The 55,545-nt window shown below is 60.5% G+C and carries 55 protein-coding genes (2 of these 55 cut by a window edge); 22 read left to right on the top strand and 33 right to left on the bottom strand.

The annotated features are described in order from the left end of the window. From trpB to leuC, 10 genes are all read right to left on the bottom strand, one after another. A protein-coding gene (gene trpB / locus AC1RMF_RS09075) for a tryptophan synthase subunit beta (RefSeq protein WP_493141196.1) crosses the window boundary here: on the bottom strand, window positions 1-529 show its 5' portion. The gene continues 779 nt to the left of window position 1, outside the view; the window shows 529 of its 1,308 coding nt (coding positions 1-529); it begins with the start codon at window positions 527-529; the stop codon falls past the left edge of the window. Beyond that, on the bottom strand, window positions 530-1,276 hold the full coding sequence (locus AC1RMF_RS09070) for a phosphoribosylanthranilate isomerase (RefSeq protein ID WP_493141195.1): 747 nt from the start codon (window positions 1,274-1,276) through the stop codon (window positions 530-532). Continuing rightward, entirely contained in the window at window positions 1,273-2,058 is a 786-nt protein-coding gene (gene truA / locus AC1RMF_RS09065; RefSeq protein ID WP_493141194.1) for a tRNA pseudouridine(38-40) synthase TruA, read from the bottom strand. Before truA ends, AC1RMF_RS09070 begins: the two co-directional genes overlap by 4 nt. Before the next feature lie 47 nt (window positions 2,059-2,105). Then, window positions 2,106-4,679 (bottom strand): motility hub landmark protein FimV, encoded by a 2,574-nt coding sequence (locus AC1RMF_RS09060; RefSeq protein WP_493141193.1) that lies wholly within the window; start codon window positions 4,677-4,679, stop codon window positions 2,106-2,108. A 230-nt stretch (window positions 4,680-4,909) separates the two neighbouring features. Then, window positions 4,910-6,040 (bottom strand): aspartate-semialdehyde dehydrogenase, encoded by a 1,131-nt coding sequence (gene asd, locus AC1RMF_RS09055; protein WP_342616895.1) that lies wholly within the window; start codon window positions 6,038-6,040, stop codon window positions 4,910-4,912. A 286-nt stretch (window positions 6,041-6,326) separates the two neighbouring features. Next, window positions 6,327-7,397: a 3-isopropylmalate dehydrogenase gene (gene leuB / locus AC1RMF_RS09050; RefSeq protein WP_342616896.1), complete on the bottom strand. Its 1,071-nt coding sequence runs from the start codon at window positions 7,395-7,397 to the stop codon at window positions 6,327-6,329. A gap of 12 nt (window positions 7,398-7,409) precedes the next feature. Continuing rightward, window positions 7,410-7,742: an antibiotic biosynthesis monooxygenase family protein gene (locus AC1RMF_RS09045; RefSeq protein ID WP_342616897.1), complete on the bottom strand. Its 333-nt coding sequence runs from the start codon at window positions 7,740-7,742 to the stop codon at window positions 7,410-7,412. Between the two features lie 5 nt (window positions 7,743-7,747). Beyond that, window positions 7,748-8,398, bottom strand: a complete 651-nt coding sequence (gene leuD, locus AC1RMF_RS09040) for a 3-isopropylmalate dehydratase small subunit (protein WP_493141192.1) — start codon at window positions 8,396-8,398, stop codon at window positions 7,748-7,750. Further along, window positions 8,395-8,523 carry an entericidin A/B family lipoprotein gene (locus AC1RMF_RS09035; protein WP_342616899.1) on the bottom strand — a complete coding sequence of 43 codons (129 nt, stop codon included), beginning with the start codon at window positions 8,521-8,523 and terminating at the stop codon, window positions 8,395-8,397. The genes leuD and AC1RMF_RS09035 overlap by 4 nt, the downstream gene beginning before the upstream one ends. A 9-nt stretch (window positions 8,524-8,532) precedes the next feature. After that, entirely contained in the window at window positions 8,533-9,981 is a 1,449-nt protein-coding gene (gene leuC, locus AC1RMF_RS09030; protein WP_342616900.1) for a 3-isopropylmalate dehydratase large subunit, read from the bottom strand. 91 nt (window positions 9,982-10,072) lie between these two features. Between leuC and AC1RMF_RS09025 the strand changes: the two genes are divergently transcribed. Further along, window positions 10,073-10,852, top strand: a complete 780-nt coding sequence (locus AC1RMF_RS09025; protein WP_342616901.1) for a helix-turn-helix transcriptional regulator — start codon at window positions 10,073-10,075, stop codon at window positions 10,850-10,852. 68 nt (window positions 10,853-10,920) lie between these two features. Here AC1RMF_RS09025 and gltA read toward each other — a convergent pair whose 3' ends face one another. From gltA to AC1RMF_RS08990, 7 genes are all read right to left on the bottom strand, one after another. Then, window positions 10,921-12,231, bottom strand: a complete 1,311-nt coding sequence (gene gltA, locus AC1RMF_RS09020) for a citrate synthase (RefSeq protein ID WP_342616902.1) — start codon at window positions 12,229-12,231, stop codon at window positions 10,921-10,923. 10 nt (window positions 12,232-12,241) lie between these two features. After that, complete coding sequence (locus tag AC1RMF_RS09015; protein WP_342616903.1) at window positions 12,242-12,523, bottom strand: FAD assembly factor SdhE; 282 nt, start codon at window positions 12,521-12,523, stop codon at window positions 12,242-12,244. Between the two features lie 8 nt (window positions 12,524-12,531). Continuing rightward, the gene (locus AC1RMF_RS09010; RefSeq protein ID WP_342616904.1) at window positions 12,532-13,236 is read right to left on the bottom strand and encodes a succinate dehydrogenase iron-sulfur subunit; all 705 of its coding nucleotides are present in this window, start codon (window positions 13,234-13,236) and stop codon (window positions 12,532-12,534) included. 26 nt (window positions 13,237-13,262) lie between these two features. Then, window positions 13,263-15,053, bottom strand: a complete 1,791-nt coding sequence (sdhA, locus tag AC1RMF_RS09005; protein ID WP_493141191.1) for a succinate dehydrogenase flavoprotein subunit — start codon at window positions 15,051-15,053, stop codon at window positions 13,263-13,265. A gap of 51 nt (window positions 15,054-15,104) precedes the next feature. Next, window positions 15,105-15,470 carry a succinate dehydrogenase, hydrophobic membrane anchor protein gene (gene sdhD, locus AC1RMF_RS09000; protein ID WP_342616906.1) on the bottom strand — a complete coding sequence of 122 codons (366 nt, stop codon included), beginning with the start codon at window positions 15,468-15,470 and terminating at the stop codon, window positions 15,105-15,107. A gap of 30 nt (window positions 15,471-15,500) precedes the next feature. Next, the gene (gene sdhC / locus AC1RMF_RS08995; protein WP_342616907.1) at window positions 15,501-15,947 is read right to left on the bottom strand and encodes a succinate dehydrogenase, cytochrome b556 subunit; all 447 of its coding nucleotides are present in this window, start codon (window positions 15,945-15,947) and stop codon (window positions 15,501-15,503) included. Window positions 15,948-16,052: 105 nt separating this feature from the next. Then, window positions 16,053-16,793, bottom strand: coding sequence for a GntR family transcriptional regulator (locus AC1RMF_RS08990; protein WP_342621119.1), 741 nt, complete (start codon window positions 16,791-16,793; stop codon window positions 16,053-16,055). A 265-nt stretch (window positions 16,794-17,058) separates the two neighbouring features. Between AC1RMF_RS08990 and AC1RMF_RS08985 the strand changes: the two genes are divergently transcribed. From AC1RMF_RS08985 to AC1RMF_RS08960, 6 genes are all read left to right on the top strand, one after another. Then, window positions 17,059-18,045 (top strand): malate dehydrogenase, encoded by a 987-nt coding sequence (locus tag AC1RMF_RS08985; protein ID WP_342616908.1) that lies wholly within the window; start codon window positions 17,059-17,061, stop codon window positions 18,043-18,045. Window positions 18,046-18,134: 89 nt separating this feature from the next. Continuing rightward, window positions 18,135-19,202 (top strand): HpcH/HpaI aldolase/citrate lyase family protein, encoded by a 1,068-nt coding sequence (locus AC1RMF_RS08980; RefSeq protein ID WP_342621120.1) that lies wholly within the window; start codon window positions 18,135-18,137, stop codon window positions 19,200-19,202. Between the two features lie 56 nt (window positions 19,203-19,258). Further along, the gene (gene acnB / locus AC1RMF_RS08975; RefSeq protein WP_493141190.1) at window positions 19,259-21,856 is read left to right on the top strand and encodes a bifunctional aconitate hydratase 2/2-methylisocitrate dehydratase; all 2,598 of its coding nucleotides are present in this window, start codon (window positions 19,259-19,261) and stop codon (window positions 21,854-21,856) included. 80 nt (window positions 21,857-21,936) lie between these two features. Next, window positions 21,937-22,305 (top strand): DMT family protein, encoded by a 369-nt coding sequence (locus AC1RMF_RS08970; protein ID WP_342616910.1) that lies wholly within the window; start codon window positions 21,937-21,939, stop codon window positions 22,303-22,305. Between the two features lie 92 nt (window positions 22,306-22,397). Further along, window positions 22,398-23,045 (top strand): DUF47 domain-containing protein, encoded by a 648-nt coding sequence (locus AC1RMF_RS08965; protein ID WP_342616911.1) that lies wholly within the window; start codon window positions 22,398-22,400, stop codon window positions 23,043-23,045. 22 nt (window positions 23,046-23,067) lie between these two features. Continuing rightward, a complete protein-coding gene (locus AC1RMF_RS08960) occupies window positions 23,068-24,078 on the top strand; it encodes an inorganic phosphate transporter (RefSeq protein ID WP_342616912.1) in 1,011 nt (336 codons plus the stop codon). On the opposite strand, the gene AC1RMF_RS08955 is transcribed toward AC1RMF_RS08960, so the two are convergent. Then, window positions 24,059-24,532: a hypothetical protein gene (locus AC1RMF_RS08955; RefSeq protein WP_342616913.1), complete on the bottom strand. Its 474-nt coding sequence runs from the start codon at window positions 24,530-24,532 to the stop codon at window positions 24,059-24,061. The genes AC1RMF_RS08960 and AC1RMF_RS08955 overlap by 20 nt on opposite strands. Beyond that, window positions 24,529-25,053 (bottom strand): GNAT family N-acetyltransferase, encoded by a 525-nt coding sequence (locus tag AC1RMF_RS08950; RefSeq protein WP_493141189.1) that lies wholly within the window; start codon window positions 25,051-25,053, stop codon window positions 24,529-24,531. The genes AC1RMF_RS08955 and AC1RMF_RS08950 overlap by 4 nt, the downstream gene beginning before the upstream one ends. 122 nt (window positions 25,054-25,175) lie before the next feature. Here AC1RMF_RS08950 and rpsP point away from each other — a divergent pair, with 122 nt between their 5' ends. The 6 genes from rpsP (at window position 25,176) to AC1RMF_RS08920 (ending at window position 29,004) form a co-directional block, all read left to right on the top strand. Then, window positions 25,176-25,427, top strand: coding sequence for a 30S ribosomal protein S16 (rpsP, locus tag AC1RMF_RS08945; protein WP_342616915.1), 252 nt, complete (start codon window positions 25,176-25,178; stop codon window positions 25,425-25,427). 58 nt (window positions 25,428-25,485) lie between these two features. Beyond that, entirely contained in the window at window positions 25,486-26,049 is a 564-nt protein-coding gene (gene rimM / locus AC1RMF_RS08940; protein WP_342616916.1) for a ribosome maturation factor RimM, read from the top strand. Window positions 26,050-26,059: 10 nt separating this feature from the next. After that, window positions 26,060-26,803, top strand: coding sequence for a tRNA (guanosine(37)-N1)-methyltransferase TrmD (gene trmD, locus AC1RMF_RS08935; protein ID WP_493141188.1), 744 nt, complete (start codon window positions 26,060-26,062; stop codon window positions 26,801-26,803). Between the two features lie 119 nt (window positions 26,804-26,922). After that, on the top strand, window positions 26,923-27,297 hold the full coding sequence (gene rplS, locus AC1RMF_RS08930; protein WP_342621121.1) for a 50S ribosomal protein L19: 375 nt from the start codon (window positions 26,923-26,925) through the stop codon (window positions 27,295-27,297). A gap of 90 nt (window positions 27,298-27,387) precedes the next feature. After that, window positions 27,388-28,062 carry a CoA pyrophosphatase gene (locus tag AC1RMF_RS08925; RefSeq protein WP_342616918.1) on the top strand — a complete coding sequence of 225 codons (675 nt, stop codon included), beginning with the start codon at window positions 27,388-27,390 and terminating at the stop codon, window positions 28,060-28,062. Window positions 28,063-28,080: 18 nt separating this feature from the next. Next, on the top strand, window positions 28,081-29,004 hold the full coding sequence (locus AC1RMF_RS08920; protein ID WP_493141187.1) for a CobD/CbiB family protein: 924 nt from the start codon (window positions 28,081-28,083) through the stop codon (window positions 29,002-29,004). Window positions 29,005-29,016: 12 nt separating this feature from the next. Here AC1RMF_RS08920 and rsgA read toward each other — a convergent pair whose 3' ends face one another. The 3 genes from rsgA to AC1RMF_RS08905 are packed head-to-tail and all read right to left on the bottom strand — an operon-like array spanning window position 29,017 to window position 31,578. After that, window positions 29,017-29,934 (bottom strand): ribosome small subunit-dependent GTPase A, encoded by a 918-nt coding sequence (gene rsgA / locus AC1RMF_RS08915; RefSeq protein ID WP_493141186.1) that lies wholly within the window; start codon window positions 29,932-29,934, stop codon window positions 29,017-29,019. 14 nt (window positions 29,935-29,948) lie between these two features. Then, the gene (locus AC1RMF_RS08910; RefSeq protein WP_493141185.1) at window positions 29,949-30,281 is read right to left on the bottom strand and encodes a 4a-hydroxytetrahydrobiopterin dehydratase; all 333 of its coding nucleotides are present in this window, start codon (window positions 30,279-30,281) and stop codon (window positions 29,949-29,951) included. Between the two features lie 4 nt (window positions 30,282-30,285). Further along, complete coding sequence (locus AC1RMF_RS08905; RefSeq protein WP_493141184.1) at window positions 30,286-31,578, bottom strand: M48 family metallopeptidase; 1,293 nt, start codon at window positions 31,576-31,578, stop codon at window positions 30,286-30,288. Between the two features lie 35 nt (window positions 31,579-31,613). On the opposite strand from AC1RMF_RS08905, the gene orn reads away from it, so the two are divergent. Together orn and AC1RMF_RS08895 are read left to right on the top strand one after the other, a co-directional pair. Next, a complete protein-coding gene (gene orn, locus AC1RMF_RS08900) occupies window positions 31,614-32,180 on the top strand; it encodes an oligoribonuclease (protein ID WP_493141183.1) in 567 nt (188 codons plus the stop codon). A 253-nt stretch (window positions 32,181-32,433) separates the two neighbouring features. Beyond that, window positions 32,434-34,353, top strand: coding sequence for a DEAD/DEAH box helicase (locus tag AC1RMF_RS08895; protein WP_493141182.1), 1,920 nt, complete (start codon window positions 32,434-32,436; stop codon window positions 34,351-34,353). 83 nt (window positions 34,354-34,436) lie between these two features. Here AC1RMF_RS08895 and AC1RMF_RS08890 read toward each other — a convergent pair whose 3' ends face one another. Both AC1RMF_RS08890 and AC1RMF_RS08885 read right to left on the bottom strand, forming a co-directional pair. Beyond that, window positions 34,437-35,306, bottom strand: coding sequence for an NAD(P)-dependent oxidoreductase (locus AC1RMF_RS08890; RefSeq protein WP_493141181.1), 870 nt, complete (start codon window positions 35,304-35,306; stop codon window positions 34,437-34,439). A 3-nt stretch (window positions 35,307-35,309) separates the two neighbouring features. Further along, window positions 35,310-36,287: a GMP reductase gene (locus AC1RMF_RS08885; protein WP_493141180.1), complete on the bottom strand. Its 978-nt coding sequence runs from the start codon at window positions 36,285-36,287 to the stop codon at window positions 35,310-35,312. 532 nt (window positions 36,288-36,819) lie between these two features. Between AC1RMF_RS08885 and AC1RMF_RS08880 the strand changes: the two genes are divergently transcribed. Beyond that, window positions 36,820-39,246, top strand: coding sequence for a UvrD-helicase domain-containing protein (locus tag AC1RMF_RS08880; protein WP_493141179.1), 2,427 nt, complete (start codon window positions 36,820-36,822; stop codon window positions 39,244-39,246). A gap of 1 nt (window position 39,247) precedes the next feature. On the opposite strand, the gene AC1RMF_RS08875 is transcribed toward AC1RMF_RS08880, so the two are convergent. Genes AC1RMF_RS08875 through AC1RMF_RS08865 form a run of 3 tightly spaced genes read right to left on the bottom strand, consistent with a single transcriptional unit; the run spans window position 39,248 to window position 41,792 of the window. Continuing rightward, window positions 39,248-40,015 carry a FecR family protein gene (locus AC1RMF_RS08875; protein WP_493141178.1) on the bottom strand — a complete coding sequence of 256 codons (768 nt, stop codon included), beginning with the start codon at window positions 40,013-40,015 and terminating at the stop codon, window positions 39,248-39,250. Beyond that, window positions 40,012-40,791, bottom strand: a complete 780-nt coding sequence (locus tag AC1RMF_RS08870) for a BPSS1780 family membrane protein (protein ID WP_493141177.1) — start codon at window positions 40,789-40,791, stop codon at window positions 40,012-40,014. The genes AC1RMF_RS08875 and AC1RMF_RS08870 overlap by 4 nt, the downstream gene beginning before the upstream one ends. Beyond that, window positions 40,788-41,792, bottom strand: a complete 1,005-nt coding sequence (locus tag AC1RMF_RS08865) for a homoserine kinase (RefSeq protein WP_342616930.1) — start codon at window positions 41,790-41,792, stop codon at window positions 40,788-40,790. The genes AC1RMF_RS08870 and AC1RMF_RS08865 overlap by 4 nt, the downstream gene beginning before the upstream one ends. Window positions 41,793-41,859: 67 nt before the next feature. Between AC1RMF_RS08865 and polA the strand changes: the two genes are divergently transcribed. Together polA and AC1RMF_RS08855 are read left to right on the top strand one after the other, a co-directional pair. Further along, on the top strand, window positions 41,860-44,682 hold the full coding sequence (polA, locus tag AC1RMF_RS08860; protein ID WP_493141176.1) for a DNA polymerase I: 2,823 nt from the start codon (window positions 41,860-41,862) through the stop codon (window positions 44,680-44,682). A 25-nt stretch (window positions 44,683-44,707) separates the two neighbouring features. Beyond that, a complete protein-coding gene (locus tag AC1RMF_RS08855) occupies window positions 44,708-45,523 on the top strand; it encodes a ZIP family metal transporter (RefSeq protein ID WP_493141175.1) in 816 nt (271 codons plus the stop codon). Between the two features lie 30 nt (window positions 45,524-45,553). Here AC1RMF_RS08855 and AC1RMF_RS08850 read toward each other — a convergent pair whose 3' ends face one another. Then, window positions 45,554-46,462, bottom strand: coding sequence for a LysR family transcriptional regulator (locus AC1RMF_RS08850; RefSeq protein ID WP_493141174.1), 909 nt, complete (start codon window positions 46,460-46,462; stop codon window positions 45,554-45,556). A gap of 132 nt (window positions 46,463-46,594) precedes the next feature. Here AC1RMF_RS08850 and lysA point away from each other — a divergent pair, with 132 nt between their 5' ends. Continuing rightward, window positions 46,595-47,845, top strand: coding sequence for a diaminopimelate decarboxylase (gene lysA, locus AC1RMF_RS08845; protein WP_493141173.1), 1,251 nt, complete (start codon window positions 46,595-46,597; stop codon window positions 47,843-47,845). Here lysA and AC1RMF_RS08840 read toward each other — a convergent pair. From AC1RMF_RS08840 to AC1RMF_RS08825, 4 genes are all read right to left on the bottom strand, one after another. Continuing rightward, window positions 47,842-48,717 (bottom strand): sulfurtransferase, encoded by an 876-nt coding sequence (locus tag AC1RMF_RS08840; protein WP_493141172.1) that lies wholly within the window; start codon window positions 48,715-48,717, stop codon window positions 47,842-47,844. The genes lysA and AC1RMF_RS08840 overlap by 4 nt on opposite strands. Before the next feature lie 32 nt (window positions 48,718-48,749). Beyond that, complete coding sequence (locus AC1RMF_RS08835) at window positions 48,750-49,637, bottom strand: DMT family transporter (RefSeq protein WP_342616936.1); 888 nt, start codon at window positions 49,635-49,637, stop codon at window positions 48,750-48,752. Further along, window positions 49,637-50,788, bottom strand: coding sequence for an aromatic ring-hydroxylating oxygenase subunit alpha (locus AC1RMF_RS08830; protein WP_493141287.1), 1,152 nt, complete (start codon window positions 50,786-50,788; stop codon window positions 49,637-49,639). Before AC1RMF_RS08830 ends, AC1RMF_RS08835 begins: the two co-directional genes overlap by 1 nt. A gap of 195 nt (window positions 50,789-50,983) precedes the next feature. After that, window positions 50,984-51,907: an HDOD domain-containing protein gene (locus tag AC1RMF_RS08825; protein WP_342616937.1), complete on the bottom strand. Its 924-nt coding sequence runs from the start codon at window positions 51,905-51,907 to the stop codon at window positions 50,984-50,986. A gap of 172 nt (window positions 51,908-52,079) precedes the next feature. On the opposite strand from AC1RMF_RS08825, the gene AC1RMF_RS08820 reads away from it, so the two are divergent. From AC1RMF_RS08820 to dxs, 3 genes are read left to right on the top strand one after another with little or no spacing between them, the layout of a single operon-like run. Continuing rightward, window positions 52,080-52,355, top strand: a complete 276-nt coding sequence (locus AC1RMF_RS08820; protein WP_493141171.1) for an exodeoxyribonuclease VII small subunit — start codon at window positions 52,080-52,082, stop codon at window positions 52,353-52,355. Then, a complete protein-coding gene (locus AC1RMF_RS08815; protein ID WP_493141170.1) occupies window positions 52,352-53,308 on the top strand; it encodes a polyprenyl synthetase family protein in 957 nt (318 codons plus the stop codon). Before AC1RMF_RS08820 ends, AC1RMF_RS08815 begins: the two co-directional genes overlap by 4 nt. A 34-nt stretch (window positions 53,309-53,342) precedes the next feature. Next, the gene (gene dxs / locus AC1RMF_RS08810) at window positions 53,343-55,229 is read left to right on the top strand and encodes a 1-deoxy-D-xylulose-5-phosphate synthase (protein WP_493141169.1); all 1,887 of its coding nucleotides are present in this window, start codon (window positions 53,343-53,345) and stop codon (window positions 55,227-55,229) included. 54 nt (window positions 55,230-55,283) lie between these two features. Here dxs and crcB read toward each other — a convergent pair whose 3' ends face one another. Continuing rightward, window positions 55,284-55,545 carry the 3' portion of a fluoride efflux transporter CrcB gene (crcB, locus tag AC1RMF_RS08805; protein WP_342621124.1) on the bottom strand. 137 nt of this gene lie beyond the right edge of the window, so only the last 262 of its 399 coding nucleotides appear in the window; the start codon falls outside the window, past its right edge; it ends in the stop codon at window positions 55,284-55,286.

The following is a 55,545-nucleotide window of genomic DNA, read 5'->3' as shown; positions in this document are numbered from 1 at the left end:
CATTGAGCGCATCTTTCAGGGTCTTGCTGCCTGATTCCACCGGCACCACGGTGGCGCCCAGCAGCTTCATGCGGTAGACGTTGGGGCTTTGGCGCTTGACGTCCTCGCTGCCCATGTAGACCACGCATTCCAGACCATAGCGGGCGCAGATGGTGGCCGTGGCCACGCCGTGCTGGCCGGCACCGGTTTCGGCAATGATGCGCGGCTTGCCCATGCGCTTGGCGAGCATGGCTTGGCCAATGGTGTTGTTGATTTTGTGGGCGCCGGTGTGGTTGAGGTCTTCACGTTTGAGGAAGATCTGTGCGCCGCCCATTTCCCGGCTCATGCGGGCCGCGTGGTAGACCGGGGAGGGGCGGCCTACAAAGTGGGCCAGCTCGGACTTGAATTCGGCAATGAAGGCCGGGTCGTGCTGGTACTTGGCGTAGGCGTCCTTGAGTTCGTTGATGGCGTGGGTCAGCGTCTCGGAGACAAAACTGCCCCCGTACTTTCCAAAGTGACCACTGAGGTCGGGTTGGGCGTATTCGTACATTTAGCGTGTTCCTGCAAAGCGTTGGTCGGCGGCGCGCACGGCGGCGACAAACTGGTTGATCTTTTCCGGGTCTTTGATGCCTTTTTGGGCAATGCCTTGGGCGTCTACTGCTTCGACGCCTGAGCTGATATCGACGGCCAGGCTGTTACAGCGTGGCCGCAGTTGGGCAATACCGTCGCCCACGTTTGCAGCATTGAGTCCACCACTCAAGACGAGGTGAGCGCTGACGCTTGGAGGAAGAAGTGACCAATTGAATACCTTGCCACCGCCGCCGTATCCGTCGACATGGGCGTCCAACAGAATGGCTTTGGCGTGAGAAAAATCGTTGGCGTATTTTACGAGGTCGAACCGGGCCGCACCATCTCCCAGGGGAATACGGGCGGCGCGTAGGTAGGCGGCCCCCGTCAGGCGGGCGGCGGCCTCGCAATCGGCGGGTGTCTCATCGCCATGAAACTGCAGCAGGGCGCCGGGGATCAGGCTGCAAGCTGTTTTGATTTCTTCGGGCGTGGCGTTGACGAACAGCAGCACCGGTGTCACAAAGGCAGGCAGGCGCCTGGCCAATTGGGCTGCCCGCTCTGCAGTCACCGCGCGTGGGCTTTTGGCATACAACACGAAACCGATGGCGTCAGCGCCGGCCGTGACCGCCGCGTCCAGGTCCTGTTCCCGCGTCAAACCGCAGATCTTGATGCGGGTGCGCTGGGTAGGGAGAAGGGGGGCTTGGGTTGGGTTGGGGGTCTGCTGCGTCATGGCAAGCCATCATACGCAGGTGTGCGATCCGGCATGCCCCATTTGGCGTCGTAGCGCGGCCCCAGGAAATACAGCCCGTCCGGCGAAAAGGTGGGTGCGGCGGCACGCCGGTCACGCGCCGCCAGCACCTCCGCCATCCATTGCGGTGGTTTGGCTCCCTGGCCAATCTGTACCAGGCAGCCCATGATGTTGCGGATCATGTGATGCAAAAATGCGTTGGCTTCAAACTCCATGCGCCAGTATGCGCCGCGCTTGTGCAGGCCGATGTCCAGCACGGTTTTGACGGGTGTCAGTGCCTGGCATTGGGATGCTCTGAAGGACGTGAAGTCGTGCTCGCCCAGCAGCATGTCGGCGGCCTGCCGCATGGCGGCCAAGTCGAGTGGACGAAAACTCCACCCCACGCGACCCGCTTCCACGCTGGGGCGAATCGGTGATTCCAGCAACACATAGGCGTAGCGGCGCGAGATGGCGGACGCTCGGCAATGGAATTCAGCGGTGGTAGGTACGGCCCACTGCACGGCGATGTCGCGGGGCAGATTGGCGTTGGTGCCGCGTACCCATGCGTAGGGCGTGCGCTCGCAGTCGGTATCGAAGTGCACTACCTGCATGAGCGCGTGTACACCCGCATCGGTGCGTCCGGCGCACAGGGTGGAGACGCGGTCCCGCGCCACAAAGGTCGACAGGGCTTTTTCCAGCTTGTCCTGAATGGTCTGGCCCGAGGGCTGGCTTTGCCAGCCCTGGTATCCCTGGCCGTTGTAACTGACGCCTAAAGCAACTCTCACAACAATTCTTCAGCCGTCTGCGCAGCTGTGCACAGGATGGGCAACGCCTATCTCAGATTGGACAGCGCGCGTTGAGCCCGCTCACGCAGCTCACCGGTAGCTTCTGCCACCACCTCTTCAATCAGCGCGCGGGCACCATCGTTGTCGCCGATGGAGACGAACTCTTCGGCCAAAGCCAACTTGGTCTCCAGCGAGTTGTCTCCCGTAGCGCCGGCTGACTCGGGCGAATCGGCGCTGGGTCCCAGATCCAGTGACAGGGAGCCAAGGTCGAACTCCAGCATGCCATCGTCGGACTTGCTTTCTGCTGGTGCCTCAGCGGCAGGTGCTGGAGCAGGTTCGGGCAGTTCGAAGGACGGCAGTTCCACCGCAGCTGGCTCAGCAGCGGGCGCCGGCAGGTCCAGATTGATGTCGTCAAGCGACAGAGAAATATCCGGGCCAGCGGCTTCCGGTTCGGCCGAAGGCTCGGACGAGGGGCTATCCAGCTCGGCGACCCCGGACATATCGAAGTCCAGGCTATTTGAAATCTCGGGTTCGGCAGTTTCCAAGCCAACCGTTGCATTGGCATCGGGGATTTCAAAGTCTGGCGTGCCAGTCTCTGCCGGTGCAACTTCATCGGCAGAGAAGTCCAGGTCCAGATCAAGATCCAGGTCGGTGGTAGCCGGAGTCTGTGCGTCGATCGCAGCTGTGGCCTGCCCTTGCTCAATGGCCTTTTGTTCCAGCGAGGCGAAGGCGGTATTGCTGGCTCCACCCGGTTGGTACAGCGGATTCTCTGGGTCAATGCTCAGGCCCAGCTCGCAGATGCGGGTCCACTCTGGGCTGTCGGCTCCCACCAATTTGAAGACATTGTTGGCTCCGGTCTGGAAGCTGGCGGTATCCCGACGTTTGGCATAGATTTCCAGCAGCTTGGTATGGATCGCCAGACGCTCGGGGCTGACGGCCAATGCCGACTTGAGGATTTCTTCCGCCTGCATGTCGCGGCCATATGCCAGATAGACGTCTGCCTCGGCGACCGGATCCACGTCGTCCGGGGACGACATCTGGCTGTTGCTGAAGCCCATGGAAGAAGAGCCGCCGGACGTTGCTGCGTCCTGTGCCGTATCCACCTGCTGACCACCGCTGGTGCCAAAGAATGAGTCCGGCTGCAAACGGCTTTCGAGGAAGGAGCTGTCAACATGCGGCTCCTGCTTCTTTTTCTTGAGCCGGCGATACAGGGCAAATCCGCCCAGCAGAGCCACCAGGCCACCACCTGCCAGGGGCAATGTGGGATCCTCCATCAACTGGTCTATCAGTCCGGGTTCGGCCGCAGGTGCAGGCGGTGGACTCGCGGGTTTGGCGGGAGCGGATGCGGCGGGCTTTGCCACCGGTGCGTTTGCAGCAGCCGAGGCCGGCAAAGCGGGTTCCGATGCGGTCGGCTTGCTGGCGGGCACAGCCAAGGCCGGTACAGCCTGAGAGGCCGCTCCGGCAGGTGCAGCGCCGCTGGCCGAGCTGAGTTTCTTGAGGTCTTCGATATTCTTGGCAAGTTCCGCCGCGCGAGCCTTGGCGTCCGCGTCGGCGCGCTCCTTGGCAACCTTTGCCTCTTCGTCAGCCTTGGATTTCAAGGCACCCTTGGACAAGGTGAGCTTGTCCGCCGCAGTGCTGGCTGGCTTCTTGTCGTCGACCTTGGCCTCCACGCTGCCCGTAGCCTTGCGGTTCGGGGTTTCCACTGCTGCCTTGGGAGCGCCTGCGGCCAGATTGCGGCGGAATTCGTTGAAGTCCTTGCTCTGGGCGACGACAGTTTGTGCAGCTTCGGCTGCAGAGATGGACTTTGCCTGATCCGCGCTGGGCAGGTCCAGCACCGCACCGGCGCGCAAGCGGTTCAAATTGCCTTTTGTGAAGGCATCAGGATTGGCGCGCAACAAGGCCACCAGCATTTGATCCAGTGACACGTCGCTGGCCTTGCTGTTGATGGCGATCTTGCTGGCTGAGTCGCCCGGTTTGACCGTGACTTGCTGGCCTGGGGCACGCTCCGGCTTGGGCGTGGCTGCGGGTGGTACCGGTTTTTGCGCGGCAGGCGTTGTTGACTTGCTGCCTGCAGTGGAGCGCGCAACAGGCTCAACCGGGGCAGGAGCGACCACGGGTGGCTTCACCGGTGCTGACACCGCAGGTGTTGCGGGAACACTGGAGGTTTGCGGCAACGTGGGGGCAACCGTCGCAGCCTGCTTGAGCGACGGTGGGTCAAACAGCATGGTGAAGTCGCGCACAATCCGGCCCGACGACCAACTGGCCTCCAGAATCATGTCCACAAAGGGATCATTGATGGGGCGGGTCGTGCTTAACTTCAGGTAGGCCCGACCGTCGGCCCGGCGCGACAGGGTCGCTTGCAGCTCCGACATGGCAGCGTTGTATTCCAGCCCGGCAGCAACAAACGCGGCCGGCGTTGCAACCGTGGCCTTGAGGGATGCGGCTTCTTCTGCGCTGATGTTGGGGACATCAATCTCTGCCCGCAACGGTTCACCCAGTGCGGACTGAACGCTGATGCGGCCCAAAGAGAGTGCCCATGCCTGCGTTGCAGAGAACCCCATGAGTGTGATGGCCGCCGCAGCGACTACTGTTCTCTGCCAACGATGTGACTTTTCGATCAATTTATGAGCCTCCGGTGATCAGGCTAGCCGCTTGCATGCGCCTTCACCGCGACGCAAATGCCTGACTCTAAAAAACTAAAAAGTACCATAGCATCAATGTCTTAGACTGACAAGCTAAGGTTGCTTTTAAGTTTGCAGTGCCAGATTGTATGCATCTGGCACTGCCTGGGTTGTTGTCCGTTGGCAACGACCCGGGCAAACGTCCGGGTGGGTCGCTGCCTGGATTCGGATCAGGCTTCCAGCAGGATTCGCAGCATACGGCGCAGCGGCTCGGCGGCGCCCCACAGCAACTGGTCACCGATGGTGAACGCGCCCAGGTATTCCGGTCCCATCGCCATTTTGCGGATGCGACCCACGGGAATGGTCATGGTGCCGGTCACGGCCACGGGGGTCAGATCCTGGATGGTAGCTTCGCGGGTGTTGGGAACCACCTTGACCCATTGGTTGTCGGCAGCAATCATGGCCTCGATGTCGGCCACGGGCACATCCTTCTTCAGCTTGAAGGTCAGTGCCTGGCTGTGGCAGCGCATGGCACCTACGCGTACGCAGAAGCCGTCCACCGGTGTTTCAGCCGTACCGAAGTTGGCACCTTGGCCCAGGATCTTGTTGGTCTCGGCTTGGCCTTTCCATTCTTCCTTGGACATGCCGTTGCCCAGATCCTTGTCGATCCAGGGAATCAGGGAGCCACCCAGTGGCACGCCGAAGTTGGCTGTTTCGGCAGCGGTCAGCGCACGCTGCTTGGCGATGACCTTGCGGTCGATTTCCAGAATGGCACTCTTGGGATCGTCCAGCAGCGCCTTGACCTCGGCGTTCAGGGTGCCGTACTGGGTCAGCAGTTCGCGCATGTGCTGCGCACCGCCGCCTGAGGCTGCCTGGTAGGTTTGGGTGGACATCCATTCGACCAGACCGGCCTTGTAGAGTGCGCCCACGCCCATCAGCATGCAGCTGACGGTGCAGTTGCCGCCAATCCAGTTCTTGCCACCATGGGCCAGGGCATTCTTGATGACTGGCATGTTGACCGGGTCCAGGATGATGACGGCATCCTTTTCCATGCGCAGGGTGGAGGCGGCGTCAATCCAGTGCCCGTTCCAGCCCGCATCCCGCAGCTTGGGGAAGACTTCGGTGGTGTAGTCGCCACCCTGTGCACTGATGATGATTTCGCAACGCTTGAGCGCTTCGATGTTGAATGCGTCCTGCAGCGTGGTCTCGTTCTTGGCTTGTGCAGGTGCCTTGCCGCCCGAGTTGGATGTGGAGAAGAACACTGGCTCGATCAGGGCGAAGTCGTCTTCAGCCTGCATGCGATCCATCAACACAGAGCCGACCATGCCGCGCCAGCCGACCAAACCTACCAACTTGCTCATTTCATCGCCCTTTCAAAAAATCAAAAACAGTGCCAGACCAGACTGTTTGCCCCGGCTCGTCTGGCCGGGGGGGCGCACGACGATACCGGAGCTGGATCAGCCCTTAATGGTCGTGGTTTTGGTGGAAGTTGCACGCACGGCGACACCAGCCTTGGCGGCGGGCGTGGAGTTCAGGATGAACGCGAGGGCGTGAAACATGGGTTGCAATTGTACCGGATACCGTTGTGTTGCCAGCTTACATTTCGGGCAGCCCACAGCAAGCTGCCCGAATTCAGTGTCAACTGCCTCAGTCAAGCGCCTTGACGACAGCTTCGCCCATCTCGCGCGTGCTGACCTTGGTGGTACCTGCGCTGTAGATGTCGGCCGTGCGCAGGCCTCGCTGCAGGACCTTCTGCACAGCCGCCTCAATGCGCAGGGCAGCCGCTTCCTGGTTCAGGCTAAAACGCAGCATCATGGCCGCGCTCAGAATAGTTGCTAGCGGGTTGGCAATACCCTTGCCAGCGATGTCCGGAGCGCTGCCGTGGCTGGGTTCGTACAGCCCCTGGTTCTTGCTGTTGAGGCTGGCCGAGGGCAGCATGCCGATGGAGCCGGTGAGCATGGAGGCTTCATCACTGAGGATGTCGCCGAACATGTTTCCGGTAACCAGCACGTCAAACTTCTTGGGCGCCTTGACCAACTGCATGGCGGCGTTGTCCACCAGCATGTGGTCGAGTTCCACATCCGGGTATTGTTTGCCGATTTCGACCATCACATCCTTCCAGAGCTGGGAGGTTTCCAGCACGTTGTTCTTGTCGACACTGGTGACGCGCTTGCTGCGTTTCTGGGCAGCCTGGAAGGCGACGTGGGCAATGCGTTCGATCTCGGGGCGGCTGTAGCGCATGGTGTCAAAGGCTTCTTCCGCGCCTGGGAAATGGCCGTCGGTGGCGACACGGCGGCCACGTGGTTGGCCGAAGTAGATATCGCCGGTCAGCTCACGGATGATGAGGATGTCCAGGCCGGCAATCAACTCGGGCTTGAGGCTGGAGGCGCCCACCAGTTGCTCGTAGCAGATGGCCGGGCGGAAATTGGCAAACAAGCCCAGGTTTTTGCGCAGGCCCAGAATGGCTTGCTCGGGGCGCAAGGGGCGGTCGAGCTTGTCGTATTTCCAGTCACCCACGGCGCCGAACAACACGGCATCGGCCTCCTTGGCCAACTTGAGCGTGGACTCGGGCAGGGGATGGCCATGCGCCTCGTATGCGGCACCACCCACCAGGGCGGTTTCCATTTCAAAGGAAAGGTCCAGGGCGTTGAGGACCTTGACGGCCTCAGCCACGATTTCGGTGCCAATGCCATCGCCTGGCAGTATTGCAATCTTCATGCGTATTCCTGTTTATGTAAGAGAGTAGGCGCGTTCCACTTTGGCGACGCGCGTTTCGTAATGTTCATACCAGCGTTGGCGTCCGGTTTCCTGCGCAATGCGGTGCTCTGCGTGGCTCTTCCATGCGCGAATGCTGGCCTCGTCCTGCCAGTAGGACACCGTGATGCCAAAGCCTTGCGCGTCCCGTGCACTTTCCGCGCCCAGAAAGCCGGGCTGGCCCATGGCCAGCTCCACCATCCGTTCGCTCATCGCGTCATAGCCGTGATCACCCGGAGTACGCAGGGACGAAAAAATCACCGCGTAATAGGGTGGCTTGGGCAGCTTGGCAAAACTGGAGGAGCTCATGCCGTTCAGCTCACCATGCTGCGGGCCAGCCAGGGTTTGGTTGCCAGACGCTGGTTTTCAAAGGCCTTGATCTTGTCGGCATGGCGCAGGGTCAAGCTAATGTCGTCAAAACCGTTGAGCAGGCAGTACTTGCGAAAGGCCTGCACTTCGAACGGAATTTCGTCGCCTTGCGGCTTGACGATGACCTGACGCTCCAGATCAATGGTCAGCTGGTAGCCGGGAAATGCCAGCGCTTCATGGAACAACTGGTCCACCTGGGCTTCTGTCAGCACGATGGGCAGCAGGCCGTTCTTGAAACTGTTGTTGAAGAAGATATCGGCGTAGCTGGGCGCAATGATGGCCCGAAAGCCAAACTGGTCCAGCGCCCAAGGCGCGTGTTCGCGCGAGGAGCCGCAACCAAAGTTCTTGCGGGCCAACAGAATCGAGGCACCCTGGTAGCGCGGCTGGTTCAGCACAAAGTCCGGGTTGGGCTTGCGGCTGGCAGGGTCCTGGCCGGGGTAACCAGCATCCAGGTAACGCCATTCGTCAAACAGATTCTGACCAAAGCCGGTCTTGCGGATGGACTTGAGAAACTGCTTGGGGATGATGGCGTCGGTATCCACGTTTTCGCGGTCCATAGGGGCCACCAGGCCTTTGTGTACGGTGAAGTTTTTCATTTTTGTGCAGCGCCTTCAATTTTTTCGCCAACCTTCTTCAGGTCCTGGCCCATGCCTTTGACGGTGTTGCAGCCGGAGACGAGCAGCAATCCGGCCACCATGTAGAGTGAGAGGAATCGTTTCATGGATGCTCCTTAGCTGAACTTGCGCACATCGACGAAATGGCCGTGAATGGCAGCTGCGGCCGCCATGGCCGGACTGACCAGATGCGTGCGGCCACCGGCGCCCTGGCGCCCTTCGAAGTTGCGGTTGCTGGTAGAAGCGCAGCGCTCACCGGGTTCGAGCCGATCGGCATTCATGGCTAGGCACATGGAGCAACCGGGCTCGCGCCATTCAAAACCTGCCGCCTTGAATATCTCGTGCAGACCTTCGCGTTCAGCCTGCTCCTTCACCAGACCGGAGCCTGGCACGACCATGGCCAGCTTGATGTTTTTGGCCACTTTTTGGCCCAGGCTCTTGACCACCGCGGCGGCTTCGCGCATGTCTTCGATGCGGCTGTTGGTGCAGGAGCCGATGAACACCTTGTCGACAAAGATGTCGTTGAGCGGTTTGCCGGGTTCCAAGCCCATGTAGGTCAGTGCGCGCTCGATGGCCCCGCGCTTGTTGACGTCTTTCTCCTTGTCGGGGTCGGGCACGCTGCCATCAATACCCAGCACCATTTCAGGCGAAGTGCCCCAGGTGACCTGAGGAACGATACGCGACGCGTCGAGTTCCACCACCGAATCAAAATGGGCACCCGCATCGGTATGCAGCGTCTTCCAGTAGGCAACGGCCTGGTCCCACTCGACAGCCGCTGCAGCTTCATTGGCGGCATTGGCTCCGGGAGCCAAAGGACGCCCCTTGATGTAGTCGATGGTCTTTTCATCCACTGCAACCAGACCGGCACGTGCACCGGCTTCAATCGCCATGTTGCAGACGGTCATTCGGCCTTCCATGCTGAGGGCACGGATGGCAGAGCCTCCGAATTCGATGGTGTAGCCGGTGCCGCCGGCAGTGCCTATCTTGCCGATGATGGCCAGCACGATGTCCTTGGCGGTACAGCCCTTGGGTAACGCGCCTTCCACCTTGACCAGCATGTTCTTGGCCTTCTTGGCCAACAGCGTCTGGGTGGCCATGACGTGCTCCACTTCGCTGGTGCCAATGCCGTGCGCCAGAGCGCCAAAGGCACCATGGGTGGAGGTGTGGGAGTCACCGCACACCACGGTCATGCCAGGCAGGGTCGCGCCGTTTTCCGGACCGATGACGTGCACGATGCCCTGGCGTTTGGACAGGAAAGGGAAGTACGCCGCAGATCCAAATTCCTGGATGTTGTGGTCCAGTGTGGTGACCTGTTCTTTGCTGGTGGGGTCGGTGATGCCGTCATAGCCGCGCTCCCATCCGGTGGTGGGCGTGTTGTGGTCGGCCGTAGCGACGATGGAGCTGACGCGCCATACCTTGCGGCCGGCCTCGCGCAGGCCTTCAAAGGCCTGGGGGCTGGTGACTTCGTGCACCAGATGGCGATCTATGTACAGGATGGAAGTGCCATCGTCCTCGGTGTGGACGACATGCTCGTCCCAGAGTTTGTCGTACAGCGTTCGACTCATGCGTTGTCCTTTGAATGGGTGCAAAGGTGCTATCGTGCACCTGTTTTTAAACTGGTACAAGAAGTCTATTTATCCTGGTATAAATTTCACCATGACCCGATCTGACCCCCGTGCTTTGCTAGGCGCCTTCATTCGTGCACACCGTGAACGTCTGCCGGTTCCCGCCAAGGTGGCTGGGCGCAGGCGCACACCGGGCTGGCGACGGGAGGAGTTGGCCGAGGCCACCGGAGTGGGCGTGACCTGGATCACCTGGTTGGAGCAGGGGCGGGACGTGTCTGCATCGCCTGCGGCCCTGGCCCGGCTGTCCGACGCATTGCATCTGAACCCGGCAGAGCGCGCCTCCTTGTTTGATCTGGCGGGACGGCGCGACCCGACGGAGCCAATGCAACCGCATACTGAATTGCCCGCGGAGGTATTGACCTTGCCCGGTCTGTTCCAGGTGCCCGCTTACTTGTTGGATCATCTGTGGACTGCGCGGGCCTGGAACGCGGCTGCATCCCAGTTGTTCATCGGCTGGCTCGACGATGGGCGGGACAGAAATCTGTTGCGCTTTGTGTTTCTTTCACCTGAGGCCCAGACACTGATAGCCGATTGGGCGGAGCGGGCACAACGTCTGGTGGCCGAGTTCCGATCCGATTTCAGCCGGCGCCCGCGGGACGCTGCGATGCAGGCGCTGATTGATGAACTGTCCTCCAATAGCCCGCTGTTCACCAGGATGTGGCGTGAGCAGGCGGTGCTGCACCGGGAAGGGGGAGAGCGTGGATTCATGGCCGCTGACGGTAGGCGCATCCTGTATCAACAGACTACGCTATTGGTGGCGTCTCAGACCGAATGCAAGCTGGTGTGTCTGGTGCCCGTGGCGCCAACGTAAATCCAATGGGAACGCCCATGAAAAAGCCCGCCGACGTTGCCGTGCGGCGGGCTTCAGGGGCAGGCTGATCAGCGTTGGCCGATGGGCAGCACGTCGCGACGTGCAGAGCCGGTGAACAGCTGACGGGGACGACCGATCTTGTACTCGGGGTCACCGATCATTTCGTTGAGCTGGGCGATCCAGCCCACGGTACGGGCCAGTGCAAAGATGGCGGTGAACAGGCTCACAGGGATGCCGATGGCGCGCTGCACGATGCCAGAGTAGAAGTCCACGTTCGGGTAGAGCTTGCGCTGCACGAAGTAGTCGTCTTCCAGGGCAATCTTTTCCAGCGCCATAGCCAGCTTGAACAGAGGATCGTTTTCCAGACCCAGAGCCGTCAGCACTTCCTTGCAAGTCTCTTGCATCAGCTTTGCGCGCGGATCGTAGTTCTTGTACACGCGGTGACCAAAGCCCATGAGCTTGACGTTGGAGCTCTTGTCCTTGACCTGGTTCATGAACTCGCCGACCTTGGCCACGCCGCCCATGCGCTGGATGTCTTCCAGCATGTTCAGGCAGGCTTCGTTGGCGCCACCGTGGGCAGGGCCCCACAGGCATGCCACGCCGGCTGCAATGGCAGCAAACGGGTTGGTGCCGGAAGAACCGCACAGGCGCACGGTGGAGGTGGAGGCGTTTTGCTCGTGGTCCGCGTGCAGGATGAAGATGCGGTCCAGGGCGCGTTCGATCACGGGGTTGACCTCGTAGTCTTCGCAGGGCGTGGCAAACATCATGTGCATGAAGTTGCCAGCGTAGCTCAGCGAATTCTTGGGGTACATGTAGGGCTGACCTGCGCTGTACTTGTAGGCCATGGCAACCAGGGTCGGCATCTTGGCAATCAGACGGATGGCCGAGATTTCGCGGTGCTCCGGATTGTTGATGTCGGTGCTGTCATGGTAGAACGCAGACAGGGCGCCGACCAAGCCGGTCATGATGGCCATGGGGTGCGCGTCACGACGGAAGCCGCGCAGGAAGAACTGCATCTGCTCATTGACCATGGTGTGCTGGGTCACGCGGCGGGTGAAGTCGGCCTTGCCGGCTGCGTTGGGCAGGTTTCCGTACAGCAGCAGGTGGCAGGTTTCCATGAAGTCACAATTCACGGCCAATTGTTCGATGGGGTAGCCGCGGTACAGCAGCTCACCCTTGTCACCGTCGATGTACGTGATGGCGGACTGACACGATGCCGTGGACAGAAAGCCCGGATCGTAAGTGAACATGCCGGTCTGGGCATACAGCTTGCGGATGTCGATCACATCCGGTCCCACCGATCCTTGATAGACCGGCAAGTCCACGCTGGGGGCGCCGTTACTGAACGACATCGTGGCTTTGTTGTCAGCTAGTTTCATCTTTCGCCTTTCAGAGAGGTTCTCTCAACATTTTTAAAACTTCACGCACATCTTCGGTGTCGAGTTGGGCGTCCACCTGCGACAGCGATTTCCGTGCCAAATGCACATCCAACAAATCGTTGTCGCTCAATTCCATCAGTGCACCCAGCGCATCCGCCTGGCGGACGGTGAGCGTGGCACCGAACCGCTTAAAGAAGCGTTCGATGAACAGGTCGTTTTCCAGCAAGCCACGGCGGCAGCGCCATTGCAGCTTGCTAAGAGCCCGTTCATCAATGAGGGTTGCTTGGGTCACTGCAATCCTTAGACGGTACGCTGGACCATCATTTCCTTGATCTTGCCGATGGCCTTGGTGGGGTTCAGACCCTTGGGGCAGACTTCGACACAGTTCATGATGGTGTGGCAGCGGAACAGACGGTATGGGTCTTCCAGGTTGTCCAGCCGTTCAGCCGTGCCTTCGTCACGGCTGTCGGCCAGAAAGCGGTAGGCCTGCAGCAGACCGGCAGGGCCGACGAACTTGTCTGGGTTCCACCAGAAGCTCGGGCAGCTGGTGGAGCAGCTGGCGCACAGAATGCACTCGTACAGGCCGTTGAGCTCTTCACGCTCTTCGGGGCTTTGCAGGCGTTCCTTTTCAGGCGGAATGGTGCCGTTGATCAGGTAGGGCTTGATCGAGTTGTACTGCTTGAAGAACTGCGTCATGTCCACGATCAGGTCGCGGATCACGGGCAGGCCGGGCAGGGGCTTCAAGACAATCTTGCCAGGTAGCGTGCGCATGTTGGTCAGGCAGGCCAGACCGTTTTTGCCATTGATGTTCATGGCGTCCGAACCGCAGACGCCTTCGCGGCAGGAGCGGCGGAAGGAGATGCTGGGGTCAATCGCCTTGAGCTTCATGAGGGCGTCAAGCAGCATGCGCTCGTGGCCGTCGAGTTCCACCTCGATGTCCTGCATGTAAGGCTTGGCATCCTTGTCCGGGTCGTAACGGTAAATGGAGAAAATGCGTTTGGTCATATTCGTGATCTCGCTTCAGTGGCGCTTTAGAACGTGCGGACTTTGAGTGGCACGGAGTCCACAGTCAAAGGCTTCATCTGGACGGGTTTGTAGGACAGGCGGTTGCCTTCGCTGTACCACAGCGTGTGCTTGTGCCATTCCTTGTCGTTGCGACCATTGGGGAATTCGGCGGAGTCGGCGTAGTCGTCCACAGTGTGGGCGCCACGGCTTTCATGACGGGCAGCGGCAGACACGATGGTGGCCTGTGCGGCTTCGATCAGGTTGTCGACTTCCAGCGCTTCAATGCGAGCCGTGTTGAACACCTTGGACTTGTCCTTGAGGTTGATGGCACCCACGCGCTTGCGCAGTTCGGCCACCTTGACCACGCCTTCATCCATGCTCTTTTGGGTACGGAACACGCCAGCGTGCTGCTGCATGGAGGCGCGGATGTCGTTGGCCACATCCTGGGCGTATTCGCCGCTGGACGCATTGTCCAGACGCGAGAGGCGTTCCAGCGTGCGGTCTGCCGCATCCTTGGGCAGGTCCTTGTGTTCCTTGCTGGTCTTGTTGAATTCAACAATGTGGTTGCCCGCAGCTCGGCCAAACACCAACAGGTCGAGCAGGGAGTTGGTGCCCAGGCGGTTGGCGCCATGCACCGACACGCAGGAGCATTCGCCCACGGCGTACAGACCGTTGACCACATGGCTATTCACATCGCCCTTTTGCACGACCACCTGGCCATTGACATTGGTGGGGATGCCACCCATCTGGTAGTGGATGGTGGGCACCACAGGGATCGGCTCCTTGGTGATGTCCACATTGGCGAAGTTGTGACCGATTTCGAACACAGAGGGCAGGCGCTTCATGATGGTCTCGGCGCCCAGATGGTCGAGCTTCAGGAGCACGTGATCCTTGTTCGGGCCACAGCCGCGGCCTTCCTTGATTTCCTGGTCCATGGAGCGGGACACGAAGTCGCGCGGAGCCAGATCCTTCAGCGTAGGTGCATAACGTTCCATGAAGCGTTCACCATTGCTGTTGAGCAGAATGGCGCCTTCGCCACGGCAGCCTTCGGTCAGCAGCACGCCAGCACCGGCCACGCCGGTGGGGTGGAACTGCCAGAACTCCATGTCTTCCAGCGGGATGCCAGCACGAGCGGCCATGCCCAGGCCGTCACCGGTGTTGATGAAGGCGTTGGTAGATGCGGCAAAGATGCGGCCTGCGCCACCGGTAGCCAGCAAGGTGGTCTTGGCTTGCAGAATGTGTACGTCACCGGTTTCCATTTCCAGTGCCGTCACGCCCACCACGTCGCCCTCAGAGTCGCGGATCAGGTCCAGTGCCATCCACTCGACAAAGAAGCTGGTCTTGGCCGCAACGTTTTGCTGGTACAGGGTATGCAGCATGGCGTGACCGGTACGGTCAGCGGCTGCACACGCACGCTCCACGGCCTTTTCGCCGTAGTTGGCGGTGTGGCCACCAAACGGACGCTGGTAGATCGTGCCGTCAGGATTGCGGTCGAACGGCATGCCCATGTGTTCCAGGTCATACACGACCTTGGGCGCTTCGCGGCACATGAATTCGATGGCGTCCTGGTCGCCCAGCCAATCGGAACCCTTGACGGTGTCGTAGAAGTGGTAGTGCCAGTTGTCGTCGTTCATGTTGCCCAACGATGCACCAATACCACCTTGGGCGGCAACCGTGTGCGAACGGGTGGGGAATACCTTGGACAGAACAGCAACGTTCAGACCTGCGCGGGCCAGTTGCAACGATGCGCGCATGCCGGAGCCGCCTGCGCCGACGATAACGATGTCAAATTTTCTTTTGGTAACTTGGTAAGCCATGAGTGAGTGCCTAAGTGTGTGGGGCTTGTAAGGTGCGGATGGCGTGGGCGATCAAACGCGCCACAGGACCTGGATGGCCCAGCCGGCACAGCCGACCAGCCAGACAATGGACAGAACCTGCAAGGTCAGTCGCACGGCCACAGGTTTCACGTAATCCATCCAGATGTCGCGGATGCCAACCCAGGCGTGGTAGAGCAGGGCGATGATGACCACAAAGGTCAGGAACTTCATGCACTGGCCGGAAAAAATGCCAGCCCATTTGTCGTAGCCCATGGGGCCCTTGTTGAAGATCACCTGTTCCAGCAGGATCAAGGTGAACAGGGCCATCAGGGTTGCGGTGACACGTTGGGCCAGCCAGTCGCGCAGACCGTAATGTGCGCCGACGGCGAGGCGTTTGGAACCGTAGTTAACTGCCATTTGTGTTTCCTTGTTTGATTTTGCGGGAGATCAGTACAGACCGAACAGCTTGGCTCCCAGTACTGCGGTCAACAGCAGGGATACGGCCAGAACCGTCAGGGCAGAAGAGCGGCCGAATTGCTTGGTCACGGCGTCGTGGTTGATGTCCATGAACAAGTGGCGAATGCCGGCGGCGAAGTGATGCAGGTAGGACCAGATGATGGCCAGAGCAACCAACTTGATGAACCAACCGGGAAGAAAACCGACACCTGCGGCGAACACGTGGGTGAAGCGCGCAAAGGAAAATTCGGACGACACAGACGCATCAAACATCCAGATGATGAAAGGCATCAGCACAAACAGAATGGCACCACTGACACGGTGCAGAATGGAAACAATGCCTGCAGGAGGGAGTTTGTAGGAGGGGAGATCAGTGAGGGCGTTGATGTTGCGAAATTCAGGTCGTTGCGTGCGGCCGGACGATGCGAGGTCAGTCATGAATTGCTTTCTTTTAGGGGGATGTAACGGCTGTGTAATTATGACGCGAAGAAGCAAAATTCTATTGCACCGCATCATTCTGACATTGGACTTGCATGCCTGCACTCAATTCAATGTGTTTTGGTAGTAGTGCGTATCGGTCAGGTACAGACCGCGACGCAATTCCATTGCAACATCGTTGTAGGTGTAGGCAATTCGTTCAACGCTGAGCAGCGGAGTTTGCGCGCTAATCTTTAGCAAAGTGCATTGCTCAACATCTGGCAGGACTGCGCGGATTTTTTCGTCTGCACGCACCATGCGAACACCAAACTCGGTCTCGAACAAAGCGTACATCGGCCCTTGGTGCGCGCGCAGACGGTCTGCCGTCAATCCTTTGAACGTTGCTCCCGGCAACCACAGGTCCTCCAGAATGGTGGGTACCGACGCAAAGGAAAGGACCCTGCGCACTTGCAGTACCGACTCTCCCTGGCGGATGGCCAGCGCCTTGGCGACCTCGGCCGTCGCGCGTACACGCTTGCAGTCCACGATCTGGCGCTGTGCCGGGCCTTCGCTTTGCATGTTTCCGCTGTTGGGTATCAGGCGCAGGAATCGGTAGCGCACCTGCTGCTCGGCGTGCGTTGCGACAAATGTACCTTTGCCCTGACGGCGCACCAGCAGGTTTTCCGCTGCCAGTTCATCGATGGCTTTGCGGACCGTGCCCTGGCTGACCTTGTAGCGCACTGCCAGGTCCATTTCGCTGGGAATCGCAGCGCTGGGTTTCCACTCGCCGGCCTGCAGGCTTTGCAGGATCAATGTCTTGATTTGCTGGTACAGCGGACTGAAAGCAGGCGTGGAAACAGCGGGCATCGCAGCGACGCCTTCGGTGAGGCTGCTCAGAGCTTCGCTATCGCTGGAATGGTCTGCGGTGGTCATCAAAAGATCGCGTAAAACGGGGTTCGATGTCAGTCTCGAGTCAGCCTGGAAATTTCCCCAATCATATCTTATATAAGACATAAGACAAATTGACGAAAACCTGTGTTCAGGGGTACACTCGCAGGCAATCTGCAGGGCTCAAACCGTGTTGCTTGGGTTCTGGGCAGTTTCTGTTTAATAACCTTCCTGGAGTACCACCATGAGCAAAAAGCCTGTTCGCGTAGCCGTCACCGGGGCCGCTGGCCAAATCGGATATGCCCTCTTGTTCCGCATCGCTTCCGGCGAAATGCTGGGCAAGGACCAACCCGTCATTCTGCAATTGCTGGAAGTGCCGGTTGAAGGCCCACAAAAGGCGCTCAAGGGCGTGATGATGGAGCTGGACGATTGCGCTTTCCCCCTGTTGGTGGGCATGACTGCGCACAGCGATCCCATGACCGCATTCAAGGATGCCGACTACGCTCTGCTGGTTGGCTCGCGTCCCCGCGGTCCCGGCATGGAACGTGCCGAATTGCTGGCGGTGAATGGCGCCATCTTCACGGCACAAGGCAAGGCACTCAATGCAGTGGCCAGCCGCAATGTGAAGGTGCTGGTGGTCGGCAACCCCGCCAATACCAATGCCTACATTGCCATGAAGAGCGCTCCTGACCTGCCACGCAAGAACTTCACCGCCATGCTGCGCCTGGACCACAACCGTGCGGCCAGCCAGATCGCAGCCAAGACCGGCAAGGCCGTGGCCGATATCGAAAAACTGACGGTGTGGGGCAACCACTCTCCCACCATGTACGCCGACTACCGTTTCGCCACCATCAATGGTGAAAGCGTTGCCGCCATGATCAATGACCAAGAGTGGAATGCCAACACCTTCCTGCCCACCGTGGGCAAGCGCGGTGCTGCCATCATCGAAGCGCGCGGTCTGTCTTCTGCAGCGTCTGCGGCCAACGCCGCCATCGACCACATGCGTGACTGGGCCCTGGGCACCAACGGCAAGTGGGTCACCATGGGTATTCCGTCTGACGGCCAATATGGCATCCCCAAGGATGTGATGTTCGGCTTCCCCGTTACCTGCGAAGGTGGTGAATACAAGGTGGTTGATGGTCTGGCGATCGACGAGTTCAGCCAGAAGTGCATCGACAAGACGCTGGCCGAACTGATCGGCGAGCAAGACGGCGTTAAGCACCTGCTGTAAGAGCCGCTTGTGAGCACTGCGCCGGACCAACCCAAGCTAGCTCGCACCGTAGTGCGACGTGCGAAGGTGTTTCCGTGAGCGGTGTCGGGCTGACCAAGCCCTCTCTTCATCCGCGCGAAGTGCTGTTGGGTGCACAGGGTGCCAGCGGCTTCCTGCCGGTGTGCGACCACTACAGCGGCGTGGAAGCGCGGATGAAGAAAAGCCTGCAGCTGCAGGCTGAGATGTCGGAGGAGTTCGGTGCCTGCATGTTTGACGTTACGCTGGACTGCGAAGACGGCGCCCCTGCAGGCGCTGAAGTCGAGCAAGCCCACTGCGTCGTGGTCTTGGCCAACGCTGCGTTGGCCGGATCGCGTTCGCAACATGTGAGGAATCGGGTTGGGGCGCGTCTGCATGCGGTGGACCACCCGTCTTTTGATTCGGATGTCGCCATTGTGGCTGCAGGTGCTGCAGCGTCGCTGGCCTACGTCATGATCCCCAAAGTGGAGTCGGTTGCGGACGTGGATATTGCGGTTGCGGCAATCGATGCTGCGGTAGGCGACAAACGCCAGTCCCCGTTACCACTGCATGTGCTGATTGAGTCCCCTGCAGCGGTGCAGCGCGCATTTGAAATCGCGGCCCACGCCCGGGTGGAGTCGGTCAGTTTTGGCCTCATGGACTTTGTCTCTGCGCATGGTGGTGCGATTCCATCCACGGCAATGGGCGTGCGCAGCGATCAGGACGCGGTGACGCTGGACCAGTTCCATCACCCTTTGGTGGTGCGTGCCAAGCTGGAAATCGCCTCGGCGTGCCATGCCTCTGGAAAGGTTCCGTCGCACTGCGTGGTGACCGAGTTTCGCGACCGCAGGGCGTTGGAACAGGCGGCGCGCGTGGCGGCGAACGCTTTTGGCTATACGCGCATGTGGAGCATTCATCCCGACCAGATCCGACCGATTCTCAAGGCCTTTTCGCCGACTGAAGCAGAAGTGGAACTGGCATGCAACATCGTTCTGGAAGCCGCGCGTCAGGAATGGGCGCCGATCTCCATGGCAGGAAAGTTGCATGACCGCGCCAGCTATAGGTACTTCTGGCAGTTGCTAGAGCGTGCAAACCAGACGGGGTGTACTCTGCCAGACGAGATGCATGCCTATTTTTCGACCGATTTGTCGCTTGCCAGCTGAGTGGATGGCAGGCCACGTTAGAAACCCATTTAGTTACCAATGAAGGAGTGTCGAGTATGTTGAAGTCTTACCGTGAACATGTGGCAGAACGTGCCGCACTGGGTATTCCCCCGCTGCCGCTGTCGGCCAAGCAAACGGGCGAATTGATAGAACTCCTGAAGGCTCCGCCGGCCGGCGAAGAAGCCACATTGGTGGAACTGATCACGCATCGCGTTCCCGCCGGTGTGGATGACGCTGCCAAGGTCAAGGCCAGCTATCTGGCTGCCGTGGCCCACGGCACCGAAAAGTGTTCGCTCATCAGCCGTGAACGCGCCACCGAGTTGCTGGGCACCATGCTGGGCGGCTACAACATCAGCCCGTTGGTAGACCTGCTGGATGACGCAGCAGTTGCTCCCCAGGCTGCCGAAGGCCTCAAGAAGACTCTGCTGATGTTTGACCAGTTCCACGACGTCAAGGAAAAGGCGGACAAGGGCAATACCTTCGCCAAGGCCGTGCTGCAAAGCTGGGCTGATGCCGAATGGTTTACCAGCCGTCCCGAAGTACCCAAGTCCATCACGGTGTCCATTTTCAAGGTCACGGGTGAGACCAACACCGATGATCTGTCTCCCGCCCCCGACGCCTGGAGCCGCCCCGACATTCCGTTGCACGCTCTGGCCATGTTGAAGAACAAGCGCGACGGGATTACGCCTGAAGAAGACGGCAAGCGCGGCCCCATCAAGTTCATTGAAGACCTGCGCGCCCGTGGCAACCTGGTGGCCTACGTGGGTGATGTGGTCGGTACCGGCTCTTCCCGCAAGTCCGCAACCAACTCGGTGCTTTGGTTCACTGGCGAAGACATTCCTTTTGTGCCCAACAAGCGCTTTGGCGGCGTTTGCCTGGGTACCAAAATCGCTCCCATTTTCTACAACACCATGGAAGATGCGGGCGCGCTGCCTATCGAGCTGGATGTGAGCCAGATGAACATGGGTGACGTGGTCGAGCTGCGTCCGTACGAAGGCAAGGCTTTCAAGGATGGCAAGGAAATCGCTTCTTTCCAGGTCAAGAGTGAAGTGCTGTTTGACGAAGTGCGTGCTGGCGGCCGTATCCCCCTGATCATTGGTCGGGGTCTGACCGCCAAGGCGCGTGAAGCCCTGGGCCTGAAGCCATCCACGCTGTTCCGTCTGCCACAGAATCCTGTAGATACCAAGAAAGGCTTCAGCCTGGCCCAGAAGATGGTTGGCCGTGCCTGCGGTCTGCCCGAAGGCCAAGGCGTGCGCCCCGGTACCTATTGCGAACCCAAGATGACATCGGTGGGCTCTCAGGACACGACCGGTCCGATGACCCGCGATGAGCTCAAAGACCTGGCGTGCCTGGGCTTCAGCGCAGACCTGGTGATGCAGTCCTTCTGCCACACGGCGGCGTACCCCAAGCCGGTGGACGTGAAGATGCACCACGAACTGCCTGAGTTCATCAGCACACGTGGTGGTATTTCCCTGCGTCCTGGTGACGGCGTGATCCACAGCTGGCTCAACCGCCTGCTGCTGCCCGATACCGTGGGCACCGGTGGCGACAGCCACACCCGTTTCCCCATCGGAATCAGCTTCCCGGCCGGCTCCGGTCTGGTGGCTTTTGCTGCAGCCACCGGCGTGATGCCACTGGATATGCCGGAGTCTGTGCTGGTGCGTTTCAAGGGCAAGATGCAGCCCGGCGTTACCCTGCGCGATCTGGTCAATGCGATTCCTCTGTACGCCATCAAGTCTGGTTTGCTGACGGTTGAGAAGAAGGGCAAGAAGAACATCTTCTCCGGCCGTATTCTGGAAATCGAAGGCCTGCCCGATCTGAAGGTGGAACAGGCATTTGAATTGTCCGATGCATCCGCAGAGCGCTCTGCCGCAGGCTGTACCGTGCACCTGAACAAGGAGCCGATCATCGAGTACATCAACAGCAACATCACCATGATGAAGTGGATGATTGCCAATGGCTACTCCGACGCCCGTACCTTGGTTCGCCGCATCGCGGCACAGGAAGCCTGGCTGAAGAACCCCGAATTGCTCAAGGGCGACGACGATGCCGACTACGCGGCCGTCATTGAAATCGATCTGGCCGATATCCATGAACCTATCGTGGCATGCCCCAACGATCCCGATGATGTGAAGACATTGTCGGAAGTTGCCGGCGCCAAGATCGACGAAGTGTTCATCGGCTCCTGCATGACCAATATCGGCCACTTCCGTGCAGCGTCCAAGCTGATGGAAGGCAAGCGCGACATCCCTGTCAAGCTGTGGATTGCACCGCCCACCAAGATGGATGCCAAGCAGCTCAGCGACGAAGGCCATTACGGCGTTCTGGGTGGAGCTGGCGCCCGCATGGAAATGCCGGGCTGCAGCCTGTGTATGGGCAACCAGGCGCAGGTGAAGGAGGGCGCTACCGTGTTCTCAACCTCCACCCGTAACTTCCCCAACCGTCTGGGCAAGAACAGCAACGTGTATCTGGGCTCCGCCGAACTGGCTGCCATCTGCTCCAAGCTGGGACGCATTCCGACCAAGGAAGAGTACCTGACCGACATGGGGGTGCTGACTGCTGCGAGCGACAAGGTGTACCAGTACCTGAACTTTGACAAGATCAGTGACTACACTGACTCTGCTGCTACTGTGAAGGATAGTGTGACCGCCTGATAGCGTCACATTCCGGATGAAGCCCTGTGGTTTTGCCACAGGGCTTTTTTCATGGTGGAGGCTGCGTTGGATAATTACGCATGAACCTCATCAGCTCCATCCCCCTTTCCGTACAGGCCATTCTTCTGCTGGTTGCCAGCAATGTTTTCATGACGTTTGCCTGGTACGGGCATTTGAAGAATATGGCCAATGCGCCCTGGTACATGGCCGCCCTGGTCAGCTGGGGAATAGCGCTTTTCGAGTACCTGCTGCAGGTACCGGCCAACCGAATTGGATTTCAGCAGGCCGGCTTTCAGGTGGCTCAGCTCAAGATCATCCAGGAGGTCATCACATTGGCGGTCTTCGTGCCGTTTGCCATGGTGTACCTCAAACAACCTTTCAAGCTGGACTTCCTCTGGGCTGGTCTGTGCATGGTCGGCGCCGTTTACTTTATCTTCAGGGGCCATTGAGATCGCAAGCGCAGGCTTCCCTGGGGCGGTTAAACTCCTGTCTGTAGCAATATTGTCAAATATTTGACATATTTTTCTGTCAGGAGTTATTGATGCTGTTTGGAAAGCTTTTGCCCCGTGAGGGCAATTTTTTTGAAATGTTCAATCAGCATGCAGATCGCATTGTTGAGGCAGCCCAGGCTTTCTCCAAGCTGGTTGCGAACTACAGTGACCTGAGTCTGCGGGACAAGTACAACCAGGAGGTGGATAACGCCGAGCGCGCCGCCGACCGCGTCACGCATGAATGCAACAAGGCCATTCACGTGACCTTCATCACGCCGATTGACCGCGAGCAGATCCACTCGCTGATCAACACCATGGATGACGTGGCGGATCTGATCCAGGACTCCGCTGAAACCATGGCTTTGTACGACGTGCGCCACATGACGGAAGAAATCGTACGTCTTACCGATTTGAGCGTGAAGTGCTGCGAACGCCTGCGCGACGTGGTCAAGTTGTTGGAGCATATTGCCGATCAGTCCACGGCCGAGGCGGCACTGAAGACCTGTGAAGAAATCGACCGCCTGGAGTCTGATGCCGACCGTGTCATGCGCACGGCCATGAGCAAACTGTTTCGCGAAGAGCCCGATGTGCGAGAAGTCATAAAGCTCAAGGCCATCTACGAGCTGCTGGAAACCATCACCGACAAATGTGAAGACGTGGCCAATGTGATCGAGGGCATCATCCTCGAAAACTCCTGACCCTCCAAGCGGATTTCAGGTCATGGAACATGTACAGACAGCCCTTTGGGTGGTGATGCTGCTGGTTGCGCTGGCGTTTATTTTCGACTTCATGAACGGTTTTCACGATGCGGCCAACTCCATTGCTACCGTCGTTTCCACCGGTGTTTTGAAGCCGGGTCAGGCCATTCTGTTTGCGGCCTTCTTCAACTTTGTGGCGATTTTCGTATTCCACCTGAGTGTGGCGGCCACAGTGGGTAAAGGCATTGTGCAACCCGGTGTGGTGGATACCCATGTGGTGTTCGGCGCATTGGTGGGCGCCATCAGTTGGAATGTCATCACTTGGTATTACGGAATTCCCAGCAGTTCTTCACATGCGCTGATCGGCGGCATTGTGGGAGCAGTGATTGGAAAATCGGGTGCTGGTTCTCTGGTGGCAGCCGGCATCTGGAAGACCGTGGTGTTCATTTTTGTGTCGCCCCTGCTGGGATTTGTTCTGGGCTCGTTGATGATGGTCATAGTGGCCTGGACCTTCAGGCGCATGCGGCCTTCGAAAATCGACAAGTGGTTCCGCCGGTTGCAGCTGATTTCGGCTGGTGCCTATAGCCTGGGCCACGGCGGCAACGATGCACAGAAGACCATTGGCATTATCTGGATGCTGCTGATCGCAACTGGTTATGTTTCAGCCACCGATACCTCGCCTCCCACTTGGGCCATTGTGTGCTGCTACATGGCCATTGGTGCCGGCACCATGTTCGGTGGATGGCGCATCGTCAAGACCATGGGTCAGAAGATCACCAAACTCAAACCGGTAGGCGGCTTCTGCGCCGAAACCGGTGGGGCGCTGACATTGTTCCTGGCCACCGCCATTGGCGTGCCGGTGTCCACCACCCACACCATCACTGGAGCCATTGTTGGTGTGGGCTCCACCCAGCGTGCCAGCGCCGTGCGTTGGGGTGTGGCTGGCAACATCGTGTGGGCCTGGGTGCTCACCATTCCCGCCAGCGCATTTGTGGCAGCGATTGCTTACTGGATCAGCCTGCAGGTATTCTGAAGCTGGCTGAGGAGGCTGTCTTTCCAGCATCCTCTGCCTGGTATTCAAAGTAGCGCTGGAAGCTGAAGGCAATGCTCGACAGCAACACTGTGGCTCCCAGCAGCAATGCCACAATTACGCCGGCAACCGTGAGCCAGCCGGATTGACCAGCCGGGTCAGTGGTTTCCAATCCCGGGTTGAAGCGCGTATTCCACTTTTCCGACTCCATCAGGCCGTACATGATGGCGGTCAGGGACGTGACCGCGACGCTCAACCCAATCCAGGGTATCAATAGCCAGCTCAGGTGGTCGTCTAGTCCCAGTTCACGGGCGCGCATGACGCCATAGCCACCAACCAGCGTGGGCAGCAACAACGTCCAGGACAGGCGATCGAAACGCCCTGCGGTATAAAGTCTGTGCAGGCCCAAGGGACCGGCAACCAAGGTGAGCCAGACTGCAATGGTTTTGTTTCTCATGGCGCGGGCGCCGTGCTGTCGCCCAATCCCAGGCTGCGCTCCATCAGAACCACATCCAGCCAGCGATCAAATTTCCAGCCACAGCTGCGCATCACGCCAATGTGGGTGAATCCGCAACTGCGGTGCACGCCAATGGAGCCCAAATTTTGTGAGTCGCCAATGACCGCCAGCATTTTGCGTACACCCGCACGCTCTGCCTGCGCCATCAGTTCGGTCAGCAGCAAACGCCCGTAGCCTTTGCCTGCGGCGTCCGGGGCTAGGTAAATGGAGTCTTCCGCAGAGAAGCGATAGGCCGGGCGCGGCTTGAACCAGTTGCAATAGGCAAAGCCCCGAACGATGGAGTTTTCTTCCAAAACCAGATAGGGCAGATTCCTGGCGAGGACATCGGCCCGGCGTCCTGCCATTTCCTTTTCTTCAGGGGGTGTGGTCTCGAAAGTGCCGGTTCCATTCAGCACGTGATGGCGGTAAATGGCCGTGATGACAGGTATGTCGTTCTCAGTAGCGGGTCGAATGGTGGTCATGAACACAGAAAAAGATATAATGGAAGGCTATTCGAAGTGTCACTGGCCGGGTGGCCAGTTGCGTGTCTCAAACTTTGAATTTATTGGCCGGATATTTTTGTCGGTCACCCAAAGGATAAACCATGGTCGTCATTCGACTCTCTCGCGGTGGTGCAAAAGCACGCCCATTCTTCAACATTGTTGTGGCAGACAAGCGCACCCGTCGTGACGGACGCTTCATCGAGCGCATCGGTTTTTACAACCCGATCGCCACTGCCAACGAGGAAAGCATCCGCATTGCGCAGGATCGCCTGACCTACTGGCGCGGTGTGGGTGCGCAAGCTTCCCCTACGGTGGAACGCCTGATCCTCCAAGCTGCCAAAAAAGCAGCTTGATGTCTCCTGAGAATGGGGGTGTCGTTTGATGCCCTCGTTTTCCACTCCTCCACGCCCCATGCTTGCCGGACTCGAATCTGCTGAAATGCCAGCAGATGCCATCGAGGTGGGAAGAATTGCGGATGCGTGGGGTATCAAGGGCTGGTTCAAGGTATTGCCCTATAGCGCAGACCCGGAAGCGCTGTTCTCCTCCAAGCGTTGGTTTTTGTTGCCCACAGAAAAAGGTGCCAAAACCTTTGAGGGGTGCGTACGCTTGGTCATCAAAGAAGCCAAGGAGCACTCGGACTCCGTCGTAGCGTCGGCGCAGGATGTGCCGGACCGCACCGCTGCGGAGGCCTTGCGTGGCGCACGCATATTTGTTCCCCGCGCCAGTTTCCCCACGGCAGCTGCCGATGAGTATTACTGGGTAGATTTGCTGGGTCTGGATGTCGTCAATCGCCAGGATGAGCCACTGGGAACCGTGCGCGAACTGTTGTCGACCGGACCACAAACCGTGCTGGTGCTGGAATACCTGGAAGAAGGCAAACCCAAGGAACGCATGATTCCCTTTGTGTCGGCCTATGTAGATGATGTGGATCTGTCAGCACGGCGCATCCGTGTCGACTGGCAGACTGACTACTGACGTTCAGCCCATGCGCTTTGACGTCATCACGCTCTTTCCCGAACTGTTCGCGCCCTTACTGACCACAGGCATCACACGTCGCGCCTTTGAATCTGGGCAAGTGGATGTACAGCTGACCAATCCCCGGGATTTTGCAGAAGGCGCCTATCGGCGTGTCGATGACCGCCCCTTTGGTGGCGGGCCTGGCATGGTCATGATGGCCGAGCCGCTTGCACAAACCCTGTCTCACATTCGCGAGCAACGCCAGACCCAGGCTCCGGTGGTCCTTTTTTCACCTATTGGCAAGGTTCTGGACCACGCGCTGGTGTCCGAGTTTGCTACCGGAGAAGGCGCCATTCTGCTGTGTGGCCGCTACGAAGGGCTGGACCAACGGTTCATCGATGCCCATGTGGACATGCAGGTAAGTCTGGGTGACTTTGTGCTGTCGGGCGGTGAAATTGCGGCCATGGCACTCCTGGATGCCGTTGCCCGGCTGCAGCCAGGAGTCTTGGGCGACCCCATGAGCCATCACCAGGACAGCTTCAACCCCGCGCTGGACGGGTTGCTGGATTGTCCCCATTACACCCGCCCTGAAGTCTGGGGTGGTGTAGCGGTTCCTGAAATTCTGCTGTCTGGCCACCATGTCAACATCGAGCGTTGGCGCCGTGAAAAGCGTCTTGCCCTGACAGCGCGCAATCGTCCCGATCTCCTGGTGCGGGCCCGCTCGGAGGGCCGCCTCACACCGCAGGACGAGCAATACCTTTCCAAGTTGTAGCCAAGCTTGCTATAATGGCAGGCTAACCGATCCTCTGGCCGGCCAGGCATGCTTTCATAAGGAAAGTCATGATTGTCATCAATCCCGATGACGGCGCGTCCAAGATCCTGAAGGAAACCATGGCCAACATCATTCAAGCACTCGAGCAGGAAGAAATCGCCCGTCTCGGAAAAACCATCCCCGACTTTGCTCCCGGTGACACCGTAGTCGTTAACGTCAACGTGGTTGAAGGCAACCGCAAGCGCGTCCAGGCCTATGAAGGCGTCGTGATTGCCAAGCGCAACCGCGGTCTGAACAGCGGCTTTATCGTCCGCAAGATCTCCAGCGGCGAAGGCGTGGAGCGTACGTTCCAAACCTACAGCCCGCTGATTGCCAGCATCGAAGTCAAACGCCGTGGTGACGTGCGCCGCGCCAAGCTGTACTACCTCCGTGACCGTAGCGGCAAGTCTGCACGTATCAAGGAAAAGCTGCCAGCCAAGAAGACTGCCGCATAAATCTGCGACGCTGTCTTTTGGTAAACCGCCCCGGCTCAACGCTGCGGCGGTTTTTTTACGACCGGCACCTCTAACAACCCATCCGTTCACTTGGCCCATATTCCCCCTTTCAAGCCGCAAGACGTACCTGTGCACTCGGTGGACAGCCATTTGCCTGCCCCGTTGCCGACGCATTTGGAGCCTCAGGCCTTGAGAGAGCGCTTTGCCTCGCAGCACGTGTGGACGCCTGAGGTGCGCAAGGAAGCCAAATTTGTGGAGCGTGAACCCACACACGCTTCGGTACTTATTCCGCTGGTGAAGCGCGAGCGATTGCATGTTCTTTTGACGCTTCGCCCCGTCCATATGAACAGCCATTCCGGGCAAATTGCGTTTCCTGGCGGAAAGGCGGACCCAGAAGACAAGGACGCCATTGCCACCGCCTTGCGTGAAGCACGGGAAGAGGTAGGTCTGGAGCCGCAGTTCGTGGAAGTCATTGGCACCATGCCGATCTACACCACCGGCAGCGGTTTCATCGTGACGCCGGTAGTGGCCCTTGTGGAGCCCACGTTCGAGCTGCGCCCCAATGCGGCAGAAGTCGCCGACGTATTCGAGGTGCCGCTGGACTTCTTGATGAATCCGGCCCATCACCGGCATCACGTCATTGACCTGGACGGGGTAACGCGGCGCTGGCTGTCCATGCCCTTCAAGGATGGCAGCGCGGAACGTTTCATCTGGGGCGCAACAGCCGGCATGTTGCGCAACTTTTACCGCTTTGTGCTGGACTGAGCTGGGTATGATGATTCCATGAGTTTTATCTCTATTCTTTTTGCGCTGTTACTGGAACAGGCACGGCCTTTGGGGCAGATGAATCCCGTGCACAACGCCAACCGTGGCTGGGTGCGTTGGGTGATGCGCAACTTCGACACGGGCAAGGCACATCATGGCTGGCTGACCTGGTCGCTGGCTGTAGTCTTTCCGGCGCTGCTGGCATGCGGCATCTATTGGCTGCTGGTATGGACGCTGGGTTGGGTCGCTGCCGTAGTCTGGAACATCGCCGTGTTGTATGTGACGCTGGGTTTTCGTCAATTCAGCCACCACTTCACTTTGATCCGCGATGCGCTTTATTCGGGCGATGAAGCACAAGCACGCCAGAAGCTGGCGGAGTGGATGCGCATAGACGCCAGCGAGCTGCCGCACAGCGAAATCGTGCGGCATGTCATCGAGTATTCGGCCATATCGGCGCACCGCCACGTGTTCGGCGTGCTGGCGTGGTATTCGGTGCTGGCCGCCATAGGGCTGGGCCCTGCGGGCGCGGTGTTCTACCGCATCGCCGAGTACGTTGGCCGCTATGTCAACCGCTCTTTGCTGCCTACCGATCTGTCGGTAAGCCCGTCCTTTCAGGGCAGCGCCAACCGGGCCTGGTATCTGGCCGACTGGGTGCCTGTGCGGCTCACTGCGCTGGGCTTTGCGTTCGTGGGTAGTTTTGAGGAAGCGGTGGACAGCTGGCGCCAATATGCGGCGCGCTACCCGGAAGACAACGACGGCGTCATCCTGGCGGCGACTGCCGGAGCCATCAATGTGCAGTTGGGTGAGCCGGAAGAAATAGGCGGTGACCAGCAAGTACCTCAGTCGGTGCACCTGCGTGCATTTGTCGGCCTGGTGTGGCGTACCGTGGTGATGTGGATGGTGATTCTGGTGCTGCTCTCTCTGGCCCGGTTGTTGGGCTGAGCAACAAACGCTTCAGTACCGCGTCTGTGACAGCTCGGCGAACAAGTCGCCGTAAATCTTGTAGCGATTCGGGCTGATGTGCTGCCGCGCCAAAGCATCGCGCACCCCGCAGCCCGGCTCGTGCAAATGGCTGCAGTTGTAGAACTTGCATTCCCCCGCATGCGCCTTGATGTCGGGCATCAGGCTGGCCAGACGCATGGGCTCGATGTGATGCAATCCGAATTCCTGAAAGCCTGGCGAATCAATCACTGCGGTGGTCTTGTCTGATCCTACCCAATACAGGCTGGTGCTGGTGGTGGTGTGCTTGCCCGAATTCAGTGCGCTGGAGATTTCCTGCGTCAACACCTGGGCATCGGGCAGCAGGCGGTTGATGAAGGTGCTTTTGCCGGAGCCAGAGGGGCCCAGAATCAATGTGGTTTTGCCCCGCAGCAGGGGCATCAAGTCGGCAAGCTCGGTGGCTGCCGTGTCTCCTGCCTTGGGCTTCAATGCCAGTGGCAGAACCTGGTAGCCCATGTCGCGGTATACCGCCATGCGCTCCCAGGCACGGCCAAACGGTTCGGTCAAATCGCTTTTGTTGAGAGCGATGATGGGTTGGATTTTTTCCGCCTCGGCGGCGATCAGTGCACGCGAAAGCTGGCTCTCGGAAAACTCGGGTTCTGCCGCAATCAACACCAGCACCTGGTCCAGGTTGGCGGCGAAGGACTTGGTGCGAATCTCGTCCTGGCGGTAGAACAGGTTGCGCCGCTCCAGCACCTTCTCTATCGTGCCTTCATCTTGCGTGGCCTGCCACAGCACGTGGTCACCCACGACGGTCTGGCTTTTTTTTCCGCGCGGGTGGCATATCAGCCGCCTGCCGTCGGGCGTTTCCACCAGCACGTGGCGGCCATGTCCGGCAACGACCAGGCCGGGTTCAAGAGTGGGGGAGGCCAAGTGTCTTCAGCCCGTCAGGTCGCAGGTGGAATCAGCGCGTCCACCAGTGCAGCACAGGCAAAGTCGGACTGGGTAATGCCCTGTACGTCATGCGTATGGAAGCGCACGCTGCAGCTGCTGTAGGCCACCAGCAATTCCGGGTGGTGGTTTTGCTGTTCGGCCAGGTACGCCACTGCATTCACAAAGGCCATGGTGCGGAGGAAGTTCTTGAAATGGAATGTCTTTTCAATGGCGACGTCGCTGCCATCGCCATGCAACTTCCAGCCGTCCAGCTTGGCCAGACCGGCGATGACTTGCGTGGCACTCAATACGGTGCGGCGTTGCGTGGTGGGCGTTGATGTGCTCATGGGCTCAGGCATTGGCAAAGGGTGTTTGCATGCGCCCCAGGCGTTCGGTGGCTGGAGGATGCGAGTAGTAGAACTTCACATACACCGGGTCGGGGGTCAGCGTGGAGGCGTTGTCCTGGTAGAGCTTGAGCAGTGCCGAGGACAGGTCCGCTCCGCTGGTCTGCGCCATGGCGTAAGCGTCGGCTTCGAACTCATGCTTGCGCGAGAGCTGTGCAAACAGCGGGGACACAAACGTGCTGAACAAGGGCAGCACCATCATGAACAGGATCAAGGCAAATGCGTCGTTGGCACCGCGCAGATTGGGGATCACGCCCAGACCGGTATAAAACCAGGTCTGGCTGCTCAGCCAGCCCAGCAGGGCAAACCCCAGCAAGCTCAGCGCAAACATGGAAACAATGCGCTTGATGATGTGGCGGTGCTTGAAGTGCCCCAGTTCGTGTGCCAGCACCGCGTCCACTTCATCCGGCGTGAGCTGGGCCAGCAGCGTGTCATAGAACACCACGCGTTTGGACGCACCAAAGCCGGTGAAGTAGGCATTGGCATGGGCGCTGCGCCGGCTGCCATCCATGACGTAAAAGCCTTTGGAGGTAAAGCCGCAACGCGCCATCAGCCGCGTGACCCGGTCTTTGAGCTCCACGTTGTCCAGAGGCTGAAATTTATTGAACCAGGGGGCAATCAGGGTGGGGTAGAGCAGCAGCATCAGCAGGTTGAAGCCCATCCACACGCCCCAGGTCCACAGCCACCAGAAGGTGCCAGTGGCACCCATCATCCACAGCACCAGTGTCGCCAGGGGGGCGCCCAGCACGACACCAATCAGGATGGATTTCAACGTGTCCTGCAGCCACAGTGCGGGCGTGACCTTGTTGAAGCCGAAACGCTGTTCCAGCACAAAGGTCTTGTAGAGGGAGAAGGGCAGGTCGATCACAAAGCCTGCAGCGGCAAATGCCCCCAACAAGGCCACTTGTTGCGCCAGCCCGGGCTGCATCACACCCAGCAAGAGATGGTTCAACCAGGAAAGCCCGCCCAGCAGCGTCCACACCAGCGTCACCACGGCGCCCCAGGCCAGTTCCAGCAAGCCGAAACGGGTCTGAGCCAGGGTGTAGTCGGCGGCTTTTTGGTGGGCTTGCAGACTGATGCGGTCGGCAAATAGCGCGGGTACTGCTCCCCGGTGTTGGGCCACATGGCGAATCTGTCGGCTGGCCAGCCAGAATTTGAGCAGCAAGCCGGCCACTAGGGCAACGGCAAAGGCAATGGTCATCCCCAGCGAAAGCTGGGTGAATAGGGAGTCGTCGGTCATGCGGCTGAGTTTAGGTCATCGGCGACAATGGCGGCATGGCTGATACCAACACCCCTTTAAGCAAATCCGACAAGAACCTGATCTGGCTCGACTGCGAGATGACCGGCCTGGAGCCAGACCACGACCGCATCATTGAAATCGCGGTGATCGTCACCAGTCCGGACCTGGCGGTGCGTGTGGAGGCACCGGTGTACGTCATACACCAGAGCGACGCCCAGCTCGACCTGATGGACGCCTGGAACAAGGGCACCCACGGCAAGAGCGGCCTGATCGACAAGGTCAAGGCATCCACCACGACAGAGGCCGAGGCTGAGGCAGCATTGTTGGCGTTTGTGAGCCAGTATGTGCCGGCCAATGGCTCTCCCATGTGTGGCAACACCATCAGCCAGGACCGGCGTTTTCTGGTCAAGTACATGCCCAAGCTGGACGCGTTCTTCCACTACCGCAACCTGGATGTGAGCACCCTCAAGGAATTGGCCAAGCGCTGGAAGCCTGAGGTCTATGCATCGTTCAAGAAGCAACAGCGCCACACCGCGCTGGCCGACGTGCACGAGTCCATCGACGAGCTGATGCATTACCGCGAGCACTTCCTCAAGATCTGATCGGCATGCGCAGCCAATGATGCGGAGTACAGACTGCGATTAGGTAGAAACCCGAATTCATGTCATAATCGCAGGCTGCGCTACAAACAGTAGCCTTTTGCACATCTCCCTTCATTCACCGGCCCCAGATAACTTGGGGCCCAAGCACTGAGAACCCCGTTGCGGGTCAGAGCAGGTTCCGTTTGATGGTTGATGTTTTTTAACCATTGACGGGGCAGCCGCATATCCTGCGGCGCTCGCGTGAGAGAAAACCATGACTGACGCTTTTGAAGTGACAGGCGAATTCGCGCCTGCCGAAAATTTTTCCAACTCCCTGGATACCGCTGTTGAAGCCACATCCGCAGCTGAAACCTCCGCTGCCGTGCAGCCCGATGCACCCGAAGCTCCCAACGGCTTCGTCGAGCTGGGCCTGGCCCGTGAACTCGTGATGGCTGTGAAGGACCTGGGCTACACCCAGCCCACCACGGTGCAGATCAAGGCCATCCCCCTGGCATTGCCAACCACCAAGGAAGGCCAGAAGGATGGCTATGTCGACCTGATGGTTTCCAGCCAGACTGGTAGCGGCAAGACCGCCGCCTTCCTGTTGCCCGTGCTGCACACCTTGCTGGCCCAGCAAGCCGCCGCCGAGGCCGCCGAGCGCGCCGAATACGAAGCCGCTTGCGCCGATGCCGTGGCCAAGGGCGAAGCTCCTCCTAAGCGCGCCAAGCGCAAGGACCCCACCAACCCTCGCAACTTCAAGGCCGCCACACCCGGCGCCCTGGTCGTATGCCCGACCCGCGAACTGGCCCAGCAGGTGGCGCATGACGCCATCGATCTGGTCAAGCATTGCCGCGGCCTGCGCATTGCCAACATCGTGGGCGGCATGCCCTACCAGTTGCAAATTGCCAAGCTGCAAAACGCAGACTTGGTGGTTGCTACGCCGGGACGTTTGCTGGACCTGCAACGCTCCATGCAAATCAAGCTCGACCAGGTGCAGTTCCTGGTGGTGGACGAAGCCGACCGCATGCTGGATCTGGGCTTCTCCGATGATCTGGCTGAAATCAACCAGCTCACCATCCAGCGCAAGCAGACCATGATGTTCAGCGCGACCTTTGCGCCGCGCATCCAGCAGCTGGCCACCCGCGTGATGCGCGAACCCCAGCGCGTGACCATCGACAACCCGCAAGAGAAGCACGTCAACATCAAGCAGTCCATCTTCTGGGCTGACAACGCACAGCACAAGCGCAAGCTGCTGGACCACTGGCTGCGCGACACCAGCATCAACCAGGCCATCGTGTTTGCCAGCACCCAGATCGAGTGCGACGGCTTGGCCAACGACCTGCAACAAGACGGCTTCTCCGCGGTGGCGTTGCACGGTGCGCTCAGCCAAGGTCTGCGCAATCGTCGCCTGATGGCGCTGCGCCAAGGCCAGGTGCAAATCCTGGTGGCAACCGACGTGGCCGCGCGTGGTATTGACGTGCCCACCATCAGCCACGTGTTCAATTTCGGCCTGCCCATGAAGGCAGAAGACTACACCCACCGCATCGGTCGTACCGGCCGTGCCGGTCGTGACGGCCTGGCCATCACCTTTGCTGAAATGCGTGACCGCCGCAAGATTTTTGACATCGAGGCTTACACCCGCCAGCCCATCAAGGCGGAAGTGGTGCCCGGCCTGGAACCCCAGCAACGCATGCCGCAAGAGCGCCCTGCCTTCGGTGGCCGTGGTCGTGGCGGTGACTTCCAACCTCGTGAACGCAAGTTCGGCGGCCCGCGTGAAGGCGGCTTCGGCGGTGGCAACCGCGGTGGCTTCGGTGGCGGACAGGGCGGTGGCTTTGCCGACAAGGGCGGCGCAGGCAAGCGCGACTACAGCGGTGCAGCCCGTGAAGGCTTCAGCTACGAGCGCAAGGGTGGTTTCAACGACCGCTTTGCTGGCGGACAGGGCGCGCCCCGCGGCGACTTCGCACCGCGTGATGCGGCACCTCGCGGTGACTTTGCTCCCCGTGGTGATTTCGCGCCGCGTGGCGACGCAGCACCCCGCGGCGACTTTGGTCCTCGCAAAGACTTTGGCGCTCCCCGTGGTGACTTCGGTGCACCACGCGGTGACCGCAAGCCTGGTTTTGCCAAGCCCGGCAATGGTGGCAAGGTGTTCGTTCCCCGCGACGCCAAGAAGCGCCCCAGCCGCAACTTCGACTGATCGTTGATGAGTGCCTGCACCTGCTGCGGGCGCTGAGAAAACCAAGGCCTTGCGCGGAACGCGAAAGCGTTCTGTCCAAGGCCTTATTGCATGGCGTTGCGCCGCGCCAGCTCCACGAATAAGGCCGACTGGTCCATGTCGGCGTCGCCATGCGCAACGCCATCGGCATACAGCTGTTCCAGCGCCGCCGTGATGGGTGCGTCGAAGCCCAGTTCGGACGCAGTGCCCAGCGCGTTGCGCATGTCCTTGAGCTGCACCGTCAGGCGTGCGCGGGCGGTGAAGTCCCGCTCCACCATGCGTTGACCATGCACTTGCAGAATCCGGCTATCGGCAAAGCCACCGGTGATGGCCGCCTTGACCTGGGCCATGTCGGCACCACCTTTTTCACACAACAGCAGTGCTTCGGCAACGGCACCAATGGTGATGCCCACAATCATCTGGTTCGCCAGTTTGGCGAGTTGCCCACATCCATGCGGGCCAACCAGCGTGGGGCGACCCAGCACGGTCAGCAATTCCCTAGCTGCCTCAAAGTCTTGCAGATTGCCGCCGGCCATGATGGCCAGCGTGCCTTGCTCGGCACCGATGGTGCCGCCGGAGACGGGCGCATCCAGGTGGCGCAGGCCCATGGCCTGCAGACGCTGCGCATGGTCACGCGCTTCGGCCGGTTTGATGGAGGACATGTCGACCACCAAGGCGCCCGCCTGCATGGCAGCGGCGGTACCTGCATCGAAAAGCACCTGGGCGACCACCGGGCCGTTGTCCAGCATGGTGACGACATATTCGGCGCCTTGCACCGCCTCAGGCGCGCTGGCGCACACGGTGGCCCCGAAAGGCAGCAGGCGCTGCGCCTTGTCGATGCTGCGATTCCATACGCGCACACTGTGTCCCGCTTCGCACAGGCGGCGGGCCATGGGGAAGCCCATGAGCCCGATTCCCAGAAAGGCGACGCGCATGGCCTACATCAACAGATGTTCGCCGGCGTTGTCACCACCCAGCGTGACGTAGTTGACCTTGCGGATGTCCATCAGCTTGAGGCCACCGGCGTAGCTGATGGAGCTCTGCACGTCCTGCTCCATCTCGATGAGCGTGTCGGCCAGCTTGCCCTTGATGGGCTCCAGAATGCGCTTGCCTTCCACATGCTTGTACTCGCCCTTGTTGAAGTCGGAGGCCGAGCCGTAATATTCCTTGAACAGCTCGCCGTCCACTTCCACCGTCTTACCCGGCGACTCTTCGTGCCCGGCAAACAGCGAGCCGATCATCACCATGGATGCGCCAAAGCGGATGCTCTTGGCAATGTCACCGTGGCTGCGAATGCCGCCGTCCGCCACGATCGGTTTGGTGGCCACGCGGGCACACCACTTGAGCGCGCTGAGCTGCCAGCCGCCGGTACCAAAACCAGTCTTGAGCTTGGTGATGCACACCTTGCCGGGGCCCACGCCGACCTTGGTGGCGTCGGCGCCCCAGTTCTCCAGGTCGATCACGGCTTCGGGTGTTGCGACGTTGCCCGCGATGATGAAGCTCGTGGGCAGCTTTTGCTTCAGGTAGGCAATCATGTTCTTCACGCTGTCGGCATGGCCGTGGGCGATGTCGATGGTGATGTACTCGGGCGCCAGACCTTTGGCCACCAGTTGGTCCACTGTGTGGTAATCGGGCTGCTTGACGCCCAGGGAGATGGACGCATACAGCCCCTTGGAATGCATGTTGGAGGTGAAGATCACATTGTCCAGGTCAAACCGGTGCATCACGTAGAAGTAACCGTTTTGCGCCATCCATTCGCAAATGGATTCGTCGATCACGGTCTTCATGTTGGCTGGCACGACCGGCAGGCGGAATTTGCGTCCACCCAGCTCCACACTGGCATCGCATTCGGATCGGCTTTCCACGCGGCATTTGCGTGGCAGCAGAAGGATGTGGTCGTAGTCAAAAATTTCCATTGTCCAAGCTCCTGTCAAAAGACATTCAAGTTTCAAACGATGGGCGCTTGGAACGGAGCAGGCAAAAAAATACCGGCTCCCAATTGCTTGGGCCCGGTGCTTGATTCTACCCTTTGGTTGTCTGTGGCGTCATAACGGGGGCGTTCTGCTGTTTATTAGGTTTTTCTTAAGTTGGGTGGGTTTGCTTCGCCTCAAGTAACGGGTGGCTCGCCGGGGGTGGGTATGCCGGGGGCCTCATACGGCGGGTACGCCCAAATCGGCCCCCGGCATACCCACCCCCGGCGAATAGTGACGGAATGGTTTGGAGACAAGAGCAGCCAAATAGCAAGCCTGGTGGTAATTGCTTTTTCGCAACCACCACGCACCACGCAGGGCAAGGGGGTATGGGGCGGCCGATTTGGGCGTACCCGCCGTATGAGGCCGCCCCATACCCCCTTGCCCTGCCAGCCAACCACCGTCGCCATAAACCGCAACGCGTACCAAAGAAGTAATGACAAAGAGACCGCACCCCGCCACTTCCTACAATCACCCCATGTCCCTGTTCACACAACACGCCGACCCCAGCCAATCCCCGCTGCTCAACACCCTCAACCCGGAACAGCGCGCCGCCGTCACCCTGCCTGCCGAGCACGCCCTGATCCTGGCCGGGGCGGGCTCTGGCAAGACGCGGGTGCTCACCACGCGCATCGCCTGGCTGCTGCAAAACGGCTACGTGTCGCCCGGCGGCATCATGGCGGTGACCTTTACCAACAAGGCCGCCAAGGAAATGATGACGCGTCTGACCAGCATGCTGCCCATCAATGTGCATGGCATGTGGATAGGCACCTTCCACGGCCTGTGCAACCGCTTTCTGCGCTCGCACTTCAAGATGGCCAACCTGCCGCAGACCTTCCAGATCCTGGACACGCAGGACCAGCTTTCAGCCATCAAGCGGCTGTGCAAGCAATACAACATCGACGACGAGCGCTTTCCGCCCAAGCAGTTGCAGTGGTTCATCTCGGGCTGCAAGGAAGACGGTTTGCGTCCGGCCAATGTGGAAGTGCGCGACGAGGACACCCGGCGCAAGGTGGAGATCTACCAGCTCTACGAAGAGCGGTGCCAGCGCGAGGGCGTGGTGGACTTTGGCGAACTCATGCTGCGTTCGTACGAGCTGCTGCGCGACAACGACCCCATCCGCGAGCACTACCAGCGTCGCTTTCGCCACATCCTGATCGATGAGTTCCAGGACACCAACCGCCTGCAATACGCCTGGATCAAGATGCTGGCCGGGCAGGGCGCCGACGGCTCGCCCGATACGCCCGGCGGCGCCGTGCTGGCGGTGGGCGATGACGACCAGAGCATCTATGCCTTTCGCGGTGCGCGCGTGGGCAACATGGCGGACTTTGTGCGTGAGTTCAACGTGCAGCACCAGATCAAGCTGGAGCAGAACTACCGCAGTTACAGCAACATCCTGGACTCAGCCAACGCGCTGATCAGCAACAACGGCAACCGCCTGGGCAAGAACCTGCGCACCGAGCAGGGCCCTGGTGAGCCGGTGCGGGTGTACGAGGCGCCCACGGACTTTGCCGAGGCGCAGTGGATGGTCGACGAGATGAAGCAGCTCATCCGTGACGACTACGAGCGCAAGGAGATTGCGGTGCTGTACCGCTCCAATGCGCAAAGCCGTGTGATTGAAACTGCGCTGTTCAACAGCGGCATGCCCTACCGGGTGTATGGCGGATTGCGCTTTTTCGAGCGGGCTGAAATCAAGCATGCGCTGGCCTATCTGCGCTTGCTGGAGAACCCCAACGACGACACCAGCTTCATGCGCGTGGTGAATTTTCCGGCGCGTGGCATTGGCGCGCGCAGCATCGAGCAGCTGCAGGACATTGCCAAGGCCACGGGGTGCTCCTTGCACGACGCGGTGAGCACACTGACCGGTCGTGCCGGTGCGGCGATTGCCGGCTTTGTGGCCAAGATCGATGTGCTGCGCGAGCAGACCAGCGGCATGAACCTGCGCGACATCATCTCCGTCATGCTCGAAGACAGCGGTCTGCTGGCGCATTACCGGGCCGAGCGCGAAGGCGCCGACCGGGTGGAAAACCTGGAGGAACTGGTTAACGCCGCCGAGAGCTTTGTGATGCAGGAAGGCTTTGGCCGCGATGCGCTGGGCCTGACCCGCAAGCCCGGCATGAGCGACAGCCTGCTCAGCCAAAGCCCGGCCAGCCAGGGGCTGGACGGTGACGAAGCGCTTGCCGCAGCCGCACCCGAAGAACCAGAGTTTGGCGATACCGGCGAAACGCTATCCCCACTGGCTGCCTTCCTCACCCACGCCGCGCTGGAGGCGGGGGACAACATGGCCCAAGCCGGACAGGACGCGATCCAGTTGATGACGGTGCATTCGGCCAAAGGGCTGGAGTTCGACTGTGTGTTCATCACCGGCATGGAAGAGGGCCTGTTCCCGCATGAGAACTCCATGAGTGACCGCGATGGGCTGGAAGAGGAACGTCGCCTGATGTACGTGGCCATCACGCGTGCGCGCAAGCGGCTGTACCTCAGCCATTCGCAGACGCGCATGCTGCATGGTCAGACCCGCTACAACCTGAAAAGCCGCTTCTTCGATGAACTGCCCGAGGAAGCTCTCAAGTGGCTCACGCCCAAGCACCAGGCAGTCATTCCCGGTTCCTCCGGTGGAGGCAGCAGAGGCTGGCAAGGTGCCTCTGCTTACACGCACCAGGGCTTTGACTCAACCCGCTATCCGGCGGGTGGCAGCGTACGGGTGGAGCGCGAAATCGTGCGCAAGGAAGAGCCGGCCCACGGCTTGAAGGTCAAGCAAAAGGTGTTTCACGCCAAGTTCGGCGAGGGCACGGTGCTGACGCTGGAGGGCACTGGCGATGATGCCCGCGCACAGATCAACTTTCCGCGCCACGGCACCAAGTGGCTGGCACTCAGCGTGGCCAAGCTGACGCCGGTGCCCTGACTCAGGTACCGGACTTGCCGAGCATGTCGGCCGGGTTCATCTGTCCCGGCTTGTCTTCCATATAGCCCTTGCCGTCCTTCACGCCCTTGTGGCCGGCAATCTGCCAGGCAGTCTGCTGGCCAGCCAGGCGGGCCAGGTATTCCAGTTCTTCATCGGTATGGTTGAAGGCGCCGGCGGCGGTCAGCATGTGGCCTCCCTTGGGGGACACCTCGCCCCAGAAGGACTGGTGGTAGCTGGAGCGGCTGATCAACTGGTCATCGCCTGCCTTCACATCCACTTCGCCGTAGCAGTTGCACAGGTAGCTGCGTCCATTTTGCTCGGCGAATATTTCGGTATAGGTGCCAGTACCACGGATTCCGGCCGTAATCGTCGGGGTGACGATCAGGCGCCGATTGCCCTTGCCCCATACGCTCACCACGGCGCCGGTCAACAAACGCAACACGCTAACCGCCAGCAAGGAGGCGCCGCGCTCCATGGTCAGCATGCTGTTCTGCCGCACATGGAAGGCGGAATTGCCCAGCACAAAAATCACCGTGGAGCCGGGGCCGGTGGCAATGGTGTCACCGGTTTGAATGGTGTGGGTGGGAGTCAATCGCTCGCCATTGAGCGTGGCATCACCGCGCAGCTCCACGATGTTGCTGCGGGATTGCGCTTGGGCAGCCAGGGAGCCGCCCATGGCCGTCCACGCTGCAGCCGTCTGCAGAAAGCTGCGCCGTTGAAACCAGAGCAGTTCAGTGTCTGTCCGTCCCGAAAGCTGGTGTTGCGTCATGCGGCTTCTCCGGTGTCGTCCAGAAAGCAGTCCTGGAAGCTGAAGTAGATCGAGGTGAAGAACATGGCTGCCATCACCATGGCCGCCGGGAAGATGAAGCCGGACACCAGCTCGGGGCTGCCGGTCAGCCCGGCAATGATGGCCACCACCATGCCCATTGCCAGAAACGCTCCCAGCCACACCAGGCTGTACACCGTGAAGGCCCAGAAATTGCGCACGCAGGCGATCATGCTGAAGAACAGGCTCTTGACCGGCGACACACCATGCCAGTGCACCAGCGCCGGCGCGTGCCAGAACAGCAGGGAGAGCGGCATGTACAGCACCATGGCCAGCATGACGGCGCCCTGGAAATCACCGGCGAGCACGGTGTCCGTGGTCATGCTGCCGCCAAACAGATAGAGGCGGGCAAACTTGCCACCATCCACAGTTGCGGAAATGGCCAGCACCAGCAGAAAACCGGCCGCGTACAACAGGCCTAGTACCAGCATGGCCTTGAGTTGCTGGCGTCCGGCGCTGAAGCCGCTCAGAAGCACCTTGGGCATGGGGAACTTGCTCTGGCTTGCTTCACGGGTGGCGGCCATCAGGCCCAGCGTGGCGCCTGGCAGCAAGGCCAGCGCCAGCACATTGCCCAGCACGGGCACCAGGCTCAACACCGACATGGCCGCCATGAACATGAAGAACAGGCCCAGGAGTGCGATCGGCTTCTTGAAAAAGGTGCGTATGCCCAGCTTGAACCACAGCACGCCCGTCTTGGCCGGAACGATATTGAGCTTCATGCAGCAACCTGCTCCACGGCGAACAGGGAGGCCAGATTCAAAGGCGCCGCAATGCGCTCGCGCAGCACGCGCTCGAATTGCGCCGGGTCATGGGGTTTGAGCATGGCGGCTTCACGTGGCAGATGCAGATCCCACAGGCGTGAGAGCCAGAAGCGCAGGGCGCCGGCACGGGTCAGTGCGGGCAGCAGCTCGCGTTCCTGCGCCGTCAGGGGGCGCACCGTTTCATAGGCCTGTATCAGGGCGCGGCTGCGATCCAGGTCGGCGCGGCCCGTGGCAATGTCCACGCACCAGTCGTTCAGGCACACAGCGATGTCAAACAACCAGGTGTCCACGCCGGCAAAATAGAAATCAAAAATGCCGGTCAGCTGCGGGCTTTGGCCTGCCGGCAGGTCCTGGGCAAACATGGCGTTGTCGCGGAACAGGTCGGCATGGATAGGGCCACGCGGCAGTGCGTTGTAGGTCGATTGCGCCGCGACATGGTTCTGGTAGGCCAACTCGCTGCGGATCAGGGTGGACTGTGCCTCGTCCAGAAACGGCAGCACCACAGGCACGGTCTCGTTCCACCAGTCCAGCCCGCGCAGATTGGGCTGTTTCATTTCAAACGACTTGCCGGCCAGATGCATGCGTGCCAGCACTTCACCCAGCGCGGTGCAATGGGCGGCAGTGGGGTTGAGTTCGCTTTTGCCCTGGAGCAGATTGACCACGGCAGCCGGCTTGCCATTGAGCGCATGCAGCACGTCTCCGTCGCGGTTGGCTGCGGGGTCGGGCACCGGAATGCCATGCACGGCCAGATGCTTCATCAGGCGCAGGTAGAAGGGCAATTGCTCTGCCGTCAGCCGCTCGAACAGTGTCAGAACATAAGGCGCCTGGTCCGTGGTGACAAAGTAATTGGTGTTCTCAATGCCGCCGGCACAGCCCTCCATGTTCTGAAGTGTGCCCAAGCCAAGAGACTGAAGAAAAGTGCTGGCCTCGTCGAAGGAGACCTCTGTATATACCGCCATGCCCGAATTGTAGGGCCCGCCCCGAAGACCCCGGACGGCTTGGGCACAGCACAGGCAAAATGCTGCCATGAGCGAATCCAAGAAAACCCTGCTGCTGGTAGACGGTTCCAGCTACCTGTACCGTGCCTTCTTTGCCGGAGGCGGGGATATGAAGATCACCCTGCCCGATGGCAGCGTGCAAAAGACCGGTGCCATCCGCATCATGATCAACATGATGCAGTCGCTGCGCAAGGAAGTGCACGCCGAGTATGTGGCCTGCGTATTCGATGCCAAGGGCCCGACCTTCCGCGACGCCATCTACCCTGAGTACAAGGCGCATCGCGACCCCATGCCCGATGAACTGCGCAGCCAGATCGCCCCGATCCACGAGGTGGTGCGCCTGCTGGGCTGGACGGTGCTGGATGTGCCGGGCGTGGAGGCCGACGACGTAATTGGTACCCTGGCCGTCACTGCGGCCAACCAGGGCATCGAAGTGGTGGTGAGCAGCGGTGACAAGGATCTGGCCCAACTGGTCAATGAACACATCACCATCATCGACACCATGAACGGCAAACGCCGGGATCTGGCCGGCGTGGAAGCCGAGTTCGGCGTGCCCGCGCGCCTGATGCTGGACTACCAGACGCTGATCGGCGATACCGTGGACAACGTGCCCGGCGTGCCCAAGGTGGGCCCCAAGACCGCGGTCAAATGGCTGCAGGAATACGGCTCGCTGCAGGCCGTGGTGGACAACGCTGCAAACATCAAGGGCGTGGTGGGTGAGAACCTGCGCAACGCGCTGGACTGGCTGCCCACCGGGCGCACGCTGCTGACCATCAAGACCGACTGCGAACTGCAGGACGTCATTCCCTCCTTGCCGGCGCTGGATTCGCTGGTGGTCGGGCAGCAGGACTCCACCGCGCTGCTGGCGTTTTGCGACAAGTACGGCTTCAAGGGCCTGGCCAAGTCGCTGGGCGTGGCGGCATCCGCTGATGCGCAGAATGGCTCCGCAGCCGGCAAGCCGTCCGGCAGCACTGCGCCGAATGCCAATCCGGGCCTTTTTGATGAGCCTCAGCCTGCGCCTGCCGCGGTTGCGCGCACCCGGGATGGATCGACCCTCTACGAGACCATCCTGGCCTGGGACGCATTCGAGGCCTTGCTGGCCAAAATCAGCGCAGCCGAACTCACGGCGCTGGATACCGAAACCAATTCCCTGGATGAAATGCGCGCGGAAATCGTGGGCATCAGCTTCAGCGTGAAGTCCGGTGAAGCGGCCTACATTCCGTTGGCGCACAACTATCCCGGCGCGCCCGCGCAATTGCCGCGTGACGAGGTATTGGCGAGGCTCAAGCCCTGGCTGGAAAACCCTGCCGCGCGCAAGCTGGGTCAGCACATCAAGTACGACCGCCACGTGTTTGCCAACCACGGCATCGAGGTGCAGGGCTATGCGCACGACACCATGCTGCAGAGCTATGTGCTCGAAGTGCACAAGCCGCACGGACTCGGTAGCCTGGGTGAACGCTTTTTGGGCCGTAGCGGCATCAGCTTCGAGGAGCTGTGCGGCAAGGGCGTGAACCAGATCACCATGAACCAGGTGGACGTGGCCAAGGCGTCTGAATACGCCTGTGAAGATGCCGAGATGACGCTGGATGTGCATGCCCTACTGTGGCCGCAGCTGCAGGCCGATGCGGGACTCTCCTTCATCTACCAGCTCGAAATCGACAGCAGTGAGGCGCTCTACCGCATTGAGCGCAACGGCGTGCTGATTGACGCACCTACGCTGGCAGCGCAAAGCCATGCCCTGGGCCAGCGCATCCTGCAACTGGAAACCGAGGCCTATGCCATCGCCGGCCAGCCCTTCAATCTCAGCAGCCCCAAGCAGCTGGCAGAAATCTTCTTCGACAAGCTGGGCATGCCCGTGGTCAAGAAGACGGCCACCGGTGCACGCAGCACCGATGAAGAGGTGCTGGAAAAACTGGCCGAGGACTTTCCGCTACCGGCTAAGCTGCTCGAGCACCGCGGCCTGGCGAAGCTCAAGGGCACCTACACCGACAAACTGGCCCAATTGGCGCTGCCGCGTACCGGCCGCGTGCACACCCACTACGCGCAGGCGGTGGCCGTGACCGGGCGCCTGTCCAGCAACGACCCCAACCTGCAGAACATTCCCATCCGCACACCCGAAGGCCGCCGCGTGCGCGAGGCCTTTGTGGCCGGTCCGGGCAAGGTGATTGCCAGTGCCGACTACAGCCAGATCGAGCTGCGCATCATGGCCCACATCAGTGGCGATGAAGCCTTGTTGCGCGCCTTCCGGGACGGGCTGGACGTGCACCGCGCCACGGCGGCAGAAGTGTTCTCGGTGCCGGTGGAGCAGGTCAGCAGCGAGCAGCGCCGCTACGCCAAGGTGATCAACTTCGGCCTGATCTACGGCATGAGCGCTTACGGTCTGGCGCGCAACCTGGGCATAGACAACACCGCGGCCAAGAACTACATCACGCGCTATTTCGAGCGCTATCCCGGCGTCAAGGATTACATGGACCGCACGCGCGAGGAGGCCAAGGCCAAGGGCTATGTGCAGACCGTGTTCGGCCGGCGCCTGTATCTGCCTGAGATCGGCTCACCCAACGGTCAGCGCCGTGCCGGGGCCGAACGCGCCGCCATCAACGCGCCCATGCAAGGTACCGCCGCCGACCTGATCAAGCTCAGCATGGTCAAGGTGCAACAGGTGCTGGATGCCGAGCAGCGCGGCACGCTGATGATCATGCAGGTGCACGATGAACTGGTGTTCGAAGTGCCCGAAGCCGAGGTCGACTGGCTCAAGCTGGAAATCCCGCGCTTGATGGCGGGCGTGGCCGAACTCAAGGTGCCGCTGCTTGCGGAAGTGGGCGTAGGCCCCAATTGGGACAAGGCGCACTGAGCGCGTTTGCTTTGAGAGGTATTTTTTGACTTTCCTATCCATCTTGCTGGGCACGCTGGCAGCCGGTATCGGCAGCGTCTGGCTGGCGGCCCTGCTGAGCTTTGGCGCGTTGGCGCGCTACACCCAGCACATGCTCAGCCTGGCGGCCGGGGCGCTGATGTCCACTGCCTTCATGCATTTGCTGCCGGAGGCGTTCGAGAGTGGCTTGGAGCCGCATGACCTGTTCCTGATCCTGCTGGTGGGGTTGGTGTTCTTCTTCCTGCTGGACAAGGCGGAGCTATGGCACCACGGCCATGAGCACCACCACGGCCCGCAGACACAGGAAGGCCATGCCGATCACGCCCACCACGATCACGACCATGCCCACCATGCGCATGCAGGCCCGACGGGCGGAAGCTGGGCTGTGCTGGCCGGTGACAGCGTGCATTGCTTTGGCGACGGCATGCTGATCGCGTCGGCCTTTATCGCCGACTTGCGTCTGGGCGCGATTGCCTCGCTGGCCGTGCTGGCGCACGAGGTGCCTCACCATATGGGAGACCTGATGGTGCTGCGCGGCGGCACCTCCAACAAGCGTGCAGCGCTCATCAAGGTCTCGCTGGCCGGAGCCGTCACCGCGCTGGGGGGCGTCGTGGGGTACTGGTTGGTGGACCAGCTGCATGCCTACCTGCCGTACTTTCTGGTGCTGGCCAGTAGCAGCTTTATCTACGTGGCGCTGGCGGATCTGATTCCGCAACTGCAAAAACATTTGTCCGCCCGCCAGACGGCGGCACAGATCGCCTGGCTGGCCCTGGGCATTGGGCTGGTTGCGGTACTGAGCAGCGTGGGCGAGCACGCGCACTAGGGCCTTGTTGCCACAGTGCGCTGCAGGCAGTCAGTCGGCGTGCAGGTGGGAGCCCAGTGATTTGCAAGCCTGTTGCAGGGCCTGCGCCAGCGCATCACGCAGCGGATGCGGTGCAGCAATCTCCGGCAGCAACAAACGAATCTGGAAGGCGATGCTGGCACCCAGGGGGCGGACTTCCAGCCCGTTGCCGGTGCACTCCAGCGCGGTCAGGGGGTTGACAATGGCCACACCCAGACCCTGGCGCACCATGGCGCACACGGCGGCGGCGCTTTCGGTTTCCAGGTAGAGCGCGCGCTGAATGCCCTGCTCGGCGAACAAGCTGTCTATGGCGCGGCGATAGGGGTCGTTGGCCGCCAAGCTGATGAACCGCTCGCCTTCAAAGTCCTGCAGTTGCAGCCGCCTTTTTCTGCATAGCGCGTGGGCGCTGGGCAGCACCGCCACTTCATTGGCCTGCAACAAGGTCGAACCGATCACCCCTGCCGGTGCTTCGTCGGACTCGCTCAGCCCCAGGTCAAAGCGCTGCTCGGACAGGGCCTGTTCCAGCCAGGGGGACTCCATGGGGTGCACGCTGACCAGCGCCTCGGGAGCCGTGTGCGACAGCGCCTGCAACGCATGGGGAACCAGCGCGTGGGCCAGAGCCGGCAGGCAGGCCAGACGCAGCCGGGTGCTGCTGAAGCTGCGTAGCTCGCGTGCACGTTGGGCAATCTGGTCCAGGCCCACAAAGGAGCGCTCCACTTCCTGCATCAGAGCCAGTGCCCGGGCCGTGGGGCGCAGGCGACCGCGCACGCGGTCAAACAGGGAGAAACCCAGCAACTGCTCCAGGCGCGCCAGCTCCCGGCTGAGCGTGGGTTGGCTGGAGTTGGTGGCCTCGGCGGCGCGGCTCAGATTGCCGTGCAGCATCACGGTGCGAAACATGTTGAGCTGGCGGTGCGTCAACATGGGAGCACCTGCCTGGGAAGGCGGTGAGGGAGGTGAGGGGCGGGTGGGCATGCACAAACTATATCCATTTTGAATGCATGGTTCAAAAAATTGGCATTGCTGTTATAGATGGTTGACACCATGATGGCGGTCATGAATCCTTTTCCTCCCTCCCTCCTGGCCGATTTGGCCCGCCAACACGGCACCCCTTTGTGGGTGTATGACGCCAACACCATCCTCGAACGCGTAGCAGCGCTGAAGCAGTTCGACACGATCCGTTTTGCCCAGAAAGCCAATTCCAATACCCATCTGCTGCGTTTGATGCGCGCGCAAGGCGTGGCGGTGGACGCGGTTTCCTTGGGCGAGATCGAGCGTGCGCTGGCAGCGGGTTTTCAGCCCGGCCTGCACGACGGCCATGCCGAAATCGTATTCACCGCTGATTTGCTGGACCATGCGACGTTGGCGCGTGTGGCCGCGCTGGGCATTCCGGTGAACTGCGGCTCCATCGACATGCTGGGCCAATTGGCAGCGGTCAGCCCCGGCCATCCGGTGTGGCTGCGCATCAACCCCGGCTTTGGCCACGGCCACAGCAACAAGACCAATACCGGCGGCGAACACAGCAAGCACGGCATCTGGCACGGCGAACTGGTACGTGCCTGCACGCAGATCCGTTCGCTGGGCCTGCAGCTGCAAGGTCTGCACATGCACATTGGCTCGGGCGTGGATTACGGTCACCTGCAGGAAGTTTGCGGCGCCATGGTGGAACTGGTAAAGACGGTGCAGGCGCAGGGGCTGGACCTGCACGCCATCTCCGCTGGTGGCGGACTGTCCATTCCGTATCAGGCGGGTGAACCTGTGATCGATACCACGCACTACTTTGACTTGTGGGATGCCGCGCGCAAGACCATCCAATCGCTGCTGGGCCATGCCGTAGCGCTGGAAATCGAGCCCGGCCGCTACCTGGTGGCCGAGTCCGGCGTGCTGGTGTGTGAGGTGCGCGCCAGCAAGGTGCAGGGCAGCCAGAACTTTGTGCTGGTGGATGCCGGTTTCAGCGATCTGATGCGCCCGGCCATGTATGGCAGCCACCACGGCATGGAAATCATCCATGCCGATGGTGGCAAGCCCGGCGGTGCAACCCAGGCTACCGTGGTCGCCGGTCCGCTGTGCGAGTCTGGCGACGTATTCACCCAGGGTGAGGGTGGCGTGGTGCTGTATCGCGAGCTGGCGAAGGCGAAGGTGGGCGACTTGCTGGTGGTGCATGACACGGGCGCCTATGGCGCGTCCATGTCTTCCAACTACAACACGCGTCCTCTGATTGCCGAGGTGCTGGTCGAAGGCGGCAAGGCCCGGCTGATTCGTCGCCGCCAGACCGTGGCCGAGCTGCTGGCGCTGGAGTCTGTCTAGCCTTTGGCGACCGGGCGCGACGGGTCACTGCACCACTCGCTCCAGCTTCCCGCAAAGAGGGCGGTGCGGCCCAGCCCGGCAATTTCCATGGCCAGGATGTTGGGCACGGCGCTGACACCGCTGCCGCAGTGGTGCACAACTGCAGCCGGGTCGCGCTGACCCAGCAAGGCGGTGAACTCGGCGCGCAGCGTGGCTACGTCCTTGAACTTGCCATCGGGACCGATGTTGAGGTTGAACGGGCGGTTCAGTGCGCCGGGGATGTGGCCGGCCACCGGGTCGATCGGTTCGGTCTCGCCTTTGAAGCGCGGTGTGCCCCGGGCATCCACAATGTGCTGGCCGGGTTGCCCCAGGTTCTTCACCACGGTATCTGCGTCCACCAATGCCACCAGCGCGTCGTGTATCTGGAATGTGGTGCTTGGGGCAAGGGGCTCGGTTCCGCTGGATACGGCGCCGCCCGCCGCTTGCCAGGCCTGCAGGCCACCGTCCAGCACCGCAACATTGTCATGGCCCAGCCACTTGAGCATCCACCACAGGCGGCCGCAGTAGTTGGCCCCTTGGCGGTCATAGACCACGGCCTGCATGCCGTTGGCAAAGCCCACGCTGCCAAGCCACTGGGCAAAGGTGGCGCGCGCGGGCAAGGGATGGCGCCCGCCCGATTGCGCTCCCGTCACGCTACGCTCCCCCTTGGCACTGAGGGCTGAATCCAGGTGGGCGTACACGGCGCCGGGGATATGGGCCTCGCGGTACATGGCCGGGCCGTTTTCCGGGTTCATCAGGTCACCGCTGCAGTCGAACACCATGTAGGGCTGTCCACTGGACATCAGATGCTGCAGTTCTGCGGCGGAAATCAATGTGTTGAAGGTGGTGGGCATCGCAAACGCTCCTGTTCCAGAGAGTGGGGGGGCTAATGGTCTTCGGCCGGAGTATCGGGCAAGGTGCGGGCGCGCAGTGCGGTGGCCGCAACGCCGCTGGCCACGATCACTGCAATACCCAACCAGCCCATGGGCGCTATATGGTCGCCGAACAAGGTCAGGCTGAAGATGGAGGCAAACACGATGCCCGAGTACTGCATGCTGGCCACCACCAGCGTGGAGCCCTGGCTGTAGGCGCGGGTCATGCTCCATTGGCCCAGCGACGCCAGCACGCCGATGGGTATCACCCAGGCAGCGTCTTGCCAGCGCACTTCGGACCAGGGCGTGGTCGGTGTGAGCAACATGCCGACAGCACCGACCAGGGTTGTGCCGACGGAAAAGTAGAACACGGTGCGCTCTTCGGTCTCGCCGGCTTTGCCCAGGGCCGTCACCTGCATGTACGCCAGCGCAGAGCCAATACCGGAAAGCAGACCCACAACGCCGGCAAATAGCTGGTCGTGGTCTATGGTGGGCCGCAGCGTCAGCACAACGCCACCGAAGCCCGCCAGCACGGTGACCAGCAAGGGGCCTTGCTTTTCAGCCTTGCCGTACAGCAGTGAGCCGCCCACGATGAACGCAGCAATCCATACACCGCTCATGTAATTCAGCGTCATGGCGGTAGCCAGGGGAAGGTGGGCAATGCCATAAAACCATGAGCCCATGGAGATGACGCCTACCGTGCTGCGCGTCACATGCATCATGGGTACCGCGGTGCGCAGACTGGCGCCGCGCGCGCGCACCACCACGGCCATGAAGACCATGCTGACCAATCCCCGGTAGAAGATGACCTCGGGCGTTCCGAAGCTGTGCGATGCGAACTTGATTCCCACCGCCATCGAGGCGAAGAAGAACGACGCCGCGATCATCCATAGGGCCTGCACTAGGCGATGGTTCCCATGGTGTTGCGGTACCAGGCGTGGAAATGCTGCATGCCGTCTTCCATGGGGCTTTGGTAGGGGCCGACTTCGTTGTCGCCACGCGCCAGAAGGGCTGCGCGCCCGGCATCCATGCGCTCGCCGATCTCGTCGTCCTCGATGCAGGTTTCCATATAGGCGGCCTGCTGGGCTTCGACGAACTCGCGCTCGAATGCGGCAATTTCCTCGGGGTAGTAGAACTCCACCATGTTCATGGTCTTGTTCACGCCCATGGGGTGCAGGGTGGAGACCGTCAGCACATGCGGGTACCACTCCACCATGATGTGCGGGTAGTAGGTGAGCCAGATGGCGCCGTATTCCGGTGGCACGTTGTTGCGGTAGTTCAGCAAGGCCTTGTGCCAGCGCTCGTACACTGGGCTGCCGGATTTGCGCAGGGCATCGGCCACGCCCACGGTCTGCACCGAGTAGTTGTCCTTGAATTCCCAGCGCAGGTCGTCACAGGTGACGAACTTACCCAGACCGGGATGGAACGGTCCGACGTGGTAGTCCTCCAAATAGACCTCAATGAAGGTCTTCCAGTTGTAGTTGCACTCGTGCATCTCTACGCGGTCCAGCACGTAGCCGTCAAAGCTGAGCTCGGCACGCGGGCCCATGTTGGCCAGTTGCGCGTTGACATCGACGCCGTTCTGTTCGAACAGCAGGCCGTTCCACTCCTGCAGCTTGTAGTTGTTGAGGTTCAGGCAGGGGTCGTGGGTGAAGTGGGGCGCACCCAGCAGTGTGCCTGCCGGTGACATGCCGTTGCCACTGTGCGCGCCGCTGTAGGTCCAGCGGTGCAGGGGGCAGACGATGTTGCCGTTGGCCGCACCCTTGGCGTCGTGGGTGAGTGAGCCGCGACCCTTGAGCATCACTGCCTGGCGGTGACGGCATACGCTGGAAATCAGTTCGATTCCCGAAGCGTTGCGCACCAGCGCCCGGCCTTCGCCTTCCTGCGGCAGGGCGTAGTAATCCCCCTGGTTGGGCACGCTGAGCGCATGGCCCACGTAGCGCGGGCCATTCTGGAAGATGGTTTGCATCTCCCGGGCATAGAGCTCGGAATCGAAATAGCTCGAAACAGGCAGCTGAGTCAGATATTTTTCCGGTTTTGCCGGAACCCGCATGGATACTACGTTTGCGGGATGTTTCACGCCTTGGGGCGCGTCGCCTTTGTACAGGTTTTGCACAATTCTCGGTCTTTCTTTACGCAAAAAAACCCCAGAGTGTTGGGGTTTCAAAGTTAAAGGCAGCTACCTCGAGAGCTGCCGGGCCCGCGATTTTACCCTGCCGTGCGGGATTTGGCCGGAAAAATTGTGCACTCAGAGTAAAGGTGCGGGCATGGTCTGGCTCATGCCTGACACAATCTCGCCCATGGCGATGGCCTGAGCCGACTGCAAAACCCGGGTCATGGGGTGTTTGCTCCGACGCAGCCCGAATTCGCGCGCATCCACGCTGAAGCTGGTGAAACCCGGCGTGACTTCCCATTCGGAAGTAGTCAGTCCGAACAGCTGGTGTGCCATCTCGGTCATGGCGATGGAAAAGGACGCCGACAGAGGGGACTCCAGCGCAATACCGGCCTGATCCAGACTGCGCAGCGCGACCTTCCAGCCAGTGTTGTACAAAAGTCCGGCAATGTAGCCTTCAATGCTTTGCAGCCCGGCCGAGGGTGACAGTGCCGCCGCGTGCTGCGCCACCAACTCGGAGTGTTCCCACAGTCGCTCCTCCATGTCTGCCAGCTTGGGGTTGGAAGTCGTTTGCAGAATGGGTTTGAGCACCACGCGTGCGATGGCAGTCTGCAGACCCGTTGAACCAATGAGCGTGATGGCCTGCATCAGGGTGGCAACTTCTTCCTGGGAGCGGTAATACGGGCTGTTGGCCAGGCGCATAACCTCTGCAGTGAGCTTGGCGTCCTTGGACACCCTTTCGGCAACCGCTCTCTTTGGCAACGCGCTTTCCCGCATCAGAGCGATCAGCTGGGGTACCAGGGCGTTGGCCCGCGGTAGAAGATTCTGGGGGATGGTGGGCAACGCCAGCGTCTTCTTGACGGCCTCCAATGCGCGAAGCTCCTGAAAGGACGATTCGATCTCCTGCAAAGGTTCGACATCCAGCAGCCAGGGGAGGAAGTCCGGCACATCCTCTGGCAAGGAAGGTATCTCGTTTCGAGGTTCCATGGGCTGGGCAGCAGCAGCGGGGGCAATTTCCTGCTTTTTCTTGACCGGGCGAATCCAGGAAAACCAGTTCATGGAAAGACGAAGAGAGTGGTGCTTGCCGGGTGGGACATGGTGAAGAACAGTGTAGCAATAGGTTACTGACCAGCTCCACAGCCATTGAAATTCGTCAGGGGCGTCCTGTTTGGAAGGCTAGCGCCTAAAATCGATACTCGCGGATTTGCCGTGACTCCAAATATTCAAGACCATGCCCAAGGCCAGTGCACCACAAACAACCGCATCCGCGTCACCCGCGCCGTCTGAAACCCTGCCACTGCCTGAAAGCTATGAAGATGCCATGCAAGAGCTTGAAGTGCTGGTACGTCGCCTGGAGTCGGGTGAAATGCCCCTGGACCAGTTGCTCAGCGGGTATCAGCGCGGTGCGGCACTGCTGCAGTTTTGCCGAGACAAGCTTGCCGCGGTAGAAGACCAGATCAAGGTGCTGGACGACGGCTCGCTCAAGGCATGGAAGGCTCAGTCATGACGGTTGCGACCATGGCCGTATCCCAAGCCCCGGTGTTTGCCCTGGAACCCTGGATGCGTTCGCGCCTGGAACAGGTGGAACGCGCGCTGGACCGTTGGATCAATGCGGATGAGCCCAAAGGGGTGGGGCATGCAGCGCCTGCTGCTTTGGTGGAAGCCATGCGCTACGCCGTTCTGGATGGTGGCAAACGCCTGCGTCCGCTCCTGGTGCTGGCGGCGCATGAAGCCGTTGCGGCAGATTCAACCCAGGGTGCCGAAGCCGCGTTGCGTGCAGCCTGCGCCGTAGAGCTGATCCATGCCTACTCTTTGGTGCATGACGACATGCCGTGCATGGACAACGACGTGCTGCGCCGTGGCAAGCCCACGGTGCATGTGCAATTTGGTGAGGCCAGTGCCCTGCTGGCAGGAGACGCCTTGCAGGCGCTGGCGTTTGAGCTGTTGACACCGTCTGAAGGTGGTGTGGACTGCGTGACCCAGGCGCGCTTGTGCGCTCTGCTGGCGCGTGCCGCCGGCAGTGGCGGCATGGCTGGCGGTCAGGCGATTGATTTGGCAAGTGTCGGGCACCATCTGAATGAAACCGAGCTGCGTGAAATGCACCAGCTCAAGACAGGCGCCCTGCTGCAGGGAAGTGTGGTGATGGGCGCATACTGTGGCGCACCCTCGCCGGTCGCATTGGCGGCGCTGCAGGACTATGGCGCAGCCGTCGGACTGGCGTTTCAGGTGGTGGACGATATTCTGGATGTCACAGCCGATTCCGCCACCTTGGGCAAGACGGCGGGCAAAGATGCAGACAATGACAAGCCTACCTATGTGTCCCTGATGGGGCTGGAGCGCAGCAAGACCTATGCGCAGGAACTGCTGGTGCAGGCCTTGCATGCCTTGCAACAGAGTGGCCTGACCAATACCCGGGCGCTCGCTGCGCTTGCCGATATGGTGGTGAATCGCGCACACTAGAGCGTAGAACGCGCAGTAGAAAAGAAGAAATCACATGCCGAACCGATCCTATCCCCTGCTTGAGACCATCAACGATCCGGCTGAACTGCGCAAGTTGCCACGGGCGGAGCTGCACACACTGGCTGAAGAGTTGCGGGAGTTCTTGCTCAACAGTGTGGCTACCACGGGCGGACACCTGAGTTCCAACCTGGGCACGGTGGAGTTGACGGTTGCCTTGCACTATGTGTTCAACACACCGCACGACCGTGTGGTGTGGGATGTGGGGCATCAGACCTATCCGCACAAGATTCTCACTGGGCGGCGTGATCGCATGCCCACGCTGCGCCAGTTGGGAGGCTTAAGTGGCTTCCCGCAGCGCTCCGAGAGCGAGTTCGATACCTTCGGTACGGCGCACTCCAGCACATCCATATCAGCGGCATTGGGTATGGCGCTGGCTGCAAAGATCAAGGGCGAGGACCGGCGCGCCATTGCCATCATTGGCGACGGTGCCATGACCGCAGGCATGGCCTTTGAAGCATTGAACAACGGTGGCGTTGCGGACTGCAATTTGCTGGTCATCCTCAACGACAACGACATGAGTATCAGCCCGCCGGTCGGGGCCTTGAACCGCTATCTGGCGCAATTGCTTAGCGGCCAGTTCTATGCGGCAGCCAAGAGTGTGGGCAAGACTGTGCTCAAGGGCGCGCCTCCCCTGTTCGAATTGGCCAAGCGCTTTGAAGAGCATGCCAAGGGCATGGTGGTGCCAGCCACCCTGTTCGAGAAATTCGGCTTTAACTACATAGGCCCCATTGACGGGCATGACCTGGATTCGCTGATTCCCACGCTGGAAAACATCAAGCACCTCAAGGGCCCGCAGTTCCTCCACGTAGTGACCAAGAAGGGCCAGGGCTACAAGCTGGCCGAGGCCGATCCCGTGGCCTACCACGGTCCTGGAAAGTTCGATCCTGCAGTGGGCCTGGTCAAGGCCACAGTACCTGCGCCCATGACCTTTACCCAGGTTTTCGGCCAGTGGCTATGTGATATGGCCGCGGCCGATGATCGACTGGTGGGCATCACGCCCGCCATGCGCGAAGGCTCCGGCATGGTGGAATTTGAGAAGCGCTTTCCCAAGCGCTATTTCGATGTGGGCATTGCCGAACAACACGCAGTGACCTTTGCCGCGGGTCTGGCCACGGAAGGGCTCAAGCCTGTGGTGGCGATCTACTCCACCTTCTTGCAACGCGCCTACGACCAGTTGATTCACGACGTGGCCATTCAAAACCTGCCGGTGGTGTTTGCGCTGGATCGCGCAGGGCTGGTAGGCGCCGATGGTGCCACCCATGCAGGGGCCTACGACATTGCCTTCATGCGTTGCATTCCCAACATGAGCATTGCCTGTCCGGCTGACGAGAACGAGTGCCGCCAGCTGCTCAATACGGCTTATGCACAGAACCACCCCGTGGCGGTGCGCTATCCGCGCGGATCTGGTGCCGGTGTGGCTGTGCAGCCTTCGCTTGAGGGGCTTGCGCTGGGCAAGGGGGTCGTGCGCAAGCAGGGCCAGAAGATTGCCATCCTGGCCTTTGGTACCTTGTTGTACCCGGCACTCAAGGTGGCCGAAGCTCTGGGCATCACGGTGGTGAACATGCGTTGGGTCAAGCCGTTGGATGTGGAGTTGCTGGTTTCCGTGGCCCAGTCTCACCAGGCGCTGGTGACCGTCGAAGAAGGCGCGCTGATGGGCGGTGCCGGTAGCGCGGTGCTGGAGGCCTTGCAGGCGGCAAATCTGGTGCTGCCGGTGCTGCAGCTGGGACTGGAAGACCGGTTCATCGAACACGGGGATCCAGCCAAGCTACTGGCCTTGCAAGGGCTGGACGCTGCCGGAATCGAGGCATCCATTCGCGCCCGCTTTGGTCATTTGCTGCCGGTTGCTGCGCTGGCTGCCTGACCCCCCCGGTAGGTGCGCCCTGCGTAGGCGTCACCTATGGAGCATGCTGACGCTTCAGTGCGTTGGCAAGAACAGGGAAACCGTTTTGATCCCAAGTACCGTGAGCATGAGAGAGCCCAGCAAGTGCACGCACACGGTGCCGATTGCCAGCACGAAACGTTGCTGCATCAACATGAGAACCACTTCCGCAGAGAAGCTGGAGAAGGTGGTCAGCCCGCCCAGAAAGCCGGTGATCAGCAGCAGACGCCATACTGGATCCAGTTGGGGTAGTGCCTGGAAAATAGCCACACACACGCCCACCAGATAGCCACCAATC

The sequence above is a fragment of the Rhodoferax sp. GW822-FHT04A08 genome, from assembly GCF_058801025.1.
This window is presented reverse-complemented; position numbering and strand designations above follow the sequence as displayed.

Excerpts from the sequence above, each read along its gene's own strand:
- rimM (WP_342616916.1), top strand. The coding sequence starts at position 25,486 with ATGCTTGCCGGACTCGAATCTGCTGAAATGCCAGCAGATGCCATCGAG.
- AC1RMF_RS08870 (WP_493141177.1), bottom strand. The coding sequence starts at position 40,791 with ATGAAGCTCAATATCGTTCCGGCCAAGACGGGCGTGCTGTGGTTCAAG.
- sdhD (WP_342616906.1), bottom strand. The coding sequence starts at position 15,470 with ATGGCAGTTAACTACGGTTCCAAACGCCTCGCCGTCGGCGCACATTAC.
- AC1RMF_RS08985 (WP_342616908.1), top strand. The coding sequence starts at position 17,059 with ATGAGCAAAAAGCCTGTTCGCGTAGCCGTCACCGGGGCCGCTGGCCAA.
- AC1RMF_RS08960 (WP_342616912.1), top strand. The coding sequence starts at position 23,068 with ATGGAACATGTACAGACAGCCCTTTGGGTGGTGATGCTGCTGGTTGCG.
- AC1RMF_RS08965 (WP_342616911.1), top strand. The coding sequence starts at position 22,398 with ATGCTGTTTGGAAAGCTTTTGCCCCGTGAGGGCAATTTTTTTGAAATG.
- dxs (WP_493141169.1), top strand. The coding sequence starts at position 53,343 with ATGCCGAACCGATCCTATCCCCTGCTTGAGACCATCAACGATCCGGCT.
- AC1RMF_RS08830 (WP_493141287.1), bottom strand. The coding sequence starts at position 50,788 with ATGCGGGTTCCGGCAAAACCGGAAAAATATCTGACTCAGCTGCCTGTT.
- AC1RMF_RS08820 (WP_493141171.1), top strand. The coding sequence starts at position 52,080 with ATGCCCAAGGCCAGTGCACCACAAACAACCGCATCCGCGTCACCCGCG.
- AC1RMF_RS08885 (WP_493141180.1), bottom strand. The coding sequence starts at position 36,287 with ATGGAAATTTTTGACTACGACCACATCCTTCTGCTGCCACGCAAATGC.
- AC1RMF_RS08990 (WP_342621119.1), bottom strand. The coding sequence starts at position 16,793 with ATGCCCGCTGTTTCCACGCCTGCTTTCAGTCCGCTGTACCAGCAAATC.
- AC1RMF_RS09035 (WP_342616899.1), bottom strand. The coding sequence starts at position 8,523 with ATGAAACGATTCCTCTCACTCTACATGGTGGCCGGATTGCTGCTCGTC.
- AC1RMF_RS09045 (WP_342616897.1), bottom strand. The coding sequence starts at position 7,742 with ATGAGCTCCTCCAGTTTTGCCAAGCTGCCCAAGCCACCCTATTACGCG.
- AC1RMF_RS08880 (WP_493141179.1), top strand. The coding sequence starts at position 36,820 with ATGTCCCTGTTCACACAACACGCCGACCCCAGCCAATCCCCGCTGCTC.
- AC1RMF_RS08895 (WP_493141182.1), top strand. The coding sequence starts at position 32,434 with ATGACTGACGCTTTTGAAGTGACAGGCGAATTCGCGCCTGCCGAAAAT.
- AC1RMF_RS08825 (WP_342616937.1), bottom strand. The coding sequence starts at position 51,907 with ATGAACTGGTTTTCCTGGATTCGCCCGGTCAAGAAAAAGCAGGAAATT.
- rpsP (WP_342616915.1), top strand. The coding sequence starts at position 25,176 with ATGGTCGTCATTCGACTCTCTCGCGGTGGTGCAAAAGCACGCCCATTC.
- AC1RMF_RS09010 (WP_342616904.1), bottom strand. The coding sequence starts at position 13,236 with ATGACCAAACGCATTTTCTCCATTTACCGTTACGACCCGGACAAGGAT.
- leuB (WP_342616896.1), bottom strand. The coding sequence starts at position 7,397 with ATGAAGATTGCAATACTGCCAGGCGATGGCATTGGCACCGAAATCGTG.
- AC1RMF_RS08970 (WP_342616910.1), top strand. The coding sequence starts at position 21,937 with ATGAACCTCATCAGCTCCATCCCCCTTTCCGTACAGGCCATTCTTCTG.
- AC1RMF_RS08875 (WP_493141178.1), bottom strand. The coding sequence starts at position 40,015 with ATGACGCAACACCAGCTTTCGGGACGGACAGACACTGAACTGCTCTGG.
- AC1RMF_RS09025 (WP_342616901.1), top strand. The coding sequence starts at position 10,073 with ATGACCCGATCTGACCCCCGTGCTTTGCTAGGCGCCTTCATTCGTGCA.
- AC1RMF_RS08840 (WP_493141172.1), bottom strand. The coding sequence starts at position 48,717 with ATGCCCACCACCTTCAACACATTGATTTCCGCCGCAGAACTGCAGCAT.
- sdhA (WP_493141191.1), bottom strand. The coding sequence starts at position 15,053 with ATGGCTTACCAAGTTACCAAAAGAAAATTTGACATCGTTATCGTCGGC.
- AC1RMF_RS08955 (WP_342616913.1), bottom strand. The coding sequence starts at position 24,532 with ATGAGAAACAAAACCATTGCAGTCTGGCTCACCTTGGTTGCCGGTCCC.
- AC1RMF_RS08905 (WP_493141184.1), bottom strand. The coding sequence starts at position 31,578 with ATGACCGACGACTCCCTATTCACCCAGCTTTCGCTGGGGATGACCATT.
- asd (WP_342616895.1), bottom strand. The coding sequence starts at position 6,040 with ATGAGCAAGTTGGTAGGTTTGGTCGGCTGGCGCGGCATGGTCGGCTCT.
- trmD (WP_493141188.1), top strand. The coding sequence starts at position 26,060 with ATGCGCTTTGACGTCATCACGCTCTTTCCCGAACTGTTCGCGCCCTTA.
- AC1RMF_RS08865 (WP_342616930.1), bottom strand. The coding sequence starts at position 41,792 with ATGGCGGTATATACAGAGGTCTCCTTCGACGAGGCCAGCACTTTTCTT.
- AC1RMF_RS08890 (WP_493141181.1), bottom strand. The coding sequence starts at position 35,306 with ATGCGCGTCGCCTTTCTGGGAATCGGGCTCATGGGCTTCCCCATGGCC.
- AC1RMF_RS08850 (WP_493141174.1), bottom strand. The coding sequence starts at position 46,462 with ATGTTGACGCACCGCCAGCTCAACATGTTTCGCACCGTGATGCTGCAC.
- leuC (WP_342616900.1), bottom strand. The coding sequence starts at position 9,981 with ATGAGTCGAACGCTGTACGACAAACTCTGGGACGAGCATGTCGTCCAC.
- AC1RMF_RS08815 (WP_493141170.1), top strand. The coding sequence starts at position 52,352 with ATGACGGTTGCGACCATGGCCGTATCCCAAGCCCCGGTGTTTGCCCTG.
- rplS (WP_342621121.1), top strand. The coding sequence starts at position 26,923 with ATGGCCAACATCATTCAAGCACTCGAGCAGGAAGAAATCGCCCGTCTC.
- leuD (WP_493141192.1), bottom strand. The coding sequence starts at position 8,398 with ATGAAAAACTTCACCGTACACAAAGGCCTGGTGGCCCCTATGGACCGC.
- AC1RMF_RS08950 (WP_493141189.1), bottom strand. The coding sequence starts at position 25,053 with ATGACCACCATTCGACCCGCTACTGAGAACGACATACCTGTCATCACG.
- AC1RMF_RS09070 (WP_493141195.1), bottom strand. The coding sequence starts at position 1,276 with ATGACGCAGCAGACCCCCAACCCAACCCAAGCCCCCCTTCTCCCTACC.
- acnB (WP_493141190.1), top strand. The coding sequence starts at position 19,259 with ATGTTGAAGTCTTACCGTGAACATGTGGCAGAACGTGCCGCACTGGGT.
- AC1RMF_RS08920 (WP_493141187.1), top strand. The coding sequence starts at position 28,081 with ATGAGTTTTATCTCTATTCTTTTTGCGCTGTTACTGGAACAGGCACGG.
- orn (WP_493141183.1), top strand. The coding sequence starts at position 31,614 with ATGGCTGATACCAACACCCCTTTAAGCAAATCCGACAAGAACCTGATC.
- sdhC (WP_342616907.1), bottom strand. The coding sequence starts at position 15,947 with ATGACTGACCTCGCATCGTCCGGCCGCACGCAACGACCTGAATTTCGC.
- gltA (WP_342616902.1), bottom strand. The coding sequence starts at position 12,231 with ATGAAACTAGCTGACAACAAAGCCACGATGTCGTTCAGTAACGGCGCC.
- polA (WP_493141176.1), top strand. The coding sequence starts at position 41,860 with ATGAGCGAATCCAAGAAAACCCTGCTGCTGGTAGACGGTTCCAGCTAC.
- lysA (WP_493141173.1), top strand. The coding sequence starts at position 46,595 with ATGAATCCTTTTCCTCCCTCCCTCCTGGCCGATTTGGCCCGCCAACAC.
- AC1RMF_RS08910 (WP_493141185.1), bottom strand. The coding sequence starts at position 30,281 with ATGAGCACATCAACGCCCACCACGCAACGCCGCACCGTATTGAGTGCC.